The sequence below is a fragment of the Pelovirga terrestris genome (assembly GCF_014773365.1).
In the GTDB taxonomy this organism is placed as follows: domain Bacteria; phylum Desulfobacterota; class Desulfuromonadia; order Desulfuromonadales; family Geopsychrobacteraceae; genus Pelovirga; species Pelovirga terrestris.
Genome location: NZ_JACWUN010000010.1, coordinates 1 through 57,671, shown reverse-complemented (window position 1 = coordinate 57,671; position 57,671 = coordinate 1). Strand labels below are relative to the sequence as shown.

Here is a 57,671-nt window from a genome sequence, read left to right as displayed (position 1 = left end):
GATCGGCCGCCATACCCGGCGCCATGCCGCCGATACGGGCGGCCAGGTCAGGCATCAGTCCCAGCCCCTGCATCCCTTCCAGACTGTTGTTATCAGCCGGCAACAACAGCTGTACCTGACGGCCATCACGACTGACATCAAACAGCAGAGGCGAACCGGCCTCGCTGACAAAGCGCAGGTTAGCAGCATTCCAGTGTTCGATTGGTGTGCCATTGACCGCCAGCAAACAATCACCGGCGACAAAACCACCACGCGCGGCATCTGAATCAGGCAGGACATAGCCGATACAGGCCGGTTGCTCAACATAGGTTGGCATCTGCACACCGATCATGAAAGAAATCGGCAGAATCAGCAACGGCAATATCAGGTTCATCAGAGGCCCGGCACCAACAATCGCCAGGCGGCGGGACACCGGCTTGGCGGCGAAGGATCGGTCATGATCCCCTGTCGCCTCAAGGCTCGCTTCCCCCTCTGTACCCGAGCCCTCACCCAGCATCTGGACATATCCCCCCAGGGGGACGATACAAATCAGATATTCTGTTTCACCGTAGCGATAGGAAACCAGTTTGGGACCAAATCCGATGGAAAACTTCAGGACCTTGACCCCACACATCTTCGCAACGGCAAAATGACCAAGTTCATGAACAAAAACCAGAAAGCCGAGCATCAAAATGCCGGCAACAACGGTGGTCATCTCAAACCTCCAGCAATAAATTCACGAGCACGACCCCGCGCCCAGCGATCTGCCTGCAATACTCGTTCGACGGTAGTGACCACTTGCGGCGAGTGACAGGCCATCACCCGCTCGACCAACTCAGGAATACCGGTAAACAAGATCTGCTCGCCAAGAAACGCCGCTACCGCGACTTCGTTGGCAGCGTTCATTACCGCCGGCAGGGTGCCGCCTGACTCAAGAGCTTGATAAGCCAGAGCCAGACATGGGAAACGCTGCAAGTCGGGGGCAGAAAAATTCAGCTTTCCCAGCCGGCACAGATCAAGGCCGGGCTGGTTCAGGGGCAAGCGCTGCGGCCACGACAGGGCGTAGGCGATCGGTGTTTTCATATCCGGCACACCAAGTTGCGCAATTACAGATCCATCGACGTATTCTACCATGGAATGGATAATACTTTCCGGATGGATATGAACATCGATCATGTTCGTTGGCACGGCGAACAGCCAATGTGCCTCGATGACTTCCAGCCCCTTGTTCATCAGGGTGGCAGAATCGATCGTGATTTTTCTGCCCATGCTCCAGTTGGGGTGAGCCAATGCATGAGCTGGGGTAATCTGGCTGAACCCGGAGGCTGGACGCTCACGAAAAGGTCCGCCGGAGGCAGTTAAAATCAGGCGCTTGATATCGCCATGATGGTGGCCGGCAAGGGCCTGGAAAATAGCCGAGTGTTCGCTGTCGACCGGCAGTAATTTAACCCCTTGCCGGCTGACCGCTTCCATGATCAGGCTGCCGGCCATCACCAGGGTCTCCTTGTTGGCCAGGGCGATATCCTTACCGGCCTGAATGGCTGCCATGGTCGGCACCAGGCCGGCTGCCCCGACCACCGCTGCAACCACCATATCGGTCTGTTCGAGGGTAGCGCACTGGATCATCCCCTCGACCCCACAGCAAACCTCGATATTCAGATCACTTAATCGCTCCCTGACCGTATTGGCATCCCGACTGTTGATCACTGCCACCATCAGCGGCCGGAACTTTCTGGCCTGGATGCATAGCAGATCAAGGTTGAACCCGGCGGTCAGAGCAACAATCTGGAAAGCGTCGGGAAACTCCTCCACAATCTGCAAGGTGCTGACCCCGATGGATCCAGTAGACCCCAGAACAGCGATCTTTTTCATCTCTCCCCCCCTAGCCACCGAAAGATCCACAGGCAACATAATAGACCAGGGGGAAGGCAAACAGCAGACTGTCCAGACGATCAAGGATACCGCCGTGGCCAGGAATCATATTCCCCGAGTCCTTTACCTCACAGGCCCGTTTTAACATTGATTCAAACAGATCCCCGATCTGGCCGACGACTCCTAACAGCAGACCGACAGCAACAACCGACCAGATGCTGATGGCCGGGAAAAACACCAATTTGGATATCAACGCCCCCAAAACGGCACCAACAACCCCGCCGACAGCCCCTTCGACACTTTTGTTAGGGCTGATCAGGGAATAGAGCTTGCGCTTGCCGATTCGACTTCCGACAACATAGGCGCAGGTATCACAGCACATGACGACAACCAGGGTGAGAAAAATCCATTGGCGGCCATGGTCGAGCATGCGCAGCGGCACCAGATGCCCCAGCAGCAAGGCAATATAGATAAGACCCAGACAGATCCAGCCAAAATGATGATGAACACGGACAAGGGCTCCCGGACGCAGCAGAAAGAACAGGGCCAGAACCAAAAAAACGACGGTCAAAAAAACCGTCGGCCACGCCGATTGATTGAAATAAAACAAAGGGACAAGGGCGGCGCCAAGGGCCGCGGCAAACCACTGAACAAAGACCTGCTCCTGTTTCATGCCCATCCGATTGAATTCAACCAGCGCCAGAAAAACAATCAGGGTAACAAAGAGCGTAAAGATTGCCGGTGGGGCCAACCCCAGCAGCAAGATCAGCAGCGGCAGCGCAATAGCGGCAGTGATCAGACGTTGTTTAATGGTCGGTCTCCTTTATCAGGGCAGCAGCTGGTCGTCAGTCAAGCCAAAGCGCCGGCGGCGCTGATAGTAATCAGCAAACGCCTTATTCAGCTCGTCCAGATTAAAATCCGGCCACAGGACATCGGTAAAATAAAGCTCGGTATAGGCGGACTGCCAGAGCAGAAAATTACTCAGCCGGATTTCACCACTGGTGCGGATCATCAGATCCGCCGGCGGCATGTCGGCCAGGTCAAGACAGGCGGCAAAGGTTTCAGCATTGAGCTGATCCGGATCCAGGTCGCCGGCTTGCACCTGTGCGACAATCCGCTGAACCGCCCGCAGGATTTCATCGCGGCCGCCATAAGACAGGGCCAGGACCAGGGTCAATCCCGTGCCGGCAGAGGTTGCCTGTACCGCCTCGGCAATGGCTTGCTGGACCGCTGCGGTCATGCGCGAAAGGTCACCAATAACCCGCAGACGAATCCCGTTATCGAGCATTTTTTGCCGCTGTGAGGACAGATAATCCAGGAGCAATACCATCAGGGCATCGACTTCCTGCCGGGGACGGCCCCAGTTCTCGGAACTGAAAGCGAACAGACTTAAATAACGCACAGCGTTGCGGGCACAGGCGTCAACCACCCTGGTCACCGCGTCTACCCCCTGCTGATGCCCGGCAATCCGGGGCAGACCACGCTGCCTGGCCCAACGCCCGTTGCCGTCCATAATAATGGCAACATGGGCAGGGACCTTGTTAATTTCTGACTCCTGGGTGCTCTGCATCATTGCTGATCAATTCCCCACCGGTTGTTGTGTTGCAGGGCAAGGTACCATGTCAGGGCTAAAAGCGACAACTCAACGTACCCTCAAGTAACAGAATAAACTTCCTGCTGCCAAAAAAAAAGAGCGCTTAAAAACGCTCTTTGCATCATCCTACTCACACGATCTTCATTTAACGATCGCATTGACCGGGCATGAGTCAACGCAGACACCACATTCGTTACAATCGTCAGTAATGGTGAAAATTTCCCCGGACTCAACGATAGCACCTACCGGACAGGTGTCAACACAGGTGCCGCAACCGATACAGTCTTCCGTAATCTTCAATACCATCATATCTCTCCTTAGGCGTAAGAGAACTGCCATCATCAGATCTCCAGCAGCTCCCGCTCCTTGCTCTGTATCACCACTTCGATATTGCTGATATATTCATCGGTCAACTGCTGAACGTCTTTTTCGCCGCGCTTCTGCTCGTCTTCGGTAATCTCTTTTTCTTTTTCCAGCATTTTCAGATTTTCATTGGCATCCCGGCGGGCATTGCGCACGGAAATTCGTGCATCCTCCGCCATCCGTTTAATCAGTTTGACCATTTCCAGCCGCCGTTCTTCGGTCAACGCCGGAACCGGCAGACGGATCAACTGACCATCAGAGGAAGGCGTCAGGCCGATATCGGCCTTAAAGATCGCCTTTTCTATGGCCGGCAGCAGGTTTTTCTCCCACGGCTGAACGGTAATCAATCGCGCTTCCGGAGCTGACAGGGTCGCAACCTGGCTTAGCGGGGTTGGAACACCATAGTATTCGACCTTGACATCATCGAGCAGGGCTGTACTGGCCCGCCCGGTACGTACCTTGGTCATTTCCTTTTTCAAGGCCTTGATCGCCTTGTCCATGCCGCTACGCGCTTCCTTAAGAACTTCATCAATCATTGCTGTTACCTCCTCTGACAATGGTGCCGATCCGTTCGCCAAGAACGACCTTTTTAATATTGTCACGGCATGTCATGTCAAAAATGATCATCGGCAAGTTATTGTCCATACACAGGGACGTTGCAGTCGCATCCATCACCTGCAGTCCCTTCTGTAATACCTCCAGATAGGTCAGGGTCGGCAATTTGATCGCGTCTTTGTCCTTATTGGGGTCGGCAGAATAGATACCGTCCACCTTGGTGGCCTTGAGGATGACGTCAGCGTGAATCTCCATGGCGCGCAAACTGGCGGCGGTGTCAGTAGTAAAGTAAGGGTTGCCGGTGCCGGCGCTGAAAATGACCACACGCCCCTTTTCCAGATGTCTGACCGCCCGACGCCGAATATAGGGCTCGGCAATCTGCTGCATATCGATGGCCGACTGCACGCGGGTATCAACCCCCTGCTTTTCCAGCGCATCCTGCATCGCCAGGCTGTTCATTACGGTCGCCAGCATTCCCATATAATCAGCGCTGGCTCGATCCATCCCCTTGGAAGAGGCCGCCACACCACGGAAAATATTCCCTCCACCAATCACCAGGGCAACCTCAACACCAAGATCAACAACCTCCTTGATCTCGGCAGCAATGCCGTTAATAACAGCCGGATCGATACCGTAGCCCTGCTCACCGGCCAGCGCTTCGCCACTGAGTTTTAACAGTATTCTTTTATATTTGGTGGTTGCCACAAGCTGCTCCTGTTGGTAATGCTCCCTTATTTACTCATTGCTGCAACTTCAGCCGCAAAATCATCGGCCTTTTTCTCAATCCCCTCGCCCAACTGAAAACGAACATAGCCGCTCAGCACAATGGGGGCACCAAGTTGCTTAGCGCAGGCATCGACAACCTTCTGCACAGTTTGATCGGGATCGATGACAAAAGCCTGCTCAAGCAGACAGACATCCCCAAAAAACTTGTTGATCTGACCGGCGATGATTTTCTCGACGATGTTCTCCGGTTTGCCACTTTCCAGCGCCTTGACCCGCATGATCTCTTTTTCTTTTTCGACAATCTTGGCTGGCACCTCATCGCGGTTCAGATATTGCGGCGCGGCAGCAGCGACGTGCATCGCAATCTGCTTTCCCAGCCCACTGACGCGCTCATCCTTCGCGCTGGTTTTCAGTTCAACCAGGACTCCGATTTTACCGGCACCGTGGACATAGGAAGTTACCACACCATCACCGGCATCGATACGGGCCAGGCGGCGAATGCTCATGTTTTCACCAATGGTCGCGATCTGATGGGTTAATTCTTCGGCAACAGTACGGCCGCTACCAGGATAGGCCATCGCATTGAGAGCCTCTACGTCGGCAACCGGATTTGCCAGGACGATGTCCCGGACGCCATGGACGAATTCCTGAAAGGCCTCATTTTTGGCAACAAAATCCGTTTCTGCGTTAATCTCGACAATTGCACCGACTGTCCCATGCGATTCTGCTGCAACGATACCTTCAGAAGCAACGCGGCCGGATTTCTTGGCGGCGGCAGAAAGTCCTTTCTTGCGCAGAAAATCGATGGCCTCCTCCATATTGCCGGCGGTTTCGGTCAAGGCTTTTTTACAATCCATCATTCCAGCTCCGGTTGCCTTGCGCAACTCAGAAACCATGGCTGCTGTTATACTCACTGTTTCCTCCCTGTTTTTTTTAAAGCAGGCTTAAACAACCTGCAGCTGATGTAATACTCAAAAGAACGGCCGGACCTGTCAGCCCGGCCGCTGGGCCTGCGATAATTATTTTACGTGATGCAGCTTATTCGGTTGCGGCCGGCTCGGCCACTTCCACCTCGGCAGCAGCCACAACCTCTTCGGGCTTTTCTTCCGCCGCAACAACCTCATCCTTGCCTTCAGCTTCGGTCTGTTTTTTAACTTTTTGCCGCTCGGCACCTTCAACACAAGATTCAGAGATCAGATTGGCAAACAGACGGATGGCGCGGATGGCGTCATCATTGCCGGGGATGATATAATCGATATTGTCCGGGTCACAGTTGGTGTCAACCACAGCAACCACCGGAATACCAAGTTTCTTCGCTTCCAGCACGGCAATCGCCTCTTTTTTCGGGTCAATAACAAAGATCGCGCCGGGTAGTTTGTTCATGTGCTTGATCCCCCCGAGGTTTTTCTCGAGCTTTTCACGCTCACGATCAAGCTGCAAAGCTTCTTTTTTGGTGTATTGGTCAAGGGTACCATCAGCAGCCATGGCCTCGATTTTTTTGAGGCGGTCGATGCTGGCCTTGATGGTGGTGAAGTTGGTCAACATGCCCCCCAGCCAACGATTGTTGACAAAATACTGACCGGCACGCAGTGACTCTTCTTTGATCGCATCCTGAGCCTGCTTCTTGGTACCAACAAACAGGACCTTTTCGCCGGCGGCAACGGTATCTTGAATGAACTGACAGGCCGTACGGAAATAGCGCACCGTCTTTTGCAGGTCGATGATATAGATCCCGTTACGAGCACCGAAGATATAGGGCTTCATTTTCGGGTTCCAGCGTTTGGTCTGGTGGCCGAAGTGGACACCGGCTTCGAGCATTTGCTTCATGGAAATTTGTGCCATTGTTCTTTTCTCCTTGTTGGTCAGGTTTTTTAATCCTCCGCCCCGATCGGTTTCAGCAGGACCCTAAAGGGAACCAACCTGTCTGAATCACGAGGCGTGCGTATTTGGACAAGTGCAGACATATAGCATCTCTGCCCGGATCCAGGCAAGAAAAAACAGAGCCGACAAGAAAGACATGTCTGTTACCACCTTGACCGGATGAAAATGGCAATGACCGGCCAAGAACACTTTTGATCTATTTACACAGGCCCGCCACTGTAATAACATCGCCGCCCATGTCACAGCAACGAATCCATCGATATATTTTGCGGGAAATCAGCATCCCTGCGATCATGAGTCTGCTGATTTTTTCCTTTGTTGTCCTGCTCGGCCGCATTCCACGGCTGACCGAGATGATCATCAGCAAAGGGGTTCCGGTGATGGACATCATTGCCCTGTTCGCTTATTTGCTCCCAACTTTTTTAAGCGTTACTGTTCCTTTGTCATTTCTCCTCGGCATTCTTCTTGCCTTTGGTCGCTTTTCGGCGGACAGCGAATATATCGCCATGAAGGCTTCCGGCATCAGCCTCTATTCCATGGTCAAACCGGTCGCATTCCTGGCCCTGATTTTTACCCTGTTGACGGCAGCGATTACCCTGTTGATTGAACCGGCCAGCAAAAGCGCCCTGCGCAGTAAAGTTTTTGAGATTGCTTCAACCAGCCTCAATGTCAGCATCAAGCCCGGGGTCTTCAATGATGACGTACCTGGTATCGTACTCTATGCCCAGGGCCTTGACGAGCGCCAGGGGATCATGCGCGATGTCTTTATCTCCGATGAGCGCAGCGACGCGGAAGCGACAACGATCACTGCTAGCGAAGGACTTTTTATCAGTCATCCGGAAAACCTGATTCTGACCTTGCGCCTGCGTAACGGCGAGATCCACCGGCAACCTGCCGGCACCGGGCAGGACACCTACCAGACTATCAGCTTTAATAATTATGATATCAATTTCGATTTTTCCGAGCAGATCAGCCAGGGCCAACGCAACCGATCCCGTGGAGAGATGTCGTGGACGGAATTAAACCAGGCAATAAAGGCAGCTACCCCCGGCAAACAGCGTTATCGTCTTGCAGCCGAGCTCCACGAACGCATTGTTGTTGCCTTTGCCCCTTTAATACTGATTCTGATCGGCATCCCCCTCGGTCTGCAATCACAGCGCTCCGGCAAGGGCGCGGGCTTTACTCTGGCCCTGGTGGTTTTTCTGGTTTACTACGTGCTTTTAAGTTTCGCCGGCACCCTTGCCGACAAAGGAATATTACCGGCGGCCCTGATCCTCTGGCTGCCGAATCTGGTGTTTCTCGGTGGTGGCTCATTTTTCCTTTATCGAGCGGCCAGTGAACGTCCGGTAGTGATTCACCTGCACCTGTGGAACAGCCTGCAACGCCTGCTGTTTCAGCGCCACCGCGGAGGCCGACTATGAGCATTGTCAGCCGCCTGGTTATAGCCTATTTTTTCAGAATTCTGAGCTTGTGTTGCGGCGCCTTTATCGGCATTTATCTGCTGGTGGATTTTTTTGAAAAGGTCGATCGTTTCATCGATTACGGTGCCGGACTGAACGAATACCTGACCTACCTGGGGCACAGCATCCCCTTTATTTTTGTCCAAATTCTCCCCCTGGCACTGTTGACCAGCATGGTTCTGACCCTGGGCGGCCTCGGTCGCACCAACGAAATGACGGCATTACGTGCCTGCGGCATCAGCCTTGCGCGTATTGTCAGGCCGTTGCTGGCTATCATTGTGCTGCTGTGCGGTCTGCAATTGCTGGTGCATGAATATCTGGTGCCCTGGAACGTGCGCACCTTGAATGAACTGGTGGAAGTCAAACTGCGCGGTCGTGAGCAGGCCCGCCTGAGCCACAGTAAAATCTGGTATCGAAGCGACACCCAGATCATTAACATTGACCTGGTCCAGACCCGCGAACAGAGATTAAGGGGAATCACCATCTTTGAGATCGGTCAGGGAGCAACCATTCTTCGGCGGATTGATGCCAATGAGGCGGAGTTCCGCGACCAGCAATGGCTGGCACCAACCCTGGTGGAACGCACCTTCGATCCCCACTCAGGCACATTACAGCAAACCCGGCGGCTGGAAAACAGACCTCTTAACCTTGACCGTCTGATTGATGATTTCGCCCGGGAGGAAGATGTCAATGCCGAGCTGAGCGCTCGTAAGTTAGCGCAACTGGCAGAGCGGCTGGAACGGGAAGGCTACGACGCTACCCGTCAACGGGTTGACCTGCAGGCGCGACTGGCTGCCCCCTTTACCAGTCTGGTCATGGGACTGCTGGGAATTCCCTTTGCTCTGCAACGGGGGCGGCAAAGCAATCTGGCTCTGGGGGTTGGTTTAAGCCTTGCTATCGGCGCCGCCTATTTTATTATCCAATCCGCGGTCATCTCCTTTGGTTATGCCGGCGCTCTGCCCCCGCTGCTCGCCGCCTGGACCGCCAACCTGATCTTCACCCTGCTGGCAGTCTGGCTGTTTCTCGGGGTCAAACAATAAAAAACGGCAGCCCGAATAGTGAGACTGCCGTTCTTCAGTGTGCAATTTAATAAAAACGCAGTTTCCGAACCGGAAACGAGGAATTTTTTGTTGTAGCAAGGTAATCAAGGACCTGAGCGGAGGCGTAGTGATTTACGCCGCACAAACAAGACCGCAGATTGACGCCGCCACGGCGGAAAAGAACCGTTTCCGGTTCGGAAACTAGTAGCGATACGTATCAGGCTTATAGGGCCCGGCGGCGGGAATCCCCAGATAGCGTGACTGTTCATCCGATAGGACAGTCAACTTGGCTCCAAGCTTATCAAGGTGCAACCGCGCCACTTTTTCATCCAGCAGTTTGGGCAGGACATAAACCTTGTTGGCATAAGCGTCGGTGTTGGTAAACAGCTCGATCTGCGCCATCACCTGATTGGTGAATGAGCAGGACATGACAAAGCTCGGGTGGCCGGTTGCACAACCCAAGTTCAGCAAGCGCCCCTCTGCCAGGACAATAACGCCATGACCATCCTCAAATTCCCAGCGATCGACCTGGGGTTTGATTCTCTGCCGCGTCACTGTGGGATCTTTTTCAATGGCGTTCATCTCGATTTCATTATCAAAGTGACCAATATTGCCGACAATGGCATTGTTCTTCATCTGACGCATATGCTCAAGGGTAATAACGTTCTTGTTGCCGGTGGTGGTGATGTAAAGATCGGCAAAATCGAGCACGTCCTCTACCCGCTTGACTTCATACCCTTCCATTAACGCCTGCAACGCACAGATAGGATCGATCTCGGTAACGATCACCCGGGCTCCCTGGCCGCGCAGGGACTGGCAGCAGCCCTTGCCGACATCGCCATAACCACAGATTACCGCCACCTTGCCGGACAGCATGACATCCGTCGCCCGCATGATCCCATCTACCAGAGAATGTCGACAGCCGTAAACATTGTCAAACTTGGATTTGGTCACCGCGTCGTTGACGTTCATTGCGGGAAATTGCAGCACCCCTTCTTCTGCCATCTGGTGAAGGCGATGAACACCGGTGGTGGTTTCTTCGGTAACCCCCCTGATAGCAGCCGCAGTGCGGCTCCACTTGTCGGGATGAGCAGCGATCGATTCACGCAAAGAGGAAACCAGCTCACGCCAGTCCTCCGGGTCATCATTGCTGACATCCGGACAGCCGGCGCGCTCCCACTCGCTCCCTTTAAGCACATAGAGAGTAGCATCACCCCCATCATCAAGAATCATATTGGGAACCTCATCGTCAGGCCAGGTAAGAGCCTGCTCGGTACACCACCAGTATTCCACCAGGGTTTCCCCTTTCCAGGCAAAGACCGGAACCCCGACCGGGTCGGCAGCTGTCCCCTCACGACCAACAGCAACCGCCGCTGCCGCATGATCCTGGGTGGAAAAAATGTTGCATGAACACCAGCGCACCCTGGCGCCCAGATCAATCAGGGTTTCGATCAGAACGGCGGTTTGAATCGTCATGTGCAAAGAGCCGGTGATCCGCGCCCCTTTAAGCGGGTACTGTCCCTGATATTCGTGACGCAAGGCCATCAGTCCCGGCATTTCCTCCTGGGCCAGAAGAATTTCCTTGCGTCCCCATTCAGCCAGGCTGAGGTCTTTAACTTTAAAATCACTGAAAACTGACACCGTTATTTTCTCCTTTTTTAGGTTCCTGACAGCCCGTTTATCCCGAGTATATAGCTAAAAGAGCAAACCGCTGCAGCAAGTAACAGTTGTTCCACGATGGATATGACTGTTTAGCACATTCAGCGTATCACGGACAAGACAACAGCTGCGGCCATAACCATAAGCGTGCCGTCAGCTGGGTCAAGCAGGGTCGTTACGATGCAACCAGCTGCGCATGGCAGCGAACCATAAACGCAGTGTCAATGCTGCCAGTACGCGCCCCAGAAGATTATCGGTTAGCCAATCATAGATCGGGACACCCCAGAATTGCCAGACTTCGGGGGTGTCCCGGGTTGAGCGCCCTTGCCGAAAAGCTCGACGGCAATCAGCAGCAAAAAACAGCTGCCATCCATGGCGACGAACATAGCTGCCACTGGCCAGCCATAGCTTCCAACGCTCTCCTACCGGTCGAGTCGCAAGTAACTGTGCAATCAGATCAAAGAAAGGGGCAAGTCGCAAGCACTCGGTATCTGTCTGAAGGCGATAAACAGCTGGGGCCCGGTCAAAAAACTCGTACCAGCCAATATGGCGAAAACACATCATCAAGGCGCCAAGCAGTTGCCGTTGCCACAAACCTTCCGCCGCAAAACGCCGGATGGAGGTGGTGATCACTGCCGGCAGCAATTGCCACTGTCCGACCGCACGCAACCGTTCAGCAAAATCAGTATCTTCCATCACCGGCAGATCGGTACGAAAATCACCAACCTGTTGCTTAAGCGTACGATGGAGCAGAAAGCCCTGATCACCATGGATGGTCTCAGGTTTTGACGACCGGGCCTTGCGCTGGTAAAAATCATAGCCCTGACTTTTTCTCTGGCCTCCGGTCCAAAAATTCAAGGAAAAATGACCGGCGATCCGCCTGTTACTGCTTCGAGCCAAGCAGTCCATCCCGTTACGCCAGGCCAGGGGATCGTCAAAGCGGCTGTCGACATGCAGAAACAACAGCCAGTCACCGCGAGCTTTTGCGGCGCCGGCATTTAGCTGATGGCCGCGCCCACGCGGAGCGCTGATTAGTTGAACCTGCTCTGACTGCAACAGTCCCAATGTCGCGTCAGTCGAGCCGCCATCAACAATAATCAGTTCATAGGTCACCTGCCGCTGACGCCGCAAATCTGCAAGAAAAGTGGGCAGTTCTGCGGCTTCGTTAAGGACCGGAACGATAACGCTTAACTCAACGACCTGGGCCATCTTCTCTTCCATCTTCTTTCCTGATAAAAAGACCTCAATGAAAACAGATCCTGTGCTATAAAGAGTTAGGTTCAGTTTCAGGTTTTTCGGTTCGATCCGTCAATGCCGACCGACCGGACACTATCTTTTTACAGCATATCTGACAAGGGGACAAACATGAGCGAAATCATTGATATCTATGCCCGCGAAATTCTGGATTCACGTGGCAACCCGACGGTTGAGGTTGAAGTCGCCCTCGAAACCGGCGTGATCGCCAGAGCAGCGGTACCCAGCGGCGCATCCACCGGCCAGCGCGAAGCCCTCGAACTGCGTGATGGCGACAAGAATCGCTACCTGGGCAAGGGGGTGCTCAAGGCCGTTGAGCACGTCAACGAAATTATTGCGGTTGAACTACAGGGGTGGGAAGCCAGCGATCAGATCGGTATCGATCGCAAGCTGCTGGAACTTGATGGTACCGATTTCAAAAGCAAACTCGGCGCCAATGCCCTGCTCGGCGTTTCTATGGCCTGCGCCAAAGCCGCAGCTGAAGATGCCGGCCTCCCCCTCTATCAGTACATCGGCGGCAGCAACGCCAAAGAACTCCCCCTGCCGATGATGAATATCATCAATGGCGGTGAACATGCCGACAACAATGTCGATATTCAGGAATTCATGATCATGCCGGCTGGCGCCGAGAGTTTTAAAGAAGCGCTCCGCATGGGTGCCGAGATTTTTCATGCCTTGAAAAAAGTGTTGAAAAACAAGGGTTATAATACTGCTGTAGGAGATGAAGGTGGTTTTGCCCCCGACCTGAAGAGCAACGAAGAAGCCCTTGAAGTGATCGTTGAAGCGATCAAGGCCGCTGGTTACAAGCCAGGGGAAGATGTCCTGCTGGCCCTTGATGTTGCCGCCTCGGAACTCTACCAGGACGGCAAGTACGTTCTTGCCAATGAAAAACAGCCGATTAAAACTGCGGCCGAACTGGTAGCTTTTTATGAGGATCTGGTGGAGCGCTATCCGATTATCTCGATTGAAGACGGCATGGCTGAGAATGACTGGGACGGCTGGAAGCTGATGACCGAAAAATTGGGGAACAAGATCCAGATTGTCGGCGACGACCTGTTTGTCACCAACACCAAAATTCTAAAAGAAGGGATCGACAAAGGGATAGCCAATTCTATCCTCATCAAGGTCAACCAGATCGGGACCTTGACGGAAACCCTGGATGCCATCGAAATGGCCAAACGTGCGGGCTACACAGCGGTTGTATCCCACCGCAGCGGCGAAACCGAGGATACCACGATTGCCGATCTTGCCGTTGCCACCAACGCCGGACAGATCAAAACCGGTTCCTTGTGCCGCACCGACCGGGTATGCAAATACAATCAACTACTACGGATCGAAGATGAACTGGAAGAGACCGCTATCTTCCGGGGCAAAGAGGTTTTCTATAATCTGAAAAACCTGTAACGACCTGTTCCGCACCGGGGGAATCGTGACATCACGGCTCCCCCGGTGATTTAAGCAAGATATAACTTGAACGAACTGCCCAGCCGCTCGCGCCGAATCTTCCCCGCGTCAACCAGCTCCCGGATCATCTGCTGCGCCTGTTTTTTATTCAACTGGGGCACATCAGCATAAAGATCAGCCTGAACAACCCCGGGGTGCGCACAGACACATTGCAAAATCGGATTTTCTGCCATTTCAGTAGCAGGGTTTTCAGCTGCGGCACCCACCAGTGCGGGTTCTATTTTCTTGGGCGCAGCAGCGGCACTCTCTTGATTCACCTGTTGTGCCTGCAGCTCTTTCTCCCGCTCCTGCTCGGCACGAATTTCCTGCTCCAGAGCAACCATCCGCTGATAGAAATAAAAACTACCACCCAGTAGAATCAGCAACAACACAATCCAGAACATACCTCACCTCCGTCAGCAGCAAAAACTCATCTTTGATTTATTGTACGAAAAAAAGAGCATGATGGTCTACGCATATTGTAGTAAATGGAAACGGCCAAAACCGTAGGAAGCTCCCTTACCGACCTGGAGCAATGCCCCCAATTCAAGCAACCACCACAGCTCTGCCAGGGCGTCTCCAGACAGGGTTAACGTTCCCGTCAACCCTCCGATCCCCTGCCCTTTTCGCCCCTGTTCAAGTATTCGCCAGTCCTGCCAGTGCAAAGCGTTGTCACAACATACAATGGTTGCAGCCAGATCATTGAGCTCATCATCGTTGTCATTAACACCCAGACCATGAGCGCAGGCCAGATTGATAGCCCGGCGCTGCACCGCGGAAAAAAAGCAGTTAACGTCAAACTTGAACAATGGCTTTCCCTTATTTATCAGCCTCATTGGTGTCACTATCTCAAGTTTTACGTGATTATATAAAAGGGGCTGTTGCAGCAAGAGCCAGGACAGAGGGACAATACTTGGAGCTGATTCATCCAGCGAGAGGTTAAAACGACCCTGTCCTTTGTGGACACCACGTTGACCAAGGACCTGCAGTAACAGAGTAAAGGCTTCAATGCCGACGACCCCATCCCCGACAAACAGGGTGGGCAGTTTGAATCGATGACCAATGGCAAATACCCCTGAAGTTACCGCAGGGGGCGAAAGAATGACCGCGGAGGCCGGCTTTTGCACCTGACGCCGAATGACCGGATCAATCGCCGGCGCTGGAAACAACAAACTGCTCACCAAGTCGGCAATCTGAACGCCCTGTTGTTCTTTGAGATCCGCCAGCACCGAAGATAATTCACGCCGCAGTTGCAACAGCGCCTGCGCCGGCAGGTCAACCTCTTCTAACAAGGTCAGCTCAAAAGTTAGCTGGGCGCAATCGAGGCGATCCAGCCAGGGTGGAGGAGAGACAGACAGGGGCATTAACCCTCCGTTGTGATTGCAAGCGAACGTAGATTTTGTTATACGTCAGACGCGTCAATCGGCAATATGGCCTAACAGGAGAAATATCAGATGTTCCACTTTACCTTGCTAGCGCAAGATCCGCAAACCCGTGCCCGCCGCGGTCGACTAGAAACCCCTCACGGCACCATTGAAACCCCGATTTTCATGCCGGTCGGCACCCATGGGGCTCTTAAAGCCATGACCCCGGCCCAGGTTGAAGAAACACAGGCGCAGATTATCCTCTCCAATACCTACCACCTGCATCTGAAACCCGGTGAAGCATTAATCAAGAAAGCCGGCGGCCTTCACCGGTTCATGAACTGGGAACGACCGATCCTTACCGACAGCGGCGGCTTTCAGGTTTTTTCCCTACCTAACAAAAAGATTGGTGAAGATGGGGTACATTTTCGTCACGAGGGAACCGGTGATGAAATTTTTCTCGGCCCTAAAGAAGCGATGCAGATTCAGAACGATTTAGGCTCTGATATCATGATGGCTTTTGATGAGTGTATTCCCTATCCCGCCACTTATGACTATTCGGCCAAATCGATCAACAAAACCCTGCGTTGGGCCGAAATCTGTCTGCAGCATCACCAACGTCCTGATGAGCAGGCCCTGTTCGGTATCGTTCAAGGCAGCGTCTACCCGGATTTAAGGCGTCAGTGCGCCAAGCAACTGGCAGCCCTTGGTTTTCCCGGTTACGCGATTGGCGGCGTCAGCGTTGGTGAGGGGCTGGAGCTGTTGAAAAAAGTGGTTGACGACACGGAACCCCACATGCCGCAGCATAAGCCGCGCTACCTGATGGGGGTTGGGCTACCGGAGGATATTCTTGAATCGATTGAGCGCGGCATGGATATGTTTGATTGCGTCATTCCAACCCGCTATGCCCGCAGCGCTACCCTGTTTACCAGGCGCGGAAAAATCCGCCTGACCAATCGCAATTTCCGCCGCGACTTTTTCCCCGTTGATCCCTCCTGCGACTGCTATTGCTGCACTAATTTCAGCCGCGCCTATCTCCATCACCTGTTCAATGCCAACGAAATTCTATCAGCAACCCTGTCAGCCATTCACAATGTGCGTTTTTATCTGAACATGGTAGCACAGGCACGTACGGCGATTGAGGCAGGTGATTTTGCCGCTTTTAAGGCTGACTTTCTGGGAGAATATTTTTCATCGGGGAAGTGAAAGCAAAGAAAACGCATCCAAACCAAACAGCGGGCAGACCAGCAAATCGCTGGCCTGCCCGCATCTAGTTAAGCAACAACAGGGGGGTGAAACTGCCCCTGGAATAATGACTATTTCAGCATCTTGGTCATCATCTTCTTCATTGTTTCATTCTTTAGCATCCCCATCATCCACATTTCGCCGATCGATTTATTCATGAACGACATGCTCGGGAACGAGTGCTGTAGCAGCATGATATCGACCAGACGGATTTTCTTCTGAATCGCCAGGGCCCACTCGTTAATCATTTCTGCAGAACCCTCGCCGATCACTGAAGCCCCGTAGATCTTGCCGTATTTGCTCGCCAGGACCCGCACCGATCCGGTGGTGACCTGTTCGGCAATCGCCGCGCCGTAATCAGCATATTTGGCTTCAATCACCTCGTATTTGATGCCGGCAGCAATCAGGTCGGCTTCACGCAGCCCGACGGACGACACCTGTGGTTCGGTAAACACCGTCCAGGGCACAACATATTTCTTGAAGTCCTTTTTGAAAGGCCAGGGGCGCATAATATTCATCAGGGCGATCATTCCCTGGTGCATTGCCGCATGGGAGAACAGGTAGTTACCATTGCAGTCTCCCACCGCAAAAATGTTGGGAACATTGGTCTGCAGGTTGGCATTGACCGGTATCCCTTTGGGCGTATACTGAACCCCCGCTTTTTCCAGATCCAGTTTGTCAATCACCGGCGTCCGACCGGCTGCGAGCAGCAAGCGCTCAGCTTCAAGGGTTTCCCCTTCCTTGGTGGTCAGAACAACATTGCCCTGTTCATTTTTAGTAACCGAGGTGATGGAACGGCTGTTGTAGACAGCAATACCCTCTTTTTTGAAACACTCCTCAAGCAACTCACCGGCAAAGCGATCGGCAAAGGGCAGCAAATGGGGATCCATCTGTACGATCGTTGTCCGGCACCCCATACGCGAAAAAGCCTGAGCCATCTCGGCGCCAATAGCCCCACCACCGATAATCAGCATACTTTTGGGCATCACTTCGAGATGAAACAGATTTTCGTTGGTCAGTAGATTATCGATGGTATCAAGCCCTGGAATCGATGGTTTGGCCGGGCGCGTACCGGTGCAGATGAAAATCCGCCTGGCGCTGATCTGCCGTCCGTCAACCTCGACGGTGTGGGCATCAACAAAACGCGCTTCACCCTTGACCATATCAACCTTGCCGAGCTTTTTATCGTACTTGGCGACTACGGCTTTAAGCTGCTCCTGAATCAGGGAGAAAGGATCCTTGACCTCCGGTTCACGCATCTCTTCCATCTGCATCGCCGGAAACTTGGTCACCGCATGGCGGGTTTTTGCCATCCGCAACAAGGCTTTGCTGGGAATGCAGCCGGCGTTCATACATTCCCCACCGACCTTGGCCTTCTCAATGGCACAGACCTTCAGCCCCATTTCCGAACCCATTGCCGAAACCACCAATCCGGCCGGGCCAACGCCGATGGTAATGATATCGTAGTCATAATTTGTCATATTGCTTCTCTCCTTTTTCGCAAACAGGCAATTCAAATAAGATCATTAATTCTTTTAATTATATATATGATTTAAAGAATGTATAGTGAATTCATGTCGACTTCCAGTCTAGCGATTATTTGCTGAACTTCAACAAATAGAAAAATAAACGGGCCCGATCTTTAACCAGAACGCAACGATTCAGCGGCTGTCTTGCGCGCAGGGTCGGGGGTCCTGTGGCAAGGGTTTTTTCTCGCCATGGACGGCGACAACAAGTGGTCATGGATGACGAAAAGCGTCTCTTGACATAGGATTCAAAGGCCCGGTGCTGATCAGATACACCAAAATAACCATAAAAAAAACCCGCTGGCAGCGGGCTGAAGTTTGAAAGACAAAAGGAACAATCAAGGGTGATATTCGATCTGGGATTGCTGCTGCGTGCCACAATCAGGGCAATGAAAAACGCGGGTATCGTGCCACCAGGGCTCACTGCCCCAATAGGATTGATTGGCTATGCAGTCAATGTGCTCCACCAGGTTGAGGTTTTTAGCGTCACGGCACGAGGAGCAATACACCCAGATCTTTCCGGCAGCGCAGGCCTGGAGAAATTCACCAGGATTCGACATACTGCCTCCCCGCCATCAGACCTTGGAAATGTTCGCGGTATTGCCTTCGGCGCGCAGGCGCTTGACCGATTTGCCGGAAATCCCCCAGCTTTCCGTTTCAACTTCTTTGATCACCACGTGGGTTGAATAAGGATTTTTATTCATTACTTTGACCATCAAATCGGTAATCCCCTCAACGAGTTGAGCTTTTTGTTCATTGGTCGCACCTTTGGTGACGTTGACCTCTATGTAGGGCATGGTAATATCCTTTCAGAGTTGTTTCACAAGATCATTCAGAACGGCTATTATCGCCAAGGCATTGCGGCAATGCAACCTCAATAACAAATCGTTCCTTTTTAAGCTGGCGTACGACATCTCTTAATCGTTTGTTTTGGGAAGAATCAAGCCTTTTCCCACCATAGAGGGCGGCTCCATAGAGGTCGGCAAACTCGCGGCACAAAGGGTGGCCACTGAGGTGCGCCAGTTGATACAACCCTAATTCAGGGGGCAGACGCTGCAACCCTGCACAGCGGGCAACCTGGCGCAGATAGGAATGCAGCAAACCCTTGTTTTTTGTCCCCCAGCGGCGCTTCCAGGCGAGAACAACGACAAGACCCAGCGCCATAATCATCATCACAGCGACCAGCGAGGGGACATTGATCTGGCGTAACAGCCCAAGTCTGGTGGATGTTTCCCGCAACAACTGGAACTGTTGCTGGACATCGAAGTTGAGAACGCGCCGGGTCCATAGATGAAAAAGGGCGTCCGTAAGGCTTTGCACGTAACCACGCTCAGCCACTGCGGCAGAAAATGCCTGATCGGCATTGATTGCAAGACGGCTGGGATCAATCCGCACCCACTCCCCCTGATCATTTAACGCCTCAACCCAGACATGGGCGCGATCCTCTGTCACCAGATAAAATTCGCCGAAACGATTGTAGGTTCCTCCCAGGTAACCACCGACCAGCCGCGTCGGGACATCCATCAGGCGTAACATCACCGCGAAGGCTGAAGCAAAATGTTCGCAGTAGCCGCGTCGCGAATCGAAGAGAAAAGTAGCCACTGGAGTTTCTGTTTGTGGCAGGTTTTCGGCCGAATAACTGAGTTGCCGGCGCAGAAAGAACCCCTCAAGCTCAGCAACCCGCTCGGCAAAGCCAAGGTTTTCAACGTTGATGGATGCCACAGCCTGACGCACTTGGGAGGAAAGGGTTTCCGGCACACTGAGGTACAGATCGGCAGAACCCCTTAAACGGGCAACCCCTTGTGGCCATCCTGTTGCGCGATAGGTGGTACGCTGATAATCCTGGCGCTGACGGACAAAAACGCCATCGGTTTCACTGCGATGCGACACCCCCTGCAGACGATCGCTGCGATCAAGAGCAACCAGATATGGGTCAGACTTGGGCTCGGCGTAAACAACCACCTGCTGCCCGTTAGCTGTTGCTGGTCGGAACTGTTCATCCGGTTGACGATTGCTGCGCCGCCAGATGTGACCATCGGCCTGATCAAGAACAATGCCGCGCCAGTAGAGCAGCTGTGCCGGCAGTTCAGCCGTTTCAGCACGAAAAGCAATCTCTCCGGTGCCGGCCAGATCTGAAAAGCTCCCGGGCCGCACCTGATCACTCATACCGGCAACGGCAGTTCCTTTCTGGCCGACAATAGTCCACAACGGGGTCGGGGTACGGGGCAGAATAAAGAAAAACGCGGCCATCAGCACCAGCGTGATCACGGGAATAACCAGAAGAAAAAAGATTAACCCTTTCAGCGCCTGAACCGATAGCTGGATGGCGGGATCAACATTGACAAAGCTCAACAAGACCAGTCCAGCGCTCAAGATCAGAATCATCAAAACCAGATAGACCAGATAGACCATATCCAGTGTCAACAGTGACGAAGCGGCCAGAAGCGTCAATGCCAGCACAAAGGACTGGAGTATGTTGCGCGGCGTTTTTTCACTCGCCAATCGCGCTGCCAGCAGGATGCACAGTACCTGCACCAGTGGCAGTGCCACGTCGGTCAAGGTTAGCTGCAGAGCATTAACCACCACGGCAACAGTTGTCACCAGCATTGCCAGACGGTCGAAAGCCTGGTGCCACACCAACCGTGGACGTAACCAGCCGGCAACCACACCGGTTGCGAGAAAAATCTGCACCCACAGGGCAACAAAGGGGAAAACCGGCAGCAGCGCCAGCAAGGCCGCGGCATACAGTAACCAGTTCAATAAGCGCTGGAGGTTACTCATACAACGCCAGCTCCTTGAGCAGGCGCACCTGATGGCTGCGCCCCAGGCCGGGCGCAATGCGCTTGGCCCCGATCACCAGCCCGACCGCACACTGCTGCTGAAGACAGCGATTGACCAGATAGGCGCAGCGGCCCAGACGCTCTTCCAGCGGGCCGTCAAATTGTTCTGGGTTGATGACCCTGGTTGCTGCCGCCTGACGGTTCAACAATTTGGTTTTCAGGACATCGTGACGGGCCGACAGCTTCCAATGAATCGCCCGGGGGGAATCTCCGGGGCGATAATCTTCAATACTGCGCAGATCGCCATCACCACCAGGCATGGTGATCTGTTCTTCCCTCGCAAAGCCTCGGGCGTCCTGATTCATGGGTAACGGTGTTGGCAGTGGGCGCGGATAAACCAGCAGGGTCCTGGCGGGGTCATAATCAAAAGAACGGACAAAAAAGTTGACAGGAAAACAGGACAAGACCTGAATCTTAGGTGCCGGCTGCATACCGCGCCGTTCCATTGTCAGGGCCATATCAATCACCTCACTGCCGCCGGCGGCAAGCGTCGGCACTATGACCTTGTCCTCGCCGATACCGACTTGAAGCAAATATAGCGGCACATAGCGCTGGCGATTACTGATGCGGATCCTCAAGGCCCCGGGGGTTGCGGCAAACAGATCGGCAGAAGGGAGCAGACGCAATTCAAGATGGTGCAGGTTACGGTGGCCGCAGAAACCGGTAACCGCCATGAAACCGAGCAATGCCGAGACCAACAGATAGAGCAGATTGTTGCCGGTATTGACCGCAGCAAACCCGAAAAGCAGGGTCAGGGCAAGATAAAAAGCACCGGCACGGGTTAACCTTAAACGACGGGCACCGGTATGTCTTTGAGTAGCGATCGCAACACCTCTTTTTTATTCAGATGATCCTGTTCGGGGCGGAGTTCCAGGCGGTGAGAGATGACCGCCAGCGCTACCACCTGAACATCTTCCGGCACGACAAAGGCGCGCCCCTGCAGATACGCCTGGGCGCGAGCCGCCGCCGCCAGGCTGATACCACCACGGGTTGAAATGCCGTTAACGAAGGACCCGTGATCACGGCTGCGCTGCAGCAGTTCGTGGATATAAGCTGCAATCTTTTCGTGCAGGATGATTTTTTTCCGGACAAACCGGCGCGTTTCAATGATCTGCTCATGAGTCAGCAACGGCGTGATACGGGCCAGATCCTCGCGCACACTGCCCTGGCGGATGATCTGTTGTTCCAGCGCCGGCGGCGGATAACCGATATCGGTGGTCATCAAAAAGCGATCAAGCTGTGATTCCGGCAAGGGAAAGGTCCCGACATGATCCAGCGGGTTCTGGGTGGCGATCACCATAAAAGGTTCCGGCAACTGATAGGTTACCCCCTCGAGGGTCACGCGCTGCTCCTCCATCGCTTCAAGTAACGCACTCTGGGTTTTAGGCAAGGTACGGTTGATTTCATCAACCAGGAGAAGGTGGTTAAAAATCGGCCCCTTAACGAAATGGAAACGGTTCTCCTCACGATTAAAAATGGAAACACCGGTGATATCGCTCGGCAACAGATCACCGGTGCACTGGATGCGCCCGAAGTCAAGCCCGAGAGCGGCGGCAAGACCCAATGCCAGGCTGGTTTTACCCAGCCCCGGAATATCCTCGATCAGCAGATGCCCTTCCGCCAACAGGCTGATCATCGCGGTGCGAAGGGCTTTAATTTTCCCCTGCAGATAACGACTCGCAAGGATATCGATGACATCTAACACCGGTTGACGATGAAGCAATTCCATGCGGACTCCCTAGGTTAAAACCCTTGTTATTCAAACCAACTACAAAAATCTGAGCAATGAGCCGGCTGACAAAAAAAGCCCCATGGAAGCCATGGAGCCCTAGAATTTATCGAACGGCTGTAATCCAAAACCCCCTTACTCGAACACGACGACAAAGCTGCCACGGTACCCTTCTGCGATCAACTGGCTGGTCAGTTGTTCGGCGCTCTCAAGGGAATTAAAATCACCCACCCGCACGCGATGAACCGCCTGCCCGTTGATCAGTGCCGTTGCCACCTGGGCATGGCCGAAGCGCTCACGCATCCGACTCGCCAACTGGTGGGCATTGGCCGCCACCCCAAAGGCAGCAACCTGAATAGCATAACTGTTACTAACAGCGGCCACGGAACGCAATGGGGGAACATAAGAACCCCCAATGGCAACCACTTCGACCTCTGCCAAGCCTGCCTCAACCGTACCCAGTTGACGAGCGGCACCATAAGAGAGGTCAATAATCCGCCCGGCGGCAAAAGGTCCACGGTCATTGATACGGACGTCAATCTGCTTACCCGTCCCCAGATGGGTCACCTGTACCAGCGTTCCCATAGGGAGGGTTTTATGGGCGGCACTGATGCCGTACATGTCATAAGTTTCACCGTTACTGGTTTTCAGGCCATGAAATTCTTTACCATACCAGCTGGCAATACCCCGTTCACGATACCCCTGGTGATCGCGCAACGGCGTATAACGGATGCCGTCTACGTCATAAGGACGCTGCCAACCCGGTAATTCGCGCGCTTCCGGCGTATCGACGACCCGCACGACCGGAGACCTGCGACCACCACAGCCAGCGAGCAGAAGCACCAACGTCAGACACAGGAACAACAGAACAACACGCCGGGCAGATGTCATATAGGTACCACTGAAGGTTAGTCTTCCTCGATCTCGGTCATCGCCCGGAAGCGTTGATAGCGTTGTTCCACCAGCCCTTCCGGTGAATATTCAAGGAGTTCATTCAAGTGTTTAAGGAGATATTGTTTCAAGGTGGCGGCAGCTTCAATCGGGTTCTGATGGGCACCACCCGAAGGCTCCGGCACAATATCGTCAATCACCGTTTTCAAACTGTCGACATCCTGCGCCGTCAATTTCAATGCTTCAGCAGCCTGTGGCCCTTTACTGCCATCATTCCAGAGAATAGCCGCGCATCCTTCGGGCGAAATAACCGCATAAACGGAATACTGCATCATTAAAACCCGATTCCCCACGGCAATCGCCAGGGCACCCCCCGAACCCCCCTCACCGGTCACGGTAACAATCACCGGCACCGTCAGGGTGGCCATCTCACGCAGGTTTCTGGCGATGGCTTCGGCCTGACCGCGCTCCTCAGCGCCGATACCGGGAAAGGCTCCGGGGGTATCGACAAAGGTGAAAATCGGCAGCCGAAACTGCTCGGCCAACTGCATCACCCGCAAAGCCTTGCGGTAACCCTCAGGATTGGGCATACCAAAATTACGGTGGACCTTTTCCTTGGTATTGCGCCCTTTCTGATGTCCGATAACGCAACAGGGTTGGCCATCAATGCGGGCAAAACCGCAGACCAGGGCCGGGTCATCACGGTAATTGCGATCGCCATGGATCTCAAACCAGTCGGTGAAGATCCGTTCGATGTAATCCAGGGTATAGGGACGCTCTGCATGCCGCGCCAACTGGGTGCGCTGCCAGCGGGTCAAATTGGAATAGATCTCTTTTTTCAGGCGTTCGGCCTTTTTTTCAAACTTCTGGATTTCGCTGGTAAAATCAACATTGTCAGTCGAATATTCTCTCAACTCACTGATTTTATTATGCAGTTCGGCAATGGGTTTTTCAAAATCGAGGTACTGACTCATGCAAATCTCCCTGCGTCAGGTGATGTTTAATCACCGTGGTTGGCCCTCAAAAGTCTCATGGAACAGGCAAACGAGTGCCTGTACATTCGGCATAAAACACCCTTACATTTCAAAAACTTAAACTGTGATAATAAAACGGGTACAGGACCAGGTCAAGCACAAGCCCGCAGCTGACCGATAATTACTCAAAGTGCATTACACTGTAGCCAAACAGAGCCTCCACTTCCGCCATCGCTTCTTCGGTCGCCGCCATCTTCAACTGTTCAGGCAACATGATCAAGGTGTCGCTGCGGTTGGGAATAACCATCTGCAGCAGTACGTCGCAGTCACCCCGATAACGCTGCACGATACTTTTGAGCTGGCGCAACTGCGTCTCCTGCAGCCCCGGCGTCGTCAAACGGATGCGAACCCGCTTGGCCATGGTTTTACGCACCTCACGCAGCAGAGCAATATCACCGGCGAGCAGCTTGCATGCCTCTTCACCAACATCGAGTTCGCCGCTGACGATGATCGGCTCTTCCCCCTTGATCAGTTCCATGGCCGCCGCATAGACCTCCGGAAAAACCACGAGTTCGAGGGATCCGGTAAGGTCTTCCAGGGTAACAAAAGCCATCCGGTCCCCCTTTTTGGTGACCAACTCCTTCACCCCGGAGACAATTCCGCAAATGCGTACCTGCTCCTTATCGGTACGCTCGTTCAGAGCACTGATTTCGCAGGTGGCAAAACTTTTAATGGCATCAGCGTGGCGCGCAAGGGGGTGGCCGGACACGTAGAAGCCAAGAGCCTCCTTTTCATGGCTCAGCAAGGTTTTCTCGTCCCATTCTTCAATCTGCGGCAGCTGGCCATAGCCATTGCCGCCGACAGAAACAATCTCGTTGCTGCCAAACAGTGAATCCTGCCCGGACTCCTGTTCGCGCTGCAAGCGCTGGCCGATATCCATACATTCCTCGAAAGCGGAGAGGAACTGCGATCTTTTGCCGCCCAGCGAATCAAAAGCTCCACATTTGATCAAGGCCTCGACGACCTTTTTGTTGACCTTGCGCAGATCGACCCGTTCACAGAAATCCTGCAAAGAGCTAAAGGGTTTTTCCCTGCGCACGTTAAAAATGGCATCAAGGGCAGCAGAACCAACCCCCTTGACCGCACCGAGACCAAAGCGCATGGCCTCGTTATCTACAGTGAAGGATCGTTCCGACGCATTGATGTCAGGCGGTAGAATTGCAATGCCCATACTCCGGACTTCACTGATATTTTTAATGACTTTATCAGTGTTCTCCATATCTTCGGTCAGCAGGGCAGCCATGAACTCGACCGGAAAATGGGCCTTAAGATAGGCCGTCTGATAGGCGATCAGGGCATAGGCAGCGGAATGGGACTTATTGAAACCGTAGGCGGCAAACTTTTCCATCAGATCAAATACCGCTTCGGCTTTTTTGGTGTTGAGCTTGTTTTCCTGGGCTCCAGCCAGAAACTGTTTTTTCTGTTTAGCCATCTCGTCGGCTTTTTTCTTACCCATGGCACGGCGCAGCAGGTCAGCGGCGCCAAGACTGTAATTGCCAAGAATCTGGGCAATCAGCATCACCTGTTCCTGATAGACGATGACCCCGTAAGTATCTTTGAGGATCGGCTCAAGTTGGGGAAAGTCGAACTGAAACTTTTCCAGACCATGTTTACGCTTGATAAAGGAGTCGACCATCCCGGAACCCAATGGTCCGGGACGATAGAGCGCCACCATGGCGATCAGGTCTTCAAAACAGCTGGGCTTGAGTTTGACCAGATATTCCTTCATGCCGCTCGATTCGAGCTGAAAAACCCCGGTGGTTTCGCCGTGGGAGAGCAACTCAAAGGTTTTTTTATCGTCATCGGCAATCAGTTTGAGATCAAAGCTCTCATCTTTGCCGGCGCGCACCAACCGCACGGCATTTTCCAGGACGGTAAGGGTTTTCAGCCCGAGAAAGTCAAACTTGACCAGACCGATTTTTTCAACATAGCTCATCGGGTACTGAGTCACCTGCCCGCCCGACTTGGGATCAACATAGAGGGGGAGATATTCCGGCAGGGGCCGCGGCGTCACCACCACCCCGGCCGCATGGGTAGAGGCATGACGTGTCAGCCCTTCCAGCGCCAGCGCAATTTTGACCAGCTCCTTGATCTTGGGTTCTTTATCAATCAGGGCTTTTAACTGGGGTTCCTGCTCAATCGCCTGTTTTAAGGTAATACCGAGCACCGTCGGCACCATTTTGGCGATCTTGTCGACCTCACCATAGGGGATATTCAGTGCCCGCCCGACATCACGTAACACCCCCTTGGCCAGCATGGTGCCAAAGGTGATGATCTGGGCGACATTCTCGGCACCATATTTTTTACGCACATAGTCGATCACTCGCTCCCGCCCATAGATACAGAAATCGACATCGATATCCGGCATCGATATGCGCTCAGGATTCAAAAACCGCTCAAACAGCAGATTGTAGGGGATCGGGTCGATATCGGTAATGCGAATAGCGAAGGCCACCAGACTGCCTGCCGCTGAACCCCGTCCGGGGCCAACCGGGATGCCGTTATCCTTACCCCAGTTGATAAAATCGGCGACAATCAGAAAATAACCCGGGAAACCCATCTGCTTGATACAGTCAAGTTCCACCTGCAGTCGTTCTTCATAGGTACGTACCATCTCATCAGTAACCGGACGGACCTGGCGGATTTCTTCCAGTCGCTCCTGCAAACCAATCCGGCTCTGCTCCGCAAGGACCTCATCGAGGGTTTGGTCTGCCGGTTTTTCGTACTGGGGAAAGTGGTAGGTGTTAAAGTCAAGATCCAGATTGCAGCGTTCAGCAATGCGGATGGTATTGGCGATCGCGTCAGGATGCTCGGCAAAAAGGCTGGTCATCTCCTCGGCGGACTTGAGATAAAACTCCTCATTGGGAAAACGCATCCGATTCGGATCGTCCATGGTTTTGCCGGTCTGGATACATAGCAGAACTTCATGGGCAAAGGCATCTTCGCGCGCCAGGTAATGACAGTCGTTGGTGGCCACCAGGGGTAAATTCAGCTCATCAGCCAGGGAAATCAGCCCGGCATTAGCTTTTTTCTGTTCAGGAAGAAAGTTTTCCTGTAATTCCAGATAAAAGCGCCCATCATCGAAAATTTCTGCCATCTGGCGGGCACGTACATGAGCCTCTGACGTCTGATTCAGATTAATCAGAGTCGGTAACTCGCCACCAAGGCAGGCAGACATGGCGATCAGCCCCTGATTATGCTGGGCGAGCAGATCCCAGTCGATACGGGGCTTATAATAGAATCCCTCGCGATAGGCGGCAGAAATCAGACGACAGATATTCCGGTAACCGGCCAGATTCATGCATAACAGCACCAGATGATAGGAGGCTTCAGACGAACCACGGGCATTGGTTTTATGAAACCGCGATCCCGGCGCCACGTAGACCTCACAACCAAGGATCGGCTTGATGCCGGCGCTCATCGCCTTGCTGTAAAACTCTATAGCGCCAAACATATTGCCGTGATCGGTCACTGCCACCGCCGGCATGCGAAACTCCTTGGCTTTGGCAACCAGTTCGTCAAGCTTGATCGCCCCGTCAAGCAGGCTGTATTGACTGTGTAAATGAAGATGAACGAAGTTGGAATGTTCCATGGGTGACTGTTCCTGAAAAAAGCTTTGGGTCGACGGTTAAGAGCAGGATGCTAGACTGCCACAGTCGGTGTAAATTTTACAACAGACAACATTCAGATCTCCTTGTTATACTGTCACGTCAAGCTCTTGCTACCGCAATCAGATAAGAGGATACCATCATGCGCATCGAAACGGATATCAAGCTGGGCTTTAAGGATGTACTGATCCGACCGAAACGCTCGACCATTAAAAGTCGCGCCCAGGTCAGTCTTGAACGCGAGTTCACTTTTCTTCACAGTCATCATCGCTGGGTTGGCACACCGATTATTGCCGCCAACATGGACACCGTCGGCACCTTTGAGCTGGCCGCTGAACTTGCCCGTCATGGTCTGATCACCGCTATCCACAAACACTATCATCCCGGCCAATGGGGAAATTTTCTGGCTCAGCAATCAGCTTCTGTGGTCGAGCATATCATGGTCAGCACCGGCACCTCCGACCAGGACATGGAGCAATTGCATACCATTATGAAGCAGCACCCACAGCTCAAATTCATCTGCATTGATGTCGCCAACGGTTATGCCGAGGCCTTTGTTGATTTTGTCCGACGCTGCCGTGACGCCTTTCCGGAGAAAACCATCACCGCCGGCAATGTCGTCACCGGAGAAATGGTCGAAGAGCTGATTCTTTCCGGTGCCGACATCGTCAAGGTCGGCATCGGCCCCGGTTCGGTCTGCACCACCCGGGTCAAAACCGGGGTCGGATACCCGCAACTGTCAGCGGTGATTGAATGCGCAGACGCTGCCCATGGCCTCGGTGGTCGGATTATCTCTGATGGTGGTTGTGTCAGTGCCGGAGATGTCGCCAAAGCCTTTGGGGGGGGCGCGGATTTTGTCATGATCGGCGGCATGTTTGCCGGCCACGATGAAAGTGGCGGCGAGCTGGTCGAGCGTAACGGGCGACAGTACAAACTCTTTTATGGTATGAGTTCAACAACCGCCATGGAAAAGTACGTCGGCGGGGTGGCAGAATACCGTGCATCAGAAGGAAAAACCGTTGAAGTTCCCTATCGCGGTCCCGTTGCCGATACGATCCGGGACATTCTTGGCGGTGTGCGCTCCACCTGCACCTATGTCGGCGCCTCGGCTCTGCGTGAATTGACCAAACGCACGACCTTTATCCGGGTCCAGGAACAGGAAAATCAAACCTATTCCTGACCTGAGGCCAACACCATCAGGTCACCCTAGAGATAACTTGCATAAGTGCGCAGAAGCCATCTAACGAGGGAAACAACCATGCCCGTCTGTCCCAATGTCGATTACCATTTTCATCCCCTGCGTGAGGTTCTTTATAACGAGCTGCACATCCGACCATTCTACACCCTTGAATCGCCGCAACTGATGACTCATTTGGCCGCCTGTTGCGAGCGGCAGGAGGAGTTGGAGCAGGCCTTTGATTTACTCTGTGATTTATGTCGTCGCTACGACATCAACCAGCCCACAAAAGGCACCGTCTCCTACCATGAAAGTGTCGGCAACTTTGTTATCCATTGGGAGCGTCACGCTGAATTTTATTCATTGACCATCATGCAAGGCGCGGTTCCCGACCCGGACGCCCCCTTTGCTCATACGGCGATCGATCTATTACCTGCCGACTGGCTGAAGCAACTGCCGGGGCAGATGATTGGTGCTTTTCATCTGATTATTGATCAGCATCATCTGAACTATGAGCACAAGGCATTGACCCGCTATTTTGAGGGGCATCCGCTAATGATCAGCAGCGCCCATAGTGACCATGCCCGCATCTATACCGCTTTCAAACTTCACGGCGATAGTTTCTCACGTTTTATCGTCAAAAATGATCACCTCAACAATACTCAGCTCGGCCAGCTGGTACGCCGCCTGACCGATATGGAAACCTACCGGCTGCTGGCATTAATGGCCTTGCCATTGGCTAAAAAGATCGCTCCGCAACTGGTTGATATGGACAAGCAACTGGGAGATATCCTGACCGTCGTCACGAACGAAGAAACTACCAGCGGCGAACGTGAACTGCTCGAAAAACTGACCCGGATTGAAGCGACATTGGAAGCCTATCGCGCCGAAACCAACCAGCGCTTCTCGGCGACCAAGGCCTACCATCAATTGGTCAAGGATCGTCTTGAGGGAATTGGCGAACAGCGCATTGAAGGCCACCTGTCGATGGGCGAATTTATTACCCGACGACTGAATCCGGCGTCACGTACCTGCGAATCGGTCAAAGAGTGGATGGATGACCTGTCAAAGCGAATCGAGCGGGCCAGCGTACTGATGCGTACCCGCGCCAACCTGACCCTGCAGGAGCAGAACCGCCTGCAGCTGGCCGCTATGAATCGTCGCAGCAAACTGCAGTTTCGCCTGCAGGAAACCGTTGAAGGGCTCTCCATTGCCGCCATCAGTTACTATGCGGTCGGCCTGCTGGGCTATGTGTTCGGAGGGTTCCCGCTGGAACAATGGGGGCTGAATAAAAACCTGCTGCTGGCGTCCAGCATTCCACTGGTTTTGGCCAGTGTCTGGTTTATCACCCGGCGCATTAAACGTCGACTGATCCAGGATCAGGATAAAACCACCGGCGAGTAAGCCATTACCCAGTCGCCGGTGGCTCAAACCAGAGAGATCACAGTGCCGGACCAATTTCCGCCAGGGGCGGCGGCGTCAAGTCGAACAAAGTCGAAAACTGCCAGGCCAGATCACGGCCGATCTTGTTGCCGGAATGATCAGCCAGTTGCCCGCTCACTACCACGGTATAGTCGGTGTCCGGGAACAACTTTTGGTTAGGGGTGAACCGCAGTTCTTTTAATTCAGCATCATAATCTACAACACCGGAAACAGATGAGCCGGAGCGATGCAGCGATACAGCCCCTGCAGAAATGGTTGCCGGATCAATCTCTTTATCAAAGCTCACCGTCACCCTGGCAGCGACTGAAACAATGGCACCATGCTGGATATTCCGCCGAGCGATACGGGGTGGCTCCATATCCCAGACTTCAAGATTCTCAGTGATAGCCTGAGCGTACAGATCCAGTCTTTCACGACTAAGGGTCTGAGGTGCTATCTGTTCTTCAACCGCAGTAACAATATTTAAAATATTCACCGTCGGATCCGAGTCGAGAGGCTGATTCAGTGCCTCTTCGATCTTGTCGCTGCGCCGCAAAATCTCGTCACTGACCAGATAAGCTACCGGCCGCTGGTCGTTGGCTGATATCTCTCCGCCAAGATTGGTGGTGATATCGCTGCGCAGCGTACCCATCAGGGACGCAACCACCTGCGCAGCCCTATGAGTACGCTCAGCCTTGTTGCTCTGGAGTGGGTCCGATTTCAGGGCAATATAATCATCAAACAGGGAAAACTCATCAACAACCCCTAAGAGTTTTTGTTTCACCTTCAGTTCCGCTCCCTGGAGCGTCATGGTCGGATTTTTCTGCATTTCCAGATGAACCAGGGTGGTCATCGGCGAGATAAACTGCCAGCGCCCTGGTGGTGCTTCCAGCAGGTAGCCGGCGGCCACTGGTTGTCCGTCATCCTCATCAATCGTTTGTCCGCCAATAACTTGAACAACAACCGGATATTTCGCCCCTTCGCCGGGATTGATGGACAAGGTATAAGCCCCACCGGCAGTGGATATCGCCATCGGCTCACCACTGTCGTAGACACGATTACCATTGCGATCAAGAAACACCCGAGCCCCGGTCAAATAGCCGTCTGCCACGGTCCCGCTTAATAGCGATGCGGTCGTTTCAGCGGTTCCAGCCGGTGTGCCGGTGACGGAGTTGGTTCCACCACCGCCCCCACCCCCTTCACAGGCGGTCAGCAACCCAAGTAGAACAAAGGAGAAAAGCCAATAGCAACAATTTAATGTCCGTTTCATCGTCAACTCCTGTTAGCGCAAAGGTCTGGGGATCAGCAGCGACACCGGCTGATTCACAGGGTTAACGTATATCCAATAGCCCATCCCCGGGACCAGAATCGCCTTATTGGTTCCAGCGGCGGTGGTGACTTCGTTGCCGCCCCCCCAATCATCACCAAGATACGAATGCAGGCCATCAACCACAACATCCTGGGTTGCTGCAGCAAGCCACTCCATGGGAACAGCATCGCCGGAACGGATCAGCACCCTCTCCAGAGGCACATTACCGGCGTAAGGGTTAGCGATCAAATTCCAGCCCGGGAACACATCAAACTCATAGAGGTCGACACTCAGTTCGCCGTAAGCACTTAAATCGGGCAGGGTGGTGCTGGTCGCCCGGCGCAATTGATAACCTTCTCCCGACGCTATCGGTGCACCACTGTCAACCATGACATAAGCACCCTCTTTTTTTGCCGACGGGGACCAACGATAAACCTGTCTGACCCCGATGGTTTCCGTCGTTGTTAAACCGTAAGGGTTCAGGTTGCCGACCAGTCCCACCATGTTATGACCGGACAAAAGTTCAACCGTCGGACCGGGCAGGTCACCCACTGCCGGATAGCGCCACAATTGGGTGCCTACCGCGTTTTCAACGACAAAGTAATAACGCTGAGCCGGCAATGGACCAAGCCTGGTGGTCATACTGAAACGGGCACCACTGGCCGGCACGCCGGCATCCTGCTGCAGCAGATAGCGATAACCGTTGATCACAGCAAAAACCCGGTACTGGTCCAGCGAGTCCTCTTCCCGCAGGGTGACGTGGAAACGATAATCAAGGTCGAGCCGGGGCTTACCATCCACCAGATTATTACTGTCATCCCCATCATCAACCCGCTCGATACCCTTTAATCCCGGCTCAAGAGGATTTTGACTCAAACCGGAAGGAATCTCTGAAAATATCGCTTCAATGGTATTATGCGAATCTACGTCGACAAATTCATAGTTATCCCGCAAGGGAACCGACATCCCATTGACCAGCAGGTCATTGAGGTAATAGCCGGCCATCGGAATCAGCTCAAAGCGCTGTGTGCCACCATAAAGAACCGACACCTCTCCGGCCGGATCAATATAACCGCCGGTGCCGGCACTGGCATAAATCACCCAGTCAGTACGGTTCGGATCAAAAGGGAAGCCATCACGCACATCAGGGATGCCGTCACGGTCCGAATCGATCTCGCCATCGACATAGCTCGGCTCCGAATCGTCCGCAGCTGCCACAACCTCTATAGAAAAAGCCGGCAGAGATGTCGTCAGAGATCCGTCACCCACGGTAATAACAATAGTTGCCCTGCTGCCGAGATCCGAAGCAATGGGCGTACCGCTTAACACGCCCGTCTGACTATTAAATTCAGCCCAAAATGGCTGACCACTGATGGTATAACTCAGGTCATCACCGTCGGGATCACTGGCCACTGGGGCAAACACGTAGGTCCGGTCAACACTGGCGGTTGGATCCGGTGTGCCGGAAATCACCGGTGGACGATTCGTATTATGAACCGTGATGGTGACCGCTTCAGAATCAGTGTCGACACCATCGGTCACGGCAAAGGTTACGATAAAACTACCGGCCTGATCATAGTCGGGAGTCCAGCTGAAGGTTCTTGAGGCAGTATCAAAGGAGGCACCGGCCGGTAGACCGCTTACACGGTAAACAAAGTTAGCACTCTCGGTGGTCGCCGCCACACTGAATTGCAACAGAGCATTTTCATGAACGGATTGGGTACCGATGGCAGCTAGAACCGGCGGTTCATTAGCACGAACAACGGTAAATGGCACAACTTCACTGTCCTGCAAGCGCCCATCATGAACAACAAAAGTGACCTGATAGGTACCAACCTGCTGTATGCCCGGAAGCCAGCTGAAAGAACGCGTAGCCGGAAGAAAAACCGCACCGGAGGGGAGATTGACGGCACTATAGGTAAGATTCTGACCGAGAGCGGTATCAGGATCGGTAGCACTGATAATCAGATTGAAATTATCACCGGCCAGCAGCTCCTGCGCCCCAATCGGCCTCAGAACCGGGGGACGATTGACCGGGTTGACATTGATAGTGACCAGTTCCGTATCTTCGGCCGAACCATCATTGACACTGAAGGTCACCGAAAAAACCCGGATATTCTCCGAGCCACTATAATTCGGGGTCCAGACAAACTGGCGCGTCGTAGCATTAAATGTTGCACCAGCGGGCAGGTTGGCGGCACCATAGGTTAAAGGATCGCCGTCGGCATCAGTCGCCAGAATAGTAAAAGCCAGTTCCTGACCTTCATTAACACTTTTGGTACCGATGGGCGCAAGAACCGGCGGGTGATTGATCGCAACCACCGCCGGGCTGTGAACATGGTTGGAGAAATCACTTTCCTGGCCGTTAGCATCATAGGCGGTAACCGCAAAGTAGTAATCCTCGGCATCGTTGAGATGTGACAGACTGTAGGTCAGCACACTGCCGACATCAACAACGACCGTCCCCGCTTCTCCGGTTTTCGACAGGCTATCCGAGCCCACTTGGTAATATACCTTATAACCGCTTACAGCGCTTGGGCTTGGATCCCAGGCCAGCGTGACGGTTTTAGCCCAGGCAACAGAACTGCAGCCCATGATCAGAAACAGGACCAGCAACAGGTAAAAACTCAATATTCTTTTCATTTGCGACCTCCGGAGCGTAGCCTGCCCGCATAAAAGAAGAGTGCAGGTGGTTGGAGTTTGTTGACAGCGTAAAAACACCGCACACTCTTACATTCTACCTTAAAAATGGAACAAAAGCGGTGAAGGGCAAACCAGGGTATAATGATCAATCGGCAGATTCCGACCTATCCCGACACCAGCCTGTTGGCAGAAGCGGGTGGCAAGAAAAAAGGCGCCCACTTCTAATCATCCGAAGGGGGCGCCTCTCAGCCGTTATACAAAAAAAGGGCGGGAAAGCGTCGCGTCCGCTTCGGCAACCCGGCGGTCCCACTTGGGCGGGATCCGTGGCTTTGCGTCACCAGATTACTCTGGTTTTGCCCTTTCGGTTGACAGCATATTGCTGTTTATCTATTTAGTGTGGATTCTAGCAAACAAAATAAACCAGATCAACAAAAAAATGAACCGTCTCCAATCTTATTTGCCGGAAGCCCGCAGCACATTGACGCCAACCTGTTCCAGCATTGTCACCAATTTGATTAACGGCAGACCAATCAGGGTATTATAATCCTCTCCGGCCATCTTTTCGATCAGCGCAATACCCAGCCCTTCAACCTTAAACGAGCCGGCACAGTCAAAGGGGCGCTCACGTTGAAGGTAATCGGTAATCTGTTCGTCAGTCAGTTCACGCAGGGTAACAGAAAATGTTGCATAATCTGTCTGCATGGCAGCCGTGCGGCAATCCAGCAGCGCCAGACCCGTATAAAAACAATGTGTCCTGCCGACCATCTGACGCAGTTGATTAAAGGCTCCGTGTTCATCACCAGCCTTGCCCAGGGTTCTGCCCCGCTGATCAACAAAGAGCTGATCAGAACCGATAATGACCGCATCAGGATACTGGTCTGCCAGACTCTGAGCCTTTCCAGCGGCCAAGTGCCGTACCTGCAGAGCCGGAGCAACATGGGGATCGATCACCTCGGTAAAGTCCGGTGCTGCCGTCACAAAAGGAATCTGTAATTGTTTAAGCAGGTGCTGCCGATACGGACTGGTTGATGCGAGAACAATTTTTCTCATGGTCTTCCTTCGTTGGTCAGTTGCGCCGCCAAAGCCATCTGCAGCCCATCAATAAACCGGCGCCGCAAGGGCTCCGGGCGGATAACGCGGACATGAGGGACGTAGGAATAAAGCCAGGCCAGAATCTCTTTATCGCCGCTGGCGAAAAAACGTAAGCTCAGGGTACCATCCTGATGTTCTTCAATCTGCTGGAGTGGATGCCAGACGCGCTCACGGATCAGGTGGGCAACCCCGGCAGTAAACTCCAACTCCAGCTCATAGCCGGGGCCATCATCAATCAGGCCAAAGGCTCTGCCGGTCAACTGTCCCGGGTGATAATCTTCGGGCACCTCAAAGCGCTGCGGTTCAAGACTGACCGACTCAATACGATCGATGGCAAACAGCCGGATATCCTTGCGATTATGGGCGTAGGCACCGACATACAGGGCATTATTGTAAAAAAGCAGGGTATAGGGATCAATCAGGTAAGAGTGACTGGCACGCTGTGCCGGTCGATAGTTGATGCGGCAACGTTGCTGTTTAAGCAGCGCCTGACGCAGATCGACCAGGATCTGACGTTGTGATGAATAATCCTTATACCCCTGAAAACGTGGGGAAAAGGCTTCAGCAATGCGTTCCAGATGGGCGATGCTGCGGGGCGGCAACATCGACCGCAGGCGGGAAAAAATCGCCTCGAGATCCTCGGAAAACGGGGTCCCCTGAAGAAACTCCAGCTGTCCGCGGCACAGATACAGGGTCATCAATTCATCCAGGGACAGGGTTAGAGGCGGGATCTTACTGAAGCCGGTCACAAATCGATAGACCACATGACCATCTGCCTGGCGCCCACTAACCAATGGATAGCCGGCGTCCATCAGCGCCTGCAAGTCACGGTAAATGGTCCGTCGGGTGACCCGGCATTCTTCGACCAGCTCCGCTACCGTTGCTCCATAGCGCATTTCAAGAATACGGATCAGGTCATGCAGGCGGGCGGCCTGACTGTATTTTTTTGGTCTGCGCCCGCGCCGGCGAGGTGAATCCATGATAATATCGGTCCTTTATGATACGTCCATAACCTGCTGTCATCAGCAACAGAAAAACACCTGCGCATCATAACAACAGTGGCAACGTGCGGGTGAGTTTGACAAGATCCGGACGGTTCAGCAACAATAAACCACAAGAAGTTGATGCTTTTCCCCACGAGGTACCGCTTAATGCCAGCATCCTATCAGCATGAAACCGTCATTGTCGTCGATGTCGAAACCACCGGTATGCTACCTGAAAAAGGTGACCGGGTCATTGAAATTGGCGCCATCAAAATGCGCGGAGATCAGATCATTGAACACTTTGAACGCCTGATCCGCCCGGACTTTCTGGTAACACGGGAGATTGAAGCCCTGACCGGGATCACCAACAGCATGCTCCAGGACGCACCGGGCAGTCGTCAAGTCATGACCGACTTTATCGATTTTATCGGCCATTATCCTTTTGTTGCCCATAATGCCGCTTTTGACCAGAAGTTTATCGACGCGGAACTCTCCCGCTACGGCAAGCCCCGCCCAACGAACTTCAACTGCACCCTCCAGTTGGCACGACGCATCTACCCCGACCCGCTCAATTATAAACTGGGGACCCTGGTGCAGTACAAAAAACTAAAGCCCGCGCTGACATTTCATCGCGCCCTGGCTGATGCCGAGATGACCGCACAGCTGTGGCTGGCTATCAATAACGATATCATGCAGGATTACGGATTCACCTTTGTACCTTTTGATTTACTGAAAAAAGTTTCTCTCACCAGCAAGGAACAAGTAGCAGAACTGTTACGAAAAGCGGCCAAAGACGCGCTTCACAACCAACTTGACACAACCGGCAATCTGTTCGGATAAAGGAGACAGGCATGAACATCAGCATCGAATATTGCAATTCCTGAGGCTACCGGCCACGTGCTGTCAGTCTGGCGGCAAAAATTGAAGCAACACTGCCGGTGCAGGTAGAAATGATCCCCTCCAGCGGTGGAGTTTTTGAAATCAGCGTGGATGACACCCTCGTTTATTCAAAAAAAGCGACGGGCGAGTTTCCGCCGGAATTTAACATTGTTGAGCAACTGCAGCAGATGATGAAATAGTTTCGGTCTATCTATCGACCTTCGATTTGTCACCGATATCAAGTCGGGAGGGAATTTTCGCAGGTGCACCAGAATTATTGGCTTCACTCACGAAAGCACTTATCAGGAGTAGCAGCCGGGTGCAATAAATCATTTTACGCAACACAGTAATCTGTTATAGAGTGGCGGATTGTATCAGAGTTATTTTTTCCGGCGATCTCTTGATAACAGATCGCTGTATCAGTTCGTCAATTTTTGTCAACCAACAGTACCAGGAGAACAAACATGGGTCAAAACTACTTCAATTCACTGCCGTTTCGTCGTCAACTTCAGGAGCTCGCAACCTGCCGGTTCATGGATGCCGAGGAATTTGCCAACGGCTGCAATTACGCCAAAGACAAAAAAATTGTCATCGTCGGCTGTGGCGCCCAAGGGCTTAACCAGGGGCTGAACATGCGCGACAGTGGCCTGGATGTTTCTTACACCCTGCGCAAGGAAGCCATTGAGCAGAAGCGTCAATCCTGGCAAAACGCCACGGACAACGGCTTTAGTGTCGGTGCTTACGAAGAGATGCTGCCAAGCGCCGATATCGTTATGAACCTCGCACCGGACAAGCAACACACCGATGTCGTCAACACCGTGGTGCCGTTGATGAAAAAAGGTGCGACCTTCTGCTACGCCCACGGCTTTAATATCGTTGAAGAAGGAACGAAAATCCGGGAAGACCTGACCGTCATCATGGTCGCCCCTAAATGCCCTGGCAGCGAAGTACGTGAGGAATACAAGCGTGGTTTCGGTGTACCGACCCTGATCGCTGTCCATGGCGAGAACGATCCCAACGGCGATGGTCTTGAGATCGCCAAGGCTCTGTGTTCCGCCCAGGGTGGTGACCGCGCCGGAGTTCTCGAATCTTCTTTTATCGCTGAAGTCAAATCAGATCTGATGGGCGAGCAGACCATTCTCTGCGGTATGCTCCAGGCCGGTTCACTGCTGTGTTTCGACAAAATGGTCGCAGCTGGTATCGACGCCCCCTACGCCGTCAAACTGATTCAAAAAGGGTGGGAGGTCATCACCGAGTCCCTCAAGCATGGCGGCATCACCCTGATGATGGACAGGTTGTCCAATCCGGCAAAATTCAAGGCTTTTGCCCTCGCTGAAGAATTAAAAGACATTCTGGAGCCGCTGTTTGAAAAACACATGGACGACATCCTCTCCGGTGATTTCTCCCGCACGATGATGGAAGACTGGGCCAACGATGATAAAAAACTGCTGACCTGGCGGGAAGAAACCGGCAAAACGGCCTTCGAGCAAACCGAAGGCGCCGGTGAGATCTCCGAACAGGAGTTTTACGATAAAGGGATTCTGATGGTCGCCATGGTTAAGGCCGGGGTTGAACTCGCCTTTGAAGTGATGGTTTCCGCCGGCATTGAACCGGAATCAGCCTACTATGAGTCACTGCATGAAACGCCGCTGATTGCTAACACCATCGCCCGTAAAAAACTCTATGAAATGAACCGGATCATTTCCGATACCGCCGAGTACGGCTGCTATCTCTTCTCCCACGCCTGTGTGCCATTACTCAAGGATTTTATGGCCGGCGTCGATACCGATGTGATCGGCAAGGGTCTTGACGTCAAGGACACCTACGTCGACAACCAGATTCTGGTGGTCATCAATGCCGACATCCGCAGCCATCTGATCGAAGAAGTCGGTGAACACTTGCGTGCTGCCATGCAGGGAATGAAGGCAATCGTTTAAAAGATACAAAAAAAATTCCTGCTGACCTTGAATGACAGCAGGATCCTATGATAGATTGAGATCAAACATACAACAGAGGGAGGTAGACAGATGATCGTCTCTGAACCACCACAGAATAAAGTTGCTGTAACTCTGTAATTGAAGCTGAAGATCTTTAACTATCACAACATCTGACCATAAAAAGGGCTCTGACTACTTTGTCGGGGCCCTTTTTTCATGTAAGATCAAACCCTCACCAACGATAAACGTCATTCAGCGGAGTGGAGCCCTCATGACATCCTTCTCGGAACAACATCCGGCAACCGATTTCAGTGCTTTTCTGTCCAGCTTTAAAGACCGATTACACCACCTGCTGCACGTCCGCAGTGACATCGACAAGCTCAGCGTCAAGCGCGGCGCCCCACCCTTCATCCTGCGCGATATCCTTGCGGCACAACCGCTGGCGACCTTTATCCCCCAGCAATACGGAGGCCGCGGTGGCCATGTTCATGAAGGTCTGGCGCTCCTTACAGCGGCAAGCTACGAATCGTTGCCCCTGTCACTGGGGTTCGGTATTAACTGGGCGCTGTTTCTACAACCGGTCGCCAAATATGCGCAGGAAACCATTAAACTACCAATTTTTGACGGCTTCATTCACCGGCAGAAGATGGGTGGGCTGATGATCACCGAGCCCGACTATGGCAGTGATGCCCTGCACATGCAGAGTCATTACCGGCAACAGGGTGATTACTTCCACCTGCAGGGCCTCAAACACTGGGCCGGGCTGACCGGCTGGGCCGACTACTGGCTGCTGACGGCACGCCGCAAAAATGAATCGGGCCAGCTCGGACGGGATGTTGATTTCTTTATCTGTGATTCCTCGGCGGACGATCAAAACATCATCGTTGAGGAATTTTTCGAAAATCTCGGCATCTACCTGCTCCCCTATGGTCGCAACCGGATTGACGTCAAGATCCCCAAGCTGCAGAAGCTCGAACCCCACAGCACCGGCATCAAGATGATGCTTGACCTGCTTCACCGCAGTCGCATGCAGTTTCCCGGCATGGCTCTGGGATTTCTCCAGCGGCTGGAAGACGAAGCGGTCAGCCATTGCCAACAACGCCAGGTCGGGGGGAAAAGTCTATTCAGCTATGATCAGGTCCAGCAGCGCCTGTCTGCCCTGCAGGCCAACGTCACCATTGCCACGGCCATGTGCCTGAACAGCAGCAAAAAAGCTGATACCAAAAACGATCTGTCCGCTGCCGGACTCGAAGCCAATGCAGTCAAAACATGTGTCACCGATTTGATGCAGGAATCAGCCCAGTCCCTGCTGCAACTGGTCGGGGCCAAAGGCTACCGACTTGATCATATCGCCGGTCGCGCCCTGGTCGACAGTCGTCCCTTCCAGATTTTTGAGGGCTCCAACGATATTCTTTATATCCAGATTGCAGAAGCCGTTCAAAAGTTGATGCAACGACAGAAAGTCAATAATCTTCTGACCTTTATCAGCACATTCGAACTGACCGGCAGAACAGCAGAAGATCTTAAAGGCTACCTGAATATTGATCTGATCCTGCCCCTGTCGCAGCGCCGGCTTAATGCCTTTGGTCTACTGATCAGCCGCATTATTGCCCTGCAGCTGGTCGAAGAACTGGGGGATTCAGGTTATCGTCCGGCCCTGATCACCACCGCCCGAGCGCACCTGATCCAGCGCATTGCAGCGGAACTGTGTGGCTTTCAGGCCCTGGGCAGCAGCACCTACCATCAAGGGGATGGGGAGAACAACTGGCTTGATTGTTTTTACCGACAGGAGAAGCGTAACAGATGAGCAGCAAACAGAAAAAAACCTTGAGCCCGGAAGCGCTGGAACAACGGCTGGAAGCAATGCGCGACGAACATCGCCAACGTCAGTCAGGGTACCGTGAGCAGGCCCTGAAACTCTTCCCCCACGTCTGTGCCCGCTGCACCCGTGAGCTCGAAGGGAAAAAGATCCGGGAACTCACTGTTCACCACAAGGACCACAATCACGACAACAATCCACCCGATGGCAGCAACTGGGAATTGCTCTGCGTTTACTGTCACGATCATGAGCACACACGCGGGGTGCAGGAAGACCGTGACGCAGAGGTGGGATCGAATGCAGCCAAACCCTCGTTGTCCCACTCTCCCTTTGCGGCCCTGGCTAATCTGAAAAAATGATGTGTCAGTTCAGCACCGGGTCGGGGATCCTGTGCAAAGATAGAGCTGAATAGTTGCAAAATGATATTCAATAACCCAGTAATATCAACGGGCCAAACACCATCTGCCAACAGCTGGTCACAAGAAAGAGGATCAGGCCGAACAGGGCCAGGCGCAGCCATACAGGTTCACAACTTTCCAGCTGCCGCTCAAGGCTCGCTGTTTTTACCAGCGGGCGGCAGAGGCCCGGCAGCATGGCAAAAAGGGTGGCCATAAACAGCCCCAGGTAGATCGGATAACCGATGTAGTAATAGTGCCCCTGGAGCATGTCGAAGGGGCACTGATGACTGGGCATCTGGTAGATATACAGAGAAAGAAACGACACCAGCGCTGCCAGGGAAACAAAAAACAGCAGCACCGACGCCACAAACAACCCATGTCGCAACAGCACCGCCCGCCGGCGCAGGCTCGCCAGTAACAACCCGGCATACAACAGGACCACCGCAAAAAATAGGGACATCCCCTGCTCGACCGGTAAACCGGTCAGGGTACTGATCACCCCTTCCCCTTCGGCAGAAAACAACGAGCCACAACAGGAGGTGATCATCTGTGGACGCAAACCGCTGAAATATTCCCACTGAAGCCACAGATCCAGCGCCACCAGCGGAATCAGCAACAGCAGGGTGACATATTTAAAGCGTACCAAGGGGGTATCCTCGGTACCCTGATCCAGAGTATTTACCGCCAGCCAGAACGCGGCAGCAAACACCAGCCCGATCTTGACCAGCAACACCAGCCAGCCGACCAGATTGGCGTTCAGGGATCCGGTCGCACACATGGCGCCGACAAACAGCGGATGGATTTCATCGAGGGTAAACAGAAAGAGGAACAGGGTAATAATCTGGAAACCAAAGGCGTATTTCAGCAGGGTTGTTACCAGCCAGGTCTGCCGTTCCAGTTGCAATTGGGTCGTAGAGCCGCTGTCGGCGTTCCAGTGACGCAGGATCCGCAGTGCCACCCCACCCGCCACCAGCAGCATCAGCAGGATCAGGGCTGAACCGGACAACAGAGCGAGAATCCCCGGATGAAGGATCACTGCCCTGCCCCTGCGTTATTGTCGTCAACCAGCTTGCCATGACGCAGGCCAATCCTGCGATTGATCAGTGGCGACTGATATACCACCGGGTCGTGGCTGGCGATGATGATGGTTCGGCCTTCCGCGTTCAGCTCTGTCAGAATCTTCAGCAGCTCTAATGACAGTTCGGCATCAAGATGGGCCGTCGGCTCGTCAGCGATAATGATCGGCGGATCAGCCATGAGCGCGCGCGCCAGGGCCACCCGCTGCTGTTCACCACCGGAGAGTTGGCGGACGTTGGTTTTATGCCGGTCTGACAAATCAAACTTGTTCAACAGCAGCAGTGCCCGTTCACGCATGGTTTTGTAGGGCAGCGCGGCAGGATAAAGAGGAAACATCAGATTATCGAGCACCGAAACATCGCGCAGCAGATGGTACTGCTGAAAGACAAAGCCGTAAGTCTCACGGCGAATCCGGGCCAGAAATGATTCCGGCAGGCGACTGACGCGGCGCTCCTGCAGGTAGATGGTTCCTTGGGTCGGACGCGCCATACAACCGATCAAGGCCAGCAGGGTCGATTTGCCGGAACCACTCGGCCCGGTCAGGACCACCACCTCCCCCGGGAAAAACTCCAGGGAGATGTCCTGCAGGGCGCGTACTTCATCAGGCTTGCCCTGATGGTAGATTTTACTGACCTCCTCGATGCGGATCAGCGGCTCGTGGTTATCCATATCAGCACCCATTGTCAGCCTCGCATCACATCATCGGGATCGCTGCCGGCAGCTTTCCAGGCCGGAATAACGGTACAGGCCAGATAGGGTAAAATCGTCACACAGCCGAGCACCGCCAGTTGGTAAAGATTCACCCCCCGGGTCAGGTCAAAGGTTGGAAAAAGCACCGACCAGCCCTTTAACAACGGCATCAGCAAGGGCGCCCCCAGGACGAACACGTGGAACCAGGCCAACAGCAGGCCGGCAATAAAGGCACTCAGGGAAATCAGCAGGGCTTCACGTAATTTGGCACCAAGAATATGGGAGGTTTCCCACCCCAGGGCTTTTAATATGCCGATCTCGCGCTTCTCCTCGGCACTGATGCCGGTCGCCCGATCCCAGGCGAGGATCAGAAAAGCCATCAGGGCTGAGACAAACACCGCCAGCATCATGCCACTGCGCCAGTTGAATAGGGAATCGTAGGTGTGGAGCAGTTCCTCGCGGGTGATCGGGCGGCTATCAGGAAGAAAATAGGCAATTTTTTTGGCGATGGTACTGATCTCGCGCGAGTTATAGACCTGAACGGTCAGATCGGTGGCAAGCCCGTCCGGCATGGCAAAAAAATCGCGCAGGGCGTCTTCCTGTAACACCACCAGATCGTTTGTCAGCAGGTTGGATCGGGAACGAAAGATGCCGGTAACGTAAAACTCCGAACGCCGTTTGCTGCTGTCCTCCAGCACCAACAGATTGCCGATCTGCGGACCAAAGGCATCCGCCACCCCGGCACCGATGACACACTCATCCGCTGCCTGCGGTAAGCGCCCCTCAAGCAATTCGAGCTGTTCGTGATATCCGCCCAGGCCGATCAGGGTCAGATTGGCCTTGACCAGGGAATCATAGTAATAGCCCCAGACCCGTGGCGTCACCTTGCCGACCCCGGGGAAGCCCGCAATGGTCTCTGCATAATGGACCGGAATCAGCTCATGCCGCCCCCCTTGCGTACGTTGTACGACAATTTCCGGGGCCGCGCTCAGGGTCATTAGCGCTTCGGTTTTCAGCGCATGGGTCAGCAGCAGCACCGACCCCAGGGTCGCGATGACCAGGGCATAAACAATCATCAGGGCGATGTTCTTTTCTTTACGTCGCCATAAACTCGACAGACTGTATTCAAGTAATTTGAAATTGAAGATCACGGCCGGACCTGTTGGCTGGATTCAAATAATACCCGCCCGCTGTAACCGGCAGGGCGCGGCGGGATCATCGAACCGGTGGGAAAATGCTCAAATGCTGCAGGAAAATCCTGAAACGCCGAAAACAGATCGGCCTGAGTGACATGGCGGGTGTAACGCGCTTCACTGCTCAGCGACAGGTCGGTAATGGCCAGGGCAGCGACCAGATCGCGCTTATTCTGCCATCTTGCCGGGTGGCGTCGATCATGCAGATGGGCGGAAAACAGTAGACTGACAAGCAGCACAGCGCCCGCCAGCAGAACGGTCAGACAGATAAAACTGCGCTTCATCGATAATCCGACGGCAACATATCGGGTGTCACTTCAGCAAAAGTCACGATTTGCTTGCCGCTGTAGTCCTTCATGAAGGTTTCCGCGTGGGACCGGCCGCGAACCGGAATCATTTCGGCTCCCATCGGTCCGTAGACATCGGTACCCAGAACAAACAACACCTCATCTGCCGGCGCATAACGGGCACTGTAATATTCAGTCACATAGATGCCATCAATGTCTTCACGCGTTATCTTCCCCTCGGGCAGGCTGAAATAATAGCGGAACATGTCCTTGGCGCCGTCGAAGTACAGCTGCTGACCATCGTTAAGAACAATAGTGGCAATCCATTCCGGATACGTGGCAACAAACATGCCGCAGACCGGACAACGATCTCGAGGCCCCGGCATTTTTGCTTCGAAAGCAACGACGGTGGATACGAAAAAAAACACAAAAAAACCGACTAACAGTAGGTTCCGGAATAATAGTTTCACGTCAATCCCTTTCCAGCAGCTCTTTCTCTACCTGCTCCATCTCCGGCTTAAACACCGCCCAGACCCGTTGACTGAGCTGTTCAATATATTCGAGGTTGCTGATATCAGGTACCTTGATGTGCGGATTGGGTTTTTTGGCCACTTCAGCCGGCAGGGCATATTCGTCCATGGTGTAGCCCTGACGCTTTTCCATGATCAACCCCAGGATAAACGCCCGCCGAACCGCCGCCTTGAGATCCTCCTGGGTCACTTCCAGGTTGAAATCACTGTGAAGGCAATCGACCACCATTTGTGTACCGATCCCTTTGGTGATATCAAAAAACTTGCACAGGCCGATCATATCGAAACCGACGATCTGTAGTTTATCACGGGTGATGGCATCGACCCAGGAATCAACATCGGTCTTGCCTTCGCGGATCAGCATACCGTAGGTACCCATGGTCATATGACCACCGGCAATCGCCCAGATGTAGCCCGGGTTGGTTTCCGGCTGGTAGGCGGCAATCTCCAGCCCTTTGACATGATAAGCGTAGTCGGTTTCGCCGGTTTGCTGTGACAGGCGCATAGAACCCATACCGATGTCAGGGCAATTTCCCCTGCCGGTCTCCAGAATCAGCTCATGAATCTTCTCGTAATCACCGAAACGCACCCCACCCAGCAGCGGCTGGTCAGGATGACGTTCATTCCACGCCAGCAGGTAGGCCAGGGTCACCCCCAGGCTGATGGCATCCATCCCCATCAGGTCACAAGCCTGAATCAGCCGTGCTCCCTTGCCGGGGTCATGAACACCGATATTGGTACTGAGCAGATTCAGGGGTTCGTAGTCAAACTTGGCGAGGAACTCACCGCGGGTACCATCCTGCTTTTTTTCATAGACATAATTATGGCAGGTGATACCACAACGCCAACAGGCGGAGGATTCCAGAGCGTATTCTTTTTCGACATTCTCCCGCAGCATCCGTTCAGGCAGATCATTCCCCTGGGGACGGAAATTATTGAGCGGCACCGCATGAAAAGGCTGCATCACATCATAAGCGGCCCAGGTGCCGCCACCACCTCCACGCTTGATCGGCTGCAGTCGAGCAGCACCGCCCCCCTTAACCACGTTGAAATTGACCTTTTTTACCGCATCGGTCAGGGGCTTTTTCTGATCAGGGGCCTGGGCCACCAGCGCCAGTACATTCTTATACCCCATCATGCTGCCCATCCCACCGCGTCCGGCAAAGCGCTGCTTATCCTCGCCACTGCGTAACTGGTTTTCCGTCGACAGGGCAATCGCCCCCATCAGCACCTGCTGCCAGTTCTCACCAGCCGGCCCGATGGCGGCAAAATGAGCATTCTCATACTGCTGCTGCAGGGTCATGATCTTGTCATGGGTCGTGAGGCCACACAGATGCTCCGCTGACTTCACGGCAACCTGCGGCCCCTGTTCCGTATGGCTGATCACCAGATAGACAGGCTGATTTGAACGATGTTCAAGAATCAGTTCATCCAGACCGGTCCATTTGAATTTGGCGCCGAATTTTCCGCTACCCGCCGACCAGATCGCCGCCGGCAACCCTTTGCGTGATTGCTTCAATGGGCTATAGGCGGAAAAATAGGTGCGCATCCCGGTCATGGCGCTGCTGCCGGTGAGCAGACCGGTATTGATGATCAGCGGATTTTCATCACAATAGGCGCGCTCGACCGGACGCTTTGCCAGGTGCTGAAACGAACGCCCGAAACCACCCAGCACCTGCTCGAGATTCGCACAGGGCACATCGGTAAATGTCTGCTCACCGGTCTGCAGATCGAGGACACAGCGGCGGTAGAGAATCTTGAACGGCTCCTTAACCGGATCAGTGGTAAGAATCTGCATCTGACTTCTCCTCCTCTTTAAGACAATTCAATAACTACCCGCCTTCAAGGAGCGGCAGTAACGCCAGGGTATCGCCGTCGGTCAGCCTACTGGTCATCCTAGCGTGCTGGTCATTGATCAGAATAATACCCAATAACTGACGATTTAGCTGCAGTTGGTCCACCACCTCATCCACGCAAACTCCGGCAGGAAATTTAAGGTGTTTTTCCTTGAAGCGGTCAATGCGGAAGACCCCATAGAGCTTGATGGTCAGATTGATGTTAGCCTTCGGGAGCATTGTAACTCCGACATGGGACAAAGGACTCCAGGATAGTACAAAAGTTTGCCGCGAAAAGCATAGAACTATAATCCCCGTCACTTTGTCCTCAAGCAAAATCCGCTGCCGAATGGCGCTCTTTGACGCCATCCATGCGGTTGACCAGAATCCCTCGCTGCACCGCCGGTCGCGCTGCGATCAACCGGGCCCAACGCTGCAGGTGCTGGTACTCCTCCACGGATAAGAAGGTGCCGGCATCAGCATAAATCTGATCCAGGGCCAGTCGGCCATACCAGGGCCATATCGCCATATCGGCAATCGTATAGCTATCACCGGCCATATAGTGATGGGTGGTCAGATGCCGGTCAAGAACATCCAACTGGCGCTTTACCTCCATGGCAAAGCGATCAATAGCATATTCGATCTTAAGCGGTGCGTAGGCATAAAAATGACCGAAGCCCCCGCCCAACAGCGGCCCGGCACCCATCTGCCACATCAGCCAGTTGAGGGTTGCAGTGCGGCCAGGCACATCCTGGGGCAAAAACGCACCAAACTTTTCCGCCAGATAAAACAGAATGGAACCACTTTCAAAAACCCGCACGGGTTCACTCTGTTTGCCGGAATCAAGCCGGGGTTGCCGGTCAACCAATGCCGGGATCTTGGAGTTGGGATTGACGTCGACAAAGCCACTGCCGAATTGATCACCTTTGCCGATATCGATGAACCAGGCGTCATATTCTGCCCCGGCAAACCCCGCCGCCAGCAACTCTTCAAAGATGATACTAACCTTCATGCCATTAGGGGTCGCCAGAGAGTAGAGCTGATGGGGATGTTCGCCAATCGGCAATTCGCTGTCATGCCGGGCACCGGCAATCGGACGATTGATACCGGCAAAGACCCCACCCGATTCGCGCTCCCAGGTCCAGATCTTCGGGGGCACATAGCCGGCGGGCTGATTTTTTTCCGGGGGGAATTTGGTGTTGTCGGTCATGTTCGCACGCTCCTGCAGAGATGAATGGAAGATTTACGTGGATGAATTGAGCCTCTTCAGCACCGGACCGGGACCTTAAAGAACCTGCCATTGCAGGGTTTCACCGGCGCAGAAGGGCACCATGGGTTGCCCGGCAACAGGAACCGTAGCCGGAACCTGCCAGGGCTTGCGGACCAGGGTAAGGGTATCCGGGTTGCGGGGCAGGCCGTAAAAATCGGGCCCATTGAAGCAGGCAAAGGCCTCCAGCTTATCCAGTATCCCCAACTGATCGAACATCTCGGCATACAGTTCCAGTGCCGCCGGGGCGCTGTAGCAACCGGCACAGCCGCAGGCGTTCTCTTTGGTGTGCTGCAGGTGGGGCGCTGAATCGGTCCCCAGGAAAAACTTCGGGGAACCGCCGGCGACTGCCGCTTGCAGCGCCTGCTGGTGGGTATTGCGTTTCAATACCGGCAGGCAGTAGTTGTGGGGCTTGATACCGCCGACCAGCAGGTGATTGCGATTGTAGATCAGGTGCTGGGGAGTTATGGTGGCGGCAATATTTGGGCCACCGGCCAGCACAAACTCCACCGCATCGCTGGTGGTGATATGTTCGAACACCACCTTGAGTTCTGGGTAATTGGTGACAATGGGGACCAGTTGCTGATCGATAAAGGCTTTTTCACGGTCGAAAATATCGATATCATTGGCGGTGACCTCGCCGTGCACCAGGAGCAACAGTCCGGCATCGGCCATCGCAGCGAAGGCCTCATGAAGAGCTGCCAGGTTGGTCACCCCCTGCGCCGAATTGGTAGTGGCGTTGGCTGGATAGAGTTTACACGCCTTCACCAGGCCCTGAGCTGCCGCTTCGTGAATCATCTCCGGGGTTGTCTGATCGGTGAGATACAGCGTCATCAGCGGCTCAAAGCTGCTGTCGACCGGGATGACGGCCTTGATCCGCCAGTAATAATCATTGGCTTCGGCCGGGGTGATCACCGGGGGTTGCAGGTTTGGCATGACGATGGCTCGGGCAAAGACCCGGGCGGTGGCCGGCACCACCGCTGCCAGCATCGCGTTATCACGCAGATGAATATGCCAGTCATCGGGTCTGGTTATCGTCAGGGTTTTTGGCACGCCTCACTCCTTGAGCTATCTTCTGACCGAGCTTTGCCTCTTATGATAACAGACTTACTCCCCTGAACAGATCACAAAATATCTGCCCTTTTCAATCCCTTCGTACTTCCCGCCTTACCGACCGGCAAAAAAACAGTCGGTCCTATTGTCTTGGACAAACCCCTAAGCTACTATTGATAAAATCATTAAAAACCTAAAGGAGCGTAGAATGACACACAAATTGAATACTTTCTGCGTATCAGTTAAGCACCGGGCCTTTGGATCCGGTACCGGGATAGAGCTGAATAGTCACTTTTCTGCACCCATACGGCAGACCATCCTATTCATCTCTGCCGTTTAACCTGGGAAAGCTCCAAGCTGACCGGTTAAAAACCGGAAACTCGCGCCTCAATTTGGAAGGAACGCTTTTATGGCTCAAGTAGTTGTCCTTGGTGGAGGCTATGCCGGTCTGGCCAGTCTCATCAGTCTGGCGAAAAAAATGCCGGCACTGCAACTGCACCTGATCGATGCTAACCCGGAACATTGCAAGATCACCAATCTACACAAGACCTTTGCCAGACAGGTTGCCGACTTCAAGCTTCCGTACACTCAGCTGGCAGAGCGTTTCGGGTTTACTTTTCATCAGCATCGACTACAGATTGATAACCACAGCTTAAACCGCTGGCAACAACAGAAAAAGATCCCCCTGGGTGATAGCGAACTCGATTTTGACTGGTTGATTATCAGCACCGGCGCCGCTGCGCTGGTTCCACCCCGAGGACGCCAGGTCTATGGCCTGGAACACCTGATGGCGGGGCGGGGCCCGGACCTACTGGAAGAATGGCGGACCCGTGCCGAATCACAACGGCTGGATCTTTCTTTTGTCGGTGGCGGCGCCACCGGTCTGCAGATACTATTCGAATTGAAGGCGCTGCTTCGGCAGCAGAAAATTGATGCCGGTCTACGGCTTATCGACATGAACAGTCGCACCCTGCCCATGATGCCCGAAGGTGCCCATCGCTATGTCGTCCGTAAATTGCGCCGGGAAAACATCATCTATCTGCCTCAGACAGAATACCTGGAACAAACCGACACCAGCATTAAGCTCAGGGAATGCGGCAGCGACAGGGAATATCAATTGGACTCGGCGGCGACATTATTGTTTGCCGGGGTCAAGCGCGCGCCGATCAGTTTGCCGACCAACCCCTTCGGACAGATCGAGCTCGAAGGAAATCTGCTGCCCGACATCTTCAGCGCCGGCGACTGTTCCGATTACGCCGGCAACGGACTGAACCAGCTCACTGCCCAGGCGGCGGTCCGCAAAGGCAAACTGGTAGCACACAATATCGTTAATTTGTACGCCGGGCGCAGGCTGCGTCCATACCGCTATCAGGAAAAAGGCTACCTGATGAGCCTCGGCCCGATCGACGCTGTCGGCTGGGTCGGCCTGCACTGCAACCTCGCCCGCGGATTTCCCGCCAATATCCTGAAAGAAGCGATGGAAAGCCAGTATGATCTGTTTTTAGACGGGGTTGATACCTATCTTGGTTTTCCGTAGATTCAACTGCACTGATAATCACGAACAGTAGCGAGATTTTTCCTGTCCCCTCTTTTTGATTTGTCCAAATCGAAATCGAAATCGGGATCGGGATCGAAAAGCCTACAGCAAAGGCAACAACGATTTCGATCCCGATAGCGATCCCGATAGCGATCCCGATAGCGATCCCGATAGCGATCCCGATAGCGATCCCGATAGCGATCCCGATAGCGATCCCGATAGCGATTTCGATAGCGATTGCACCAATTTTTATCCGCCCTTATCCGCAGTCCATCATGGCAGGTTGTGATGCCTGATTTTTGTGAGTTTTACTTCACTGCGGGGTGGGTGAGTTTGAGGATGGGGGGTTGCCACTGGAGGATGGGGGGTTGCCACTGGAGGATGGAGCCCAGTTCAAGTTCGGGGGAGTGCGGTCAGACAGTCAGGGATGACCTCTATTGCTCCCGTATCTCGGCAAACTTGCTGGTACTGAAGACGCGTCCATTGGGCAGCAGAATCCACTCGCCACCATAAGGATCAGCAGGAAGTTCATCCAGGTAACCGGAATCAACCAACTCAACAAATTCGGGTATGCGCCCCTCTTTTTGTTTAAACTGCTCCAGCGCGCATCAGATAGTGTCCACCATTGTCATGTGCGGCGAGAATGGCAGGGAGAGACTCTAGTCGCTTTAAAATATCTGCCGGTAATGCTTGAACTTTGCGCATGCTGCTCCCTGTTTGCATGGGGACACACTATATTATCTCTTCTTCATTTAGGAAAGGTCGTTAACCGCACCAACCTTTTTCTTGAACAGGCCGGGATTGTAGGTTTTGGAGATACCCAGATCCTGCGCAAGGATATTGGTGAATAGTTACATCTACGGTTTGATTTTCAGCTTTAGTGCCATACATAGTGAAACCAGATCCAGCCAACCTTCTCGCATGATGAAGTGGATCACGTCCGGATCAATATCCTGATATTGGTGGATAGCAATATTGCGAAATCCGGTCATACCCCCAAGACGTGAAGCAAGAACAGTGTCAATTTTACCTGCCTGCTGGAGTAGCTTGAATGATTCGGCGCTGCTTTGCGGCATTCCCAGATGGTCAGCGGAAACAGTATGCATGGCCAGGTCGATGGCAGCTTGACAGGCGCGCTCGATATTCAAAATCAAGGCATCCAGATGCGTTTGATTACTCAGGGTTTTATCTGCCTCGTATTCCTCGCGCATGCGACGTAGACAACGCTCAATAATCGCAGCTTTATTGAAACTGACATTGTCAGGCGGCACGATAACTCTCCTCTACCACTTTACGATCCTGCCTGAAGATTAAATAGCACCCCAGCAAACGTGCCTCCATCGCTTCGGTATAATCTTTGTGAACTGTTATGATGCGGCGACCTTTGAATATTGCTTCACTGGCATAGATGAGATTTTTTGTCGTTATCACCCCGATATCAACGACCCTGTGCAGTTCGGCTTGGAGTAGTGCGGCCATTTCCAGACGTGATTGCAATGATATTGGCTGTTCGTCTGCCGGCAGCAGGGCAATATCAATGTCACTGTCGTCACGCATTGAGCCTGCGGCAGCGGAACCGAGCAGATAAACGGCTGCGATGACAGGATACGTAGCAAGAACACGGCTGATCCGCGCTGTGACACATTTTACATATTCTTGTGTTTGTTGATCTTTTTTCGGATCAAGCATAGTTTGCTCCAGCTCAGATCAAAACCAGTGAGTTAAATTTTAACCGTTGTTGATAGATTTTCATCGCGGCCAATAGCTTTTCAAATGCAGCATATTTAGCCTACCCTCCATTTTTTACTATTGTTTGATCTGTCCAAATCGAAATTGCTATCGGAATCGATGAAGGTCTGATAATGCACCTCACGGAGGGACGGTCTATATTGTCTCCCCTCTTTACATGGTCTCGCTCAAGGGGCAATCAGCTTCAAAGTCGGAAAATAAGTTTGATAGCGTGACACATCCCGCGTTAAAAGGGTTAGTCCAGCAACTGCTGCATGAGCGCCAATATAAAAATCAGGTAACGGAGAACGGCGAACTCCGCCAGAACGGCGATAAGCAACATAACATTTCCCAGCTAAAAACGCCGCTTCCCAGGGCAGGGATTGGCGCACAAAGGCATCAGCAGGCAGGCATCTTTCCAACTCTTCGATATTTTTAAAACCGACAGACACTTCCGAGTAAATGATGGGATTGATCATTAAAACAAACGATTCCGCCATCGCAGCCAGCTTCTCAGCGGACCAATTGAACCATATCGGGTCTTCAGTCAAGATATCAAGCAACACGTTACTGTCGACCAGCACACCAGCCATAGCCGGCTTATCCACGAGTTAACGCCATAATCTCATCCGTACTCATTTTAACCGAAGCCTTACCACGCATCCCTTCGATCAGGCGACGGCCTCGCTGTTGTGCACCTGTCGCTTTACGGACATAGACCACGGTACCCTCAACAACAAATTCAACTTCGGTTTGAGGTAGCAACCCAAGCTGATCACGAACATGACGCGGTATGGTGACTTGACCTTTACTGGTGATCCGCATAATAGACCTCATCATAAAAGTATTACTACAAAAAGTAATACCAGTTTATCGGCGCGGGTATCTCAGGTCAACTCAATTCATGTCACGTAAATATCGGAGCAAAAGCCCATCGCGGCCGATAGCTTTACAAATTCTGTCAACCGCTACCAGAAGCCAAGAAGGTTGCTCTTTTTTTTCCAAATCCAAATCGAAATCGCTATCGGGATCAAAATCGTTGTTGCCTTTTGCCGTAGGCTTCACGAACGTGATAACCCCGCCCACCCCAAAGCGACACAGTCGATCGAAAGGCGGTAGTCTTTTCGATTTCGATCCCGATTTCGATTTCGATCCCGATTTCGATCCCGATTTCGATTTCGATCCCGATTTCGATTTCGATTTCGATTTCGATTTCGATCCCGATTTCGATTTCGATTTCGATTAAACCAACCGTAATTCGTATGTCCCCTTTTTTTCTTTTTGCCAGCCCACCAAAAACGATAGCGGTTGCTGCGTCAATCGGCAACAACGGTTTACGCTGCAACCGCCGCAACGCGATCTGTCGCCGTTGTTTCACGGCAGGATCTTTGGCAACGTCCACCCCGAATTTTAACTCCGCCAGCAATCATATTTTGCCTGTCTCTTTTTATTCGTTTTTGTCTTTCCGGCCCGCACTCCACGAAGTTGCTTAACCCAGCAAAACATAGTAACATATCTACAGTTACTATAAGGAGAGAAGACGATGACAATAACAACCTTATCCAGTAGAGAATTCAATCAACATGCTGGCAGGGCTAAGAAAGCCGCCAAATGTGGCCCGGTTTTCATCACTGACCGTGGGCAACCGGAGCATGTGTTGCTGAGCTTTGAAGAGTACCGGCGCCTTGTCGGTGAGCGCAAAAAAATTGGTGATCTGCTGGCTATGCCGGGTATCGAGGAAATTGACTTCACTCCTGCGAAACTGGATGAGCCGGCCAAAGCGGCAGAGTTTGAATAATGTATCTAATCGATACTAATGTGGTGTCAGAACTTCGCAAGGCTCGTGCCGGCAAAGCCGATCCCAACGTGGTTCGCTGGGCTGACAGTGTGGATGCAAGCGAGTTGTATCTTTCGGTCATTTCCGTGCAGGAATTGGAAATCGGGGTGCTGCTGGTCGAACGGCGCGACGCTGTTCAGGGAGCCATGCTTCGCACCTGGCTCAACGACCATGTCCTGCCCGCCTTTACCGGGCGCATTATCCCGGTCGACACAAGGGTCGCGCTGCGCAGCGCCCAAATGCATGTCCCTGACCCGCACCCGGTGCGCGATGGCTTGATTGCCGCCACAGCCCTTGTTCACGGCATGACCATCGTGACCCGTAATGTTGATGATTTTATCAGGACCGGCGGCATGGTGCTGAACCCATGGGGAAGCGCTATGGAGGGGTCAACATCAGCAAGAGGTAAATTAAGCTAGTTATTTAGGAGCTCCCCCCCCTTTTTTGTTTAAATCCAAATCGAAATCGCTATCGGGATCAAAATCGTTGTTACCGTTGCTGTAGGCTAGCTTTTCTTCACGAACATGATAGCCCCGCCCACCCCAGGGCTACAGAGTCAATCGAAAGGTGGTAGGCTTTTTCGATTTCGATAGCGATTTCGATAGCGATTTCGATAGCGATTTCGATAGCGATTTCGATTTCGATAGCGATCCCGATTTCGATTTCGATTTCGATTGAACCAATTTCTAGCCGCTCTTATCCGGAGTTTATTATTCGTATTTTGCCTGTCTCCCTTTTATTTTTAGATTGGCAAGGATTGACATATGACAAAGGCTGTCATATGTTATTGGTATTAATTCCGACTAAAGGAGGCCTTTATGGCGACGATGAATGTGTCTTTACCCGATCAGATGAAAAACTGGGTTGAAGAATGCGTTAAAACGGGGCGGTATGCCAACGCTTCTGACTATGTTCGAGACCTGATCAGGCAGGATCATATAAAGCTGGAGCGATTAAGGCAGGCCTTGATCGAGGGGGAGAATTCAGGCCCTTCCACCAGTTTGGATATTGAAAAATTTATTGCCAACAAAAAGAAACTCCTTGTCTTATGAGTAGAGTGATTTTATCTCCCAGGGCCAAATTAGACCTGAGTGAAATTTGGGATTACACTTTTTCACAATGGAACGTTGAGCAAGCCGAAAAATATGTGCGAGAACTATGGTCAGCCATGGAGAACGCAGCCAGTGACCCCACAAAATCTGTAGATATTGGGGACGTGAGGAGGGGTTACCGAAAATCAAGAGCGGGTTCTCACGTTATCTTCTTTAAATTTACTGATGATGGGATCGACGTTATAAGGATATTACACCAGAGAATGGATTTTGAGCGTTACCTTTAGCGACACAAGTTACGGCATAAAAAATCATAATTCGCCTGCCCCCCCCTTTTTTTTGTTTAAATCCAAATCGAAATCGCTATCGGGATCGAAATCGTTGTTTGCGTATTCCGGAGCAAAACGGCCACCGATTCCGCTGCAAAGTGGGCCACCTGTTCCGGGGCAAACTGGACCAGTCATTCCGCTATAAACTGGGCCACTGATTCCGATTCAATCTGGGCCACTTTTTCCTGACGAGCGGAATCGGTGGACCAGTTTCCACCGGAATAAAAAGCGATGCTGGATAACCTGGTGTACAACCTTGGAAATACTATTTTCCAGGAGGTGCACCGTTGGCAAACACGAGGTTATCCATGCGTAAAATTAGAGAAACACTCCGTCTTCACCACGACAGTGGTTTAGGGCAACGCCCCATTAGCCGCTGTCTGAACATCTCCCGCACCACCGTTGGTGACTACCTGCACCGGGCGAAAATAGCCGGTCTGAGTTGGCCGCTACCAGAGGCCCTGACCGATCAGCAACTCTACAACCGATTATTCCCACCGGCGGGTTCTGTTTCATCCTCCGACCGCCCCTTACCGGACTGTGCTTACCTCCATGCCGAGCTGAAACGCAAAGGAGTGACCCTGATGCTGCTCTGGGAGGAGTATCAAGCCGAGCACCCGCAGGGGTATCGTTACAGCCACTTCTGCGAAATATACCGGCAGTGGGCGCGCAAACTGAAGATTTCCATGCGGCAGATCCACAAGGCCGGCGAGAAACTGTTCGTCGACTATTGCGGTCACACCCTGCCCATCGTCAACCCGCAGACCGGCGAGATCAGTGAGGCTCAGATCTTCGTGGCGGTGCTGGGCGCCAGCAGCTACACCTTTGCCGAAGCAACGCTGAGTCAGAACCTGTCGGACTGGCTTGGTTCCCACCGTCGCGCCTTTGAGTTTCTTGGTGGCGTCCCGGAACTCGTCATCCCCGACAATCTGAAAAGCGCGGTCAGTAAACCCTGCCGCTACGAACCGGATCTGAATCCCAGCTATCAGGAGCTGGCCGAACATTTCGGCACGGCGGTCATACCGGCTCGTGTTCGCAAACCGAAGGACAAGTCCAAGGCTGAAGTCGGTGTCCAGATCGTCGAACGCTGGATTCTGGCGCGACTGCGCAAGCAGACCTTCTTCAGTCTGGTCGCTGCCAATGCCGCTATCCGGGTGCTGTTGACGGATCTGAACAACCGCCCCTTTAAGAAACTTCCCGGCTCGCGCAAAGAGGCCTTTGAGGCCCTCGATCGTCCGATGTTGAAACCGTTACCGACAAACGCTTATACCTTTTCTCAGTGGCAGAAGGTGCGGGCCGGGATCGATTATCATGTCACGGTTGATGGTCACTACTACTCGGTTCCCTATCAACTACGAGGCCAGCAGCTTGAGGCCCGTATCACCGCAACCAGCATCGAATGCTTTATGCAGCGCAAACGGGTTGCCTCCCATGTCCGCTCTTACCAGAAGGGTCGTCACACCACGGTCAGCGACCACATGCCCAAAGGCCATCAGGAGTATGCTGACTGGACCCCGCAGCGACTGATCCGTTG

57 protein-coding genes, 1 pseudogene and 1 riboswitch (1 of these 59 running past the window's edge) are annotated in these 57,671 nt (G+C 53.1%); of the genes and pseudogenes, 18 read left to right on the top strand and 40 right to left on the bottom strand.

The genetic code is table 11. From position 1 onward, the window contains the following. From rseP to rpsB, 9 genes are all read right to left on the bottom strand, one after another. Positions 1-694: the 5' portion of an RIP metalloprotease RseP gene (gene rseP, locus ICT70_RS09710; protein ID WP_191156014.1), read on the bottom strand. 626 nt of this gene lie to the left of the window's left edge; only the first 694 of its 1,320 coding nucleotides appear in the window; the start codon lies at positions 692-694; its stop codon lies beyond the left edge, outside the window. Continuing rightward, entirely contained in the window at positions 691-1,851 is a 1,161-nt protein-coding gene (locus ICT70_RS09705) for a 1-deoxy-D-xylulose-5-phosphate reductoisomerase (RefSeq protein ID WP_191156012.1), read from the bottom strand. Before ICT70_RS09705 ends, rseP begins: the two co-directional genes overlap by 4 nt. 10 nt (positions 1,852-1,861) lie before the next feature. Then, entirely contained in the window at positions 1,862-2,647 is a 786-nt protein-coding gene (locus ICT70_RS09700; RefSeq protein WP_337906847.1) for a phosphatidate cytidylyltransferase, read from the bottom strand. Between the two features lie 30 nt (positions 2,648-2,677). Continuing rightward, entirely contained in the window at positions 2,678-3,424 is a 747-nt protein-coding gene (locus tag ICT70_RS09695) for an isoprenyl transferase (protein ID WP_191156010.1), read from the bottom strand. 162 nt (positions 3,425-3,586) lie between these two features. Further along, a complete protein-coding gene (locus tag ICT70_RS09690; RefSeq protein WP_337906842.1) occupies positions 3,587-3,754 on the bottom strand; it encodes a DUF362 domain-containing protein in 168 nt (55 codons plus the stop codon). Positions 3,755-3,786: 32 nt separating this feature from the next. Then, positions 3,787-4,344: a ribosome recycling factor gene (frr, locus tag ICT70_RS09685; protein ID WP_191156008.1), complete on the bottom strand. Its 558-nt coding sequence runs from the start codon at positions 4,342-4,344 to the stop codon at positions 3,787-3,789. Then, positions 4,337-5,068: a UMP kinase gene (gene pyrH, locus ICT70_RS09680; protein WP_191156006.1), complete on the bottom strand. Its 732-nt coding sequence runs from the start codon at positions 5,066-5,068 to the stop codon at positions 4,337-4,339. The genes frr and pyrH overlap by 8 nt, the downstream gene beginning before the upstream one ends. Before the next feature lie 26 nt (positions 5,069-5,094). Continuing rightward, entirely contained in the window at positions 5,095-5,946 is an 852-nt protein-coding gene (tsf, locus tag ICT70_RS09675) for a translation elongation factor Ts (RefSeq protein ID WP_475598047.1), read from the bottom strand. Between the two features lie 181 nt (positions 5,947-6,127). Beyond that, entirely contained in the window at positions 6,128-6,931 is an 804-nt protein-coding gene (gene rpsB, locus ICT70_RS09670; protein ID WP_191156002.1) for a 30S ribosomal protein S2, read from the bottom strand. 275 nt (positions 6,932-7,206) lie between these two features. On the opposite strand from rpsB, the gene lptF reads away from it, so the two are divergent. Further along, the gene (lptF, locus tag ICT70_RS09665) at positions 7,207-8,391 is read left to right on the top strand and encodes an LPS export ABC transporter permease LptF (protein WP_191156000.1); all 1,185 of its coding nucleotides are present in this window, start codon (positions 7,207-7,209) and stop codon (positions 8,389-8,391) included. Further along, complete coding sequence (gene lptG / locus ICT70_RS09660) at positions 8,388-9,470, top strand: LPS export ABC transporter permease LptG (RefSeq protein WP_191155998.1); 1,083 nt, start codon at positions 8,388-8,390, stop codon at positions 9,468-9,470. The genes lptF and lptG overlap by 4 nt, the downstream gene beginning before the upstream one ends. Positions 9,471-9,671: 201 nt before the next feature. On the opposite strand, the gene ahcY is transcribed toward lptG, so the two are convergent. Both ahcY and ICT70_RS09650 read right to left on the bottom strand, forming a co-directional pair. Then, the gene (gene ahcY / locus ICT70_RS09655) at positions 9,672-11,117 is read right to left on the bottom strand and encodes an adenosylhomocysteinase (protein WP_337906846.1); all 1,446 of its coding nucleotides are present in this window, start codon (positions 11,115-11,117) and stop codon (positions 9,672-9,674) included. 174 nt (positions 11,118-11,291) lie between these two features. After that, positions 11,292-12,350 (bottom strand): TIGR04283 family arsenosugar biosynthesis glycosyltransferase, encoded by a 1,059-nt coding sequence (locus ICT70_RS09650; RefSeq protein WP_191155994.1) that lies wholly within the window; start codon positions 12,348-12,350, stop codon positions 11,292-11,294. Between the two features lie 144 nt (positions 12,351-12,494). On the opposite strand from ICT70_RS09650, the gene eno reads away from it, so the two are divergent. Further along, positions 12,495-13,787, top strand: a complete 1,293-nt coding sequence (eno, locus tag ICT70_RS09645; RefSeq protein WP_191155992.1) for a phosphopyruvate hydratase — start codon at positions 12,495-12,497, stop codon at positions 13,785-13,787. A gap of 50 nt (positions 13,788-13,837) precedes the next feature. Here eno and ICT70_RS09640 read toward each other — a convergent pair whose 3' ends face one another. Beyond that, on the bottom strand, positions 13,838-14,230 hold the full coding sequence (locus ICT70_RS09640; RefSeq protein WP_191155990.1) for a hypothetical protein: 393 nt from the start codon (positions 14,228-14,230) through the stop codon (positions 13,838-13,840). 66 nt (positions 14,231-14,296) lie between these two features. After that, complete coding sequence (cas6, locus tag ICT70_RS09635; protein WP_191155988.1) at positions 14,297-15,190, bottom strand: CRISPR system precrRNA processing endoribonuclease RAMP protein Cas6; 894 nt, start codon at positions 15,188-15,190, stop codon at positions 14,297-14,299. A gap of 90 nt (positions 15,191-15,280) precedes the next feature. On the opposite strand from cas6, the gene tgt reads away from it, so the two are divergent. Continuing rightward, positions 15,281-16,396, top strand: coding sequence for a tRNA guanosine(34) transglycosylase Tgt (gene tgt, locus ICT70_RS09630; RefSeq protein ID WP_191155986.1), 1,116 nt, complete (start codon positions 15,281-15,283; stop codon positions 16,394-16,396). Positions 16,397-16,506: 110 nt separating this feature from the next. On the opposite strand, the gene ICT70_RS09625 is transcribed toward tgt, so the two are convergent. The 9 genes from ICT70_RS09625 to dnaE all read right to left on the bottom strand — a co-directional run bounded on the left by ICT70_RS09625 (position 16,507) and on the right by dnaE (position 28,047). Continuing rightward, positions 16,507-17,916: a dihydrolipoyl dehydrogenase family protein gene (locus ICT70_RS09625; protein WP_191155984.1), complete on the bottom strand. Its 1,410-nt coding sequence runs from the start codon at positions 17,914-17,916 to the stop codon at positions 16,507-16,509. 383 nt (positions 17,917-18,299) lie between these two features. Beyond that, complete coding sequence (locus ICT70_RS09620) at positions 18,300-18,521, bottom strand: hypothetical protein (protein WP_191155982.1); 222 nt, start codon at positions 18,519-18,521, stop codon at positions 18,300-18,302. Between the two features lie 15 nt (positions 18,522-18,536). After that, positions 18,537-18,758, bottom strand: a complete 222-nt coding sequence (locus ICT70_RS09615) for a tautomerase family protein (protein WP_191155980.1) — start codon at positions 18,756-18,758, stop codon at positions 18,537-18,539. Between the two features lie 31 nt (positions 18,759-18,789). Next, entirely contained in the window at positions 18,790-20,742 is a 1,953-nt protein-coding gene (locus ICT70_RS09610; protein ID WP_191155978.1) for a transglutaminase TgpA family protein, read from the bottom strand. Beyond that, a complete protein-coding gene (locus ICT70_RS09605; RefSeq protein ID WP_191155976.1) occupies positions 20,735-21,475 on the bottom strand; it encodes a DUF58 domain-containing protein in 741 nt (246 codons plus the stop codon). The genes ICT70_RS09610 and ICT70_RS09605 overlap by 8 nt, the downstream gene beginning before the upstream one ends. Before the next feature lie 113 nt (positions 21,476-21,588). Next, positions 21,589-22,530 (bottom strand): AAA family ATPase, encoded by a 942-nt coding sequence (locus ICT70_RS09595; protein ID WP_191155972.1) that lies wholly within the window; start codon positions 22,528-22,530, stop codon positions 21,589-21,591. A gap of 135 nt (positions 22,531-22,665) precedes the next feature. After that, entirely contained in the window at positions 22,666-23,421 is a 756-nt protein-coding gene (locus tag ICT70_RS09590; RefSeq protein WP_191155970.1) for a septal ring lytic transglycosylase RlpA family protein, read from the bottom strand. Between the two features lie 17 nt (positions 23,422-23,438). Continuing rightward, positions 23,439-24,395: an acetyl-CoA carboxylase carboxyl transferase subunit alpha gene (gene accA, locus ICT70_RS09585; RefSeq protein ID WP_191155968.1), complete on the bottom strand. Its 957-nt coding sequence runs from the start codon at positions 24,393-24,395 to the stop codon at positions 23,439-23,441. Between the two features lie 181 nt (positions 24,396-24,576). Further along, positions 24,577-28,047 carry a DNA polymerase III subunit alpha gene (gene dnaE, locus ICT70_RS09580; RefSeq protein ID WP_191155966.1) on the bottom strand — a complete coding sequence of 1,157 codons (3,471 nt, stop codon included), beginning with the start codon at positions 28,045-28,047 and terminating at the stop codon, positions 24,577-24,579. A 158-nt stretch (positions 28,048-28,205) separates the two neighbouring features. On the opposite strand from dnaE, the gene ICT70_RS09575 reads away from it, so the two are divergent. Then, positions 28,206-29,243: a GMP reductase gene (locus tag ICT70_RS09575; RefSeq protein WP_191155963.1), complete on the top strand. Its 1,038-nt coding sequence runs from the start codon at positions 28,206-28,208 to the stop codon at positions 29,241-29,243. Between the two features lie 78 nt (positions 29,244-29,321). Further along, entirely contained in the window at positions 29,322-30,644 is a 1,323-nt protein-coding gene (locus ICT70_RS09570; RefSeq protein ID WP_191155961.1) for a DUF3422 family protein, read from the top strand. Between the two features lie 37 nt (positions 30,645-30,681). Here the strand turns inward: ICT70_RS09570 and ICT70_RS09565 are convergent, their stop codons facing one another. From ICT70_RS09565 to ICT70_RS09550, 4 genes are all read right to left on the bottom strand, one after another. After that, on the bottom strand, positions 30,682-31,932 hold the full coding sequence (locus ICT70_RS09565) for an Ig-like domain-containing domain (protein ID WP_191155959.1): 1,251 nt from the start codon (positions 31,930-31,932) through the stop codon (positions 30,682-30,684). A 12-nt stretch (positions 31,933-31,944) separates the two neighbouring features. Continuing rightward, positions 31,945-34,614, bottom strand: coding sequence for a fibronectin type III domain-containing protein (locus ICT70_RS09560; RefSeq protein ID WP_191155957.1), 2,670 nt, complete (start codon positions 34,612-34,614; stop codon positions 31,945-31,947). 288 nt (positions 34,615-34,902) lie between these two features. Continuing rightward, positions 34,903-34,982: riboswitch (cyclic di-GMP riboswitch) on the bottom strand. An 85-nt stretch (positions 34,983-35,067) separates the two neighbouring features. Then, positions 35,068-35,664: a Maf family protein gene (locus ICT70_RS09555; protein WP_191155955.1), complete on the bottom strand. Its 597-nt coding sequence runs from the start codon at positions 35,662-35,664 to the stop codon at positions 35,068-35,070. Beyond that, positions 35,661-36,686: a helix-turn-helix transcriptional regulator gene (locus ICT70_RS09550; protein ID WP_224746954.1), complete on the bottom strand. Its 1,026-nt coding sequence runs from the start codon at positions 36,684-36,686 to the stop codon at positions 35,661-35,663. Before ICT70_RS09550 ends, ICT70_RS09555 begins: the two co-directional genes overlap by 4 nt. A 171-nt stretch (positions 36,687-36,857) precedes the next feature. On the opposite strand from ICT70_RS09550, the gene ICT70_RS09545 reads away from it, so the two are divergent. The 5 genes and pseudogenes from ICT70_RS09545 (at position 36,858) to ICT70_RS09525 (ending at position 41,683) form a co-directional block, all read left to right on the top strand. Then, positions 36,858-37,529: a 3'-5' exonuclease gene (locus ICT70_RS09545; protein WP_191155953.1), complete on the top strand. Its 672-nt coding sequence runs from the start codon at positions 36,858-36,860 to the stop codon at positions 37,527-37,529. A gap of 56 nt (positions 37,530-37,585) precedes the next feature. Further along, positions 37,586-37,768, top strand: a pseudogene (locus ICT70_RS09540) (SelT/SelW/SelH family protein); the annotation flags it as partial. Positions 37,769-38,032: 264 nt separating this feature from the next. After that, on the top strand, positions 38,033-39,505 hold the full coding sequence (gene ilvC / locus ICT70_RS09535) for a ketol-acid reductoisomerase (protein WP_191155951.1): 1,473 nt from the start codon (positions 38,033-38,035) through the stop codon (positions 39,503-39,505). Positions 39,506-39,776: 271 nt separating this feature from the next. Beyond that, positions 39,777-41,312, top strand: a complete 1,536-nt coding sequence (locus ICT70_RS09530; protein ID WP_191155949.1) for an acyl-CoA dehydrogenase family protein — start codon at positions 39,777-39,779, stop codon at positions 41,310-41,312. After that, entirely contained in the window at positions 41,309-41,683 is a 375-nt protein-coding gene (locus ICT70_RS09525) for a YajD family HNH nuclease (RefSeq protein ID WP_191155947.1), read from the top strand. Before ICT70_RS09530 ends, ICT70_RS09525 begins: the two co-directional genes overlap by 4 nt. 67 nt (positions 41,684-41,750) lie before the next feature. Here ICT70_RS09525 and ICT70_RS09520 read toward each other — a convergent pair whose 3' ends face one another. From ICT70_RS09520 to pyrC, 9 genes are all read right to left on the bottom strand, one after another. Then, a complete protein-coding gene (locus tag ICT70_RS09520; protein ID WP_191155945.1) occupies positions 41,751-42,758 on the bottom strand; it encodes a hypothetical protein in 1,008 nt (335 codons plus the stop codon). Then, the gene (locus ICT70_RS09515; protein ID WP_224746953.1) at positions 42,755-43,468 is read right to left on the bottom strand and encodes an ABC transporter ATP-binding protein; all 714 of its coding nucleotides are present in this window, start codon (positions 43,466-43,468) and stop codon (positions 42,755-42,757) included. The genes ICT70_RS09520 and ICT70_RS09515 overlap by 4 nt, the downstream gene beginning before the upstream one ends. Positions 43,469-43,482: 14 nt before the next feature. Beyond that, positions 43,483-44,640, bottom strand: coding sequence for an ABC transporter permease (locus ICT70_RS09510; RefSeq protein ID WP_337906837.1), 1,158 nt, complete (start codon positions 44,638-44,640; stop codon positions 43,483-43,485). Further along, positions 44,637-44,966, bottom strand: a complete 330-nt coding sequence (locus tag ICT70_RS09505) for a hypothetical protein (protein ID WP_224746952.1) — start codon at positions 44,964-44,966, stop codon at positions 44,637-44,639. The genes ICT70_RS09510 and ICT70_RS09505 overlap by 4 nt, the downstream gene beginning before the upstream one ends. Continuing rightward, on the bottom strand, positions 44,963-45,355 hold the full coding sequence (locus ICT70_RS09500) for a nitrous oxide reductase accessory protein NosL (RefSeq protein ID WP_191155943.1): 393 nt from the start codon (positions 45,353-45,355) through the stop codon (positions 44,963-44,965). Before ICT70_RS09500 ends, ICT70_RS09505 begins: the two co-directional genes overlap by 4 nt. A gap of 85 nt (positions 45,356-45,440) precedes the next feature. Further along, complete coding sequence (locus ICT70_RS09495; RefSeq protein ID WP_191155941.1) at positions 45,441-47,297, bottom strand: aldehyde ferredoxin oxidoreductase C-terminal domain-containing protein; 1,857 nt, start codon at positions 47,295-47,297, stop codon at positions 45,441-45,443. 34 nt (positions 47,298-47,331) lie between these two features. Continuing rightward, on the bottom strand, positions 47,332-47,574 hold the full coding sequence (locus tag ICT70_RS09490; RefSeq protein WP_191155939.1) for a MoaD/ThiS family protein: 243 nt from the start codon (positions 47,572-47,574) through the stop codon (positions 47,332-47,334). Positions 47,575-47,662: 88 nt separating this feature from the next. Then, entirely contained in the window at positions 47,663-48,544 is an 882-nt protein-coding gene (gene yghU / locus ICT70_RS09485; RefSeq protein WP_191155937.1) for a glutathione-dependent disulfide-bond oxidoreductase, read from the bottom strand. Positions 48,545-48,619: 75 nt separating this feature from the next. Continuing rightward, positions 48,620-49,654: a dihydroorotase gene (gene pyrC, locus ICT70_RS09480; RefSeq protein WP_191155935.1), complete on the bottom strand. Its 1,035-nt coding sequence runs from the start codon at positions 49,652-49,654 to the stop codon at positions 48,620-48,622. Positions 49,655-50,063: 409 nt separating this feature from the next. On the opposite strand from pyrC, the gene ICT70_RS09475 reads away from it, so the two are divergent. Then, complete coding sequence (locus tag ICT70_RS09475) at positions 50,064-51,191, top strand: NAD(P)/FAD-dependent oxidoreductase (RefSeq protein ID WP_191155933.1); 1,128 nt, start codon at positions 50,064-50,066, stop codon at positions 51,189-51,191. A 437-nt stretch (positions 51,192-51,628) separates the two neighbouring features. Next, the gene (locus ICT70_RS09470) at positions 51,629-52,042 is read left to right on the top strand and encodes a hypothetical protein (RefSeq protein ID WP_191155931.1); all 414 of its coding nucleotides are present in this window, start codon (positions 51,629-51,631) and stop codon (positions 52,040-52,042) included. Between the two features lie 6 nt (positions 52,043-52,048). Here ICT70_RS09470 and hepT read toward each other — a convergent pair whose 3' ends face one another. From hepT to ICT70_RS09445, 5 genes are all read right to left on the bottom strand, one after another. Next, on the bottom strand, positions 52,049-52,462 hold the full coding sequence (gene hepT / locus ICT70_RS09465; protein WP_337906835.1) for a type VII toxin-antitoxin system HepT family RNase toxin: 414 nt from the start codon (positions 52,460-52,462) through the stop codon (positions 52,049-52,051). Beyond that, on the bottom strand, positions 52,452-52,880 hold the full coding sequence (mntA, locus tag ICT70_RS09460; RefSeq protein WP_191155929.1) for a type VII toxin-antitoxin system MntA family adenylyltransferase antitoxin: 429 nt from the start codon (positions 52,878-52,880) through the stop codon (positions 52,452-52,454). Before mntA ends, hepT begins: the two co-directional genes overlap by 11 nt. A gap of 227 nt (positions 52,881-53,107) precedes the next feature. Beyond that, positions 53,108-53,512, bottom strand: coding sequence for a type II toxin-antitoxin system VapC family toxin (locus tag ICT70_RS09455; protein ID WP_191155927.1), 405 nt, complete (start codon positions 53,510-53,512; stop codon positions 53,108-53,110). 7 nt (positions 53,513-53,519) lie between these two features. Further along, the gene (locus ICT70_RS09450; RefSeq protein WP_191155925.1) at positions 53,520-53,744 is read right to left on the bottom strand and encodes an AbrB/MazE/SpoVT family DNA-binding domain-containing protein; all 225 of its coding nucleotides are present in this window, start codon (positions 53,742-53,744) and stop codon (positions 53,520-53,522) included. A gap of 205 nt (positions 53,745-53,949) precedes the next feature. Next, positions 53,950-54,321 (bottom strand): PIN domain-containing protein, encoded by a 372-nt coding sequence (locus ICT70_RS09445; RefSeq protein WP_224746951.1) that lies wholly within the window; start codon positions 54,319-54,321, stop codon positions 53,950-53,952. 141 nt (positions 54,322-54,462) lie between these two features. Between ICT70_RS09445 and ICT70_RS09440 the strand changes: the two genes are divergently transcribed. The 5 genes from ICT70_RS09440 to istA all read left to right on the top strand — a co-directional run. After that, entirely contained in the window at positions 54,463-54,717 is a 255-nt protein-coding gene (locus ICT70_RS09440) for a type II toxin-antitoxin system Phd/YefM family antitoxin (RefSeq protein ID WP_191155921.1), read from the top strand. After that, on the top strand, positions 54,717-55,175 hold the full coding sequence (locus ICT70_RS09435) for a type II toxin-antitoxin system VapC family toxin (protein ID WP_191155920.1): 459 nt from the start codon (positions 54,717-54,719) through the stop codon (positions 55,173-55,175). Before ICT70_RS09440 ends, ICT70_RS09435 begins: the two co-directional genes overlap by 1 nt. Before the next feature lie 399 nt (positions 55,176-55,574). Continuing rightward, complete coding sequence (locus tag ICT70_RS09430; protein WP_191155918.1) at positions 55,575-55,808, top strand: type II toxin-antitoxin system ParD family antitoxin; 234 nt, start codon at positions 55,575-55,577, stop codon at positions 55,806-55,808. Next, positions 55,805-56,095, top strand: a complete 291-nt coding sequence (locus tag ICT70_RS15245) for a type II toxin-antitoxin system RelE/ParE family toxin (protein ID WP_191155916.1) — start codon at positions 55,805-55,807, stop codon at positions 56,093-56,095. The genes ICT70_RS09430 and ICT70_RS15245 overlap by 4 nt, the downstream gene beginning before the upstream one ends. A 350-nt stretch (positions 56,096-56,445) precedes the next feature. Further along, the coding region (gene istA / locus ICT70_RS09420) for an IS21 family transposase (RefSeq protein WP_191155914.1) at positions 56,446-57,671 on the top strand (1,226 nt) is incomplete at its 3' end.

Excerpts from the sequence above, each read along its gene's own strand:
- ICT70_RS09705 (WP_191156012.1), bottom strand. The coding sequence starts at position 1,851 with ATGAAAAAGATCGCTGTTCTGGGGTCTACTGGATCCATCGGGGTCAGC.
- ICT70_RS09695 (WP_191156010.1), bottom strand. The coding sequence starts at position 3,424 with ATGATGCAGAGCACCCAGGAGTCAGAAATTAACAAGGTCCCTGCCCAT.
- ICT70_RS09690 (WP_337906842.1), bottom strand. The coding sequence starts at position 3,754 with ATGATGGTATTGAAGATTACGGAAGACTGTATCGGTTGCGGCACCTGT.
- frr (WP_191156008.1), bottom strand. The coding sequence starts at position 4,344 with ATGATTGATGAAGTTCTTAAGGAAGCGCGTAGCGGCATGGACAAGGCG.
- tsf (WP_475598047.1), bottom strand. The coding sequence starts at position 5,946 with ATGGATTGTAAAAAAGCCTTGACCGAAACCGCCGGCAATATGGAGGAG.
- rpsB (WP_191156002.1), bottom strand. The coding sequence starts at position 6,931 with ATGGCACAAATTTCCATGAAGCAAATGCTCGAAGCCGGTGTCCACTTC.
- lptF (WP_191156000.1), top strand. The coding sequence starts at position 7,207 with ATGTCACAGCAACGAATCCATCGATATATTTTGCGGGAAATCAGCATC.
- lptG (WP_191155998.1), top strand. The coding sequence starts at position 8,388 with ATGAGCATTGTCAGCCGCCTGGTTATAGCCTATTTTTTCAGAATTCTG.
- ICT70_RS09650 (WP_191155994.1), bottom strand. The coding sequence starts at position 12,350 with ATGGAAGAGAAGATGGCCCAGGTCGTTGAGTTAAGCGTTATCGTTCCG.
- eno (WP_191155992.1), top strand. The coding sequence starts at position 12,495 with ATGAGCGAAATCATTGATATCTATGCCCGCGAAATTCTGGATTCACGT.
- ICT70_RS09640 (WP_191155990.1), bottom strand. The coding sequence starts at position 14,230 with ATGTTCTGGATTGTGTTGTTGCTGATTCTACTGGGTGGTAGTTTTTAT.
- cas6 (WP_191155988.1), bottom strand. The coding sequence starts at position 15,190 with ATGCCCCTGTCTGTCTCTCCTCCACCCTGGCTGGATCGCCTCGATTGC.
- tgt (WP_191155986.1), top strand. The coding sequence starts at position 15,281 with ATGTTCCACTTTACCTTGCTAGCGCAAGATCCGCAAACCCGTGCCCGC.
- ICT70_RS09625 (WP_191155984.1), bottom strand. The coding sequence starts at position 17,916 with ATGACAAATTATGACTACGATATCATTACCATCGGCGTTGGCCCGGCC.
- ICT70_RS09620 (WP_191155982.1), bottom strand. The coding sequence starts at position 18,521 with ATGTCGAATCCTGGTGAATTTCTCCAGGCCTGCGCTGCCGGAAAGATC.
- ICT70_RS09615 (WP_191155980.1), bottom strand. The coding sequence starts at position 18,758 with ATGCCCTACATAGAGGTCAACGTCACCAAAGGTGCGACCAATGAACAA.
- ICT70_RS09610 (WP_191155978.1), bottom strand. The coding sequence starts at position 20,742 with ATGAGTAACCTCCAGCGCTTATTGAACTGGTTACTGTATGCCGCGGCC.
- ICT70_RS09605 (WP_191155976.1), bottom strand. The coding sequence starts at position 21,475 with ATGGCGGTTACCGGTTTCTGCGGCCACCGTAACCTGCACCATCTTGAA.
- ICT70_RS09595 (WP_191155972.1), bottom strand. The coding sequence starts at position 22,530 with ATGGAATTGCTTCATCGTCAACCGGTGTTAGATGTCATCGATATCCTT.
- ICT70_RS09590 (WP_191155970.1), bottom strand. The coding sequence starts at position 23,421 with ATGACATCTGCCCGGCGTGTTGTTCTGTTGTTCCTGTGTCTGACGTTG.
- accA (WP_191155968.1), bottom strand. The coding sequence starts at position 24,395 with ATGAGTCAGTACCTCGATTTTGAAAAACCCATTGCCGAACTGCATAAT.
- dnaE (WP_191155966.1), bottom strand. The coding sequence starts at position 28,047 with ATGGAACATTCCAACTTCGTTCATCTTCATTTACACAGTCAATACAGC.
- ICT70_RS09575 (WP_191155963.1), top strand. The coding sequence starts at position 28,206 with ATGCGCATCGAAACGGATATCAAGCTGGGCTTTAAGGATGTACTGATC.
- ICT70_RS09570 (WP_191155961.1), top strand. The coding sequence starts at position 29,322 with ATGCCCGTCTGTCCCAATGTCGATTACCATTTTCATCCCCTGCGTGAG.
- ICT70_RS09565 (WP_191155959.1), bottom strand. The coding sequence starts at position 31,932 with ATGAAACGGACATTAAATTGTTGCTATTGGCTTTTCTCCTTTGTTCTA.
- ICT70_RS09560 (WP_191155957.1), bottom strand. The coding sequence starts at position 34,614 with ATGAAAAGAATATTGAGTTTTTACCTGTTGCTGGTCCTGTTTCTGATC.
- ICT70_RS09555 (WP_191155955.1), bottom strand. The coding sequence starts at position 35,664 with ATGAGAAAAATTGTTCTCGCATCAACCAGTCCGTATCGGCAGCACCTG.
- ICT70_RS09550 (WP_224746954.1), bottom strand. The coding sequence starts at position 36,686 with ATGGATTCACCTCGCCGGCGCGGGCGCAGACCAAAAAAATACAGTCAG.
- ICT70_RS09545 (WP_191155953.1), top strand. The coding sequence starts at position 36,858 with ATGCCAGCATCCTATCAGCATGAAACCGTCATTGTCGTCGATGTCGAA.
- ilvC (WP_191155951.1), top strand. The coding sequence starts at position 38,033 with ATGGGTCAAAACTACTTCAATTCACTGCCGTTTCGTCGTCAACTTCAG.
- ICT70_RS09530 (WP_191155949.1), top strand. The coding sequence starts at position 39,777 with ATGACATCCTTCTCGGAACAACATCCGGCAACCGATTTCAGTGCTTTT.
- ICT70_RS09525 (WP_191155947.1), top strand. The coding sequence starts at position 41,309 with ATGAGCAGCAAACAGAAAAAAACCTTGAGCCCGGAAGCGCTGGAACAA.
- ICT70_RS09515 (WP_224746953.1), bottom strand. The coding sequence starts at position 43,468 with ATGGATAACCACGAGCCGCTGATCCGCATCGAGGAGGTCAGTAAAATC.
- ICT70_RS09505 (WP_224746952.1), bottom strand. The coding sequence starts at position 44,966 with ATGAAGCGCAGTTTTATCTGTCTGACCGTTCTGCTGGCGGGCGCTGTG.
- ICT70_RS09500 (WP_191155943.1), bottom strand. The coding sequence starts at position 45,355 with ATGCCGGGGCCTCGAGATCGTTGTCCGGTCTGCGGCATGTTTGTTGCC.
- ICT70_RS09495 (WP_191155941.1), bottom strand. The coding sequence starts at position 47,297 with ATGCAGATTCTTACCACTGATCCGGTTAAGGAGCCGTTCAAGATTCTC.
- ICT70_RS09490 (WP_191155939.1), bottom strand. The coding sequence starts at position 47,574 with ATGCTCCCGAAGGCTAACATCAATCTGACCATCAAGCTCTATGGGGTC.
- yghU (WP_191155937.1), bottom strand. The coding sequence starts at position 48,544 with ATGACCGACAACACCAAATTCCCCCCGGAAAAAAATCAGCCCGCCGGC.
- ICT70_RS09475 (WP_191155933.1), top strand. The coding sequence starts at position 50,064 with ATGGCTCAAGTAGTTGTCCTTGGTGGAGGCTATGCCGGTCTGGCCAGT.
- mntA (WP_191155929.1), bottom strand. The coding sequence starts at position 52,880 with ATGCTTGATCCGAAAAAAGATCAACAAACACAAGAATATGTAAAATGT.
- ICT70_RS09455 (WP_191155927.1), bottom strand. The coding sequence starts at position 53,512 with ATGGCTGGTGTGCTGGTCGACAGTAACGTGTTGCTTGATATCTTGACT.
- ICT70_RS09450 (WP_191155925.1), bottom strand. The coding sequence starts at position 53,744 with ATGCGGATCACCAGTAAAGGTCAAGTCACCATACCGCGTCATGTTCGT.
- ICT70_RS09440 (WP_191155921.1), top strand. The coding sequence starts at position 54,463 with ATGACAATAACAACCTTATCCAGTAGAGAATTCAATCAACATGCTGGC.
- ICT70_RS09435 (WP_191155920.1), top strand. The coding sequence starts at position 54,717 with ATGTATCTAATCGATACTAATGTGGTGTCAGAACTTCGCAAGGCTCGT.
- ICT70_RS09430 (WP_191155918.1), top strand. The coding sequence starts at position 55,575 with ATGGCGACGATGAATGTGTCTTTACCCGATCAGATGAAAAACTGGGTT.
- ICT70_RS15245 (WP_191155916.1), top strand. The coding sequence starts at position 55,805 with ATGAGTAGAGTGATTTTATCTCCCAGGGCCAAATTAGACCTGAGTGAA.